60 protein-coding genes (1 of these 60 only partly in view) are annotated in these 57,062 nt (G+C 48.5%); 24 read left to right on the top strand and 36 right to left on the bottom strand.

The genetic code is table 11. The features are described 5' to 3' along the window. Positions 1 to 1,238, bottom strand: the 5' portion of a protein-coding gene (locus W04_RS00540; RefSeq protein ID WP_053909383.1) for a DUF418 domain-containing protein. 19 nt of this gene lie to the left of the window's left edge; 1,238 of the gene's 1,257 nt are visible here — the first part of the coding sequence; it begins with the start codon at positions 1,236 to 1,238; the stop codon falls past the left edge of the window. Between W04_RS00540 and W04_RS00535 the strand changes: the two genes are divergently transcribed. After that, positions 1,215 to 1,775, top strand: coding sequence for a prepilin-type N-terminal cleavage/methylation domain-containing protein (locus W04_RS00535; protein WP_373432689.1), 561 nt, complete (start codon positions 1,215 to 1,217; stop codon positions 1,773 to 1,775). The two genes, W04_RS00540 and W04_RS00535, sit on opposite strands and share 24 nt — an antisense overlap. 15 nt (positions 1,776 to 1,790) lie before the next feature. On the opposite strand, the gene W04_RS00530 is transcribed toward W04_RS00535, so the two are convergent. Further along, positions 1,791 to 3,002 (bottom strand): EAL and HDOD domain-containing protein, encoded by a 1,212-nt coding sequence (locus W04_RS00530; RefSeq protein ID WP_053909381.1) that lies wholly within the window; start codon positions 3,000 to 3,002, stop codon positions 1,791 to 1,793. Positions 3,003 to 3,359: 357 nt separating this feature from the next. Between W04_RS00530 and W04_RS00525 the strand changes: the two genes are divergently transcribed. The 3 genes from W04_RS00525 to W04_RS00515 all read left to right on the top strand — a co-directional run bounded on the left by W04_RS00525 (position 3,360) and on the right by W04_RS00515 (position 7,500). Next, positions 3,360 to 5,522: a M3 family metallopeptidase gene (locus W04_RS00525; RefSeq protein WP_053909380.1), complete on the top strand. Its 2,163-nt coding sequence runs from the start codon at positions 3,360 to 3,362 to the stop codon at positions 5,520 to 5,522. Positions 5,523 to 5,655: 133 nt separating this feature from the next. Continuing rightward, positions 5,656 to 6,576 carry a hypothetical protein gene (locus tag W04_RS00520; RefSeq protein WP_053909379.1) on the top strand — a complete coding sequence of 307 codons (921 nt, stop codon included), beginning with the start codon at positions 5,656 to 5,658 and terminating at the stop codon, positions 6,574 to 6,576. Between the two features lie 54 nt (positions 6,577 to 6,630). Next, positions 6,631 to 7,500: a mechanosensitive ion channel family protein gene (locus W04_RS00515; protein ID WP_045979947.1), complete on the top strand. Its 870-nt coding sequence runs from the start codon at positions 6,631 to 6,633 to the stop codon at positions 7,498 to 7,500. A gap of 28 nt (positions 7,501 to 7,528) precedes the next feature. On the opposite strand, the gene W04_RS00510 is transcribed toward W04_RS00515, so the two are convergent. The 3 genes from W04_RS00510 to W04_RS00500 all read right to left on the bottom strand — a co-directional run bounded on the left by W04_RS00510 (position 7,529) and on the right by W04_RS00500 (position 11,022). After that, positions 7,529 to 8,089, bottom strand: a complete 561-nt coding sequence (locus W04_RS00510) for a hypothetical protein (RefSeq protein WP_053909378.1) — start codon at positions 8,087 to 8,089, stop codon at positions 7,529 to 7,531. A gap of 11 nt (positions 8,090 to 8,100) precedes the next feature. Next, positions 8,101 to 10,416 carry a S8 family serine peptidase gene (locus W04_RS00505; RefSeq protein ID WP_053909377.1) on the bottom strand — a complete coding sequence of 772 codons (2,316 nt, stop codon included), beginning with the start codon at positions 10,414 to 10,416 and terminating at the stop codon, positions 8,101 to 8,103. Between the two features lie 177 nt (positions 10,417 to 10,593). Continuing rightward, positions 10,594 to 11,022: an Lrp/AsnC family transcriptional regulator gene (locus W04_RS00500; protein WP_053909376.1), complete on the bottom strand. Its 429-nt coding sequence runs from the start codon at positions 11,020 to 11,022 to the stop codon at positions 10,594 to 10,596. 162 nt (positions 11,023 to 11,184) lie between these two features. Here W04_RS00500 and W04_RS00495 point away from each other — a divergent pair, with 162 nt between their 5' ends. Genes W04_RS00495 through W04_RS00480 form a run of 4 tightly spaced genes read left to right on the top strand, consistent with a single transcriptional unit; the run spans position 11,185 to position 15,759 of the window. Then, the gene (locus W04_RS00495; protein ID WP_053909375.1) at positions 11,185 to 12,390 is read left to right on the top strand and encodes an aspartate aminotransferase family protein; all 1,206 of its coding nucleotides are present in this window, start codon (positions 11,185 to 11,187) and stop codon (positions 12,388 to 12,390) included. Positions 12,391 to 12,415: 25 nt separating this feature from the next. After that, positions 12,416 to 13,450 carry an arginine N-succinyltransferase gene (astA, locus tag W04_RS00490; RefSeq protein WP_053909374.1) on the top strand — a complete coding sequence of 345 codons (1,035 nt, stop codon included), beginning with the start codon at positions 12,416 to 12,418 and terminating at the stop codon, positions 13,448 to 13,450. Between the two features lie 3 nt (positions 13,451 to 13,453). After that, positions 13,454 to 14,920, top strand: coding sequence for a succinylglutamate-semialdehyde dehydrogenase (gene astD, locus W04_RS00485; protein ID WP_053909373.1), 1,467 nt, complete (start codon positions 13,454 to 13,456; stop codon positions 14,918 to 14,920). Between the two features lie 35 nt (positions 14,921 to 14,955). Beyond that, entirely contained in the window at positions 14,956 to 15,759 is an 804-nt protein-coding gene (locus tag W04_RS00480; protein ID WP_022945492.1) for a DUF1338 domain-containing protein, read from the top strand. A gap of 3 nt (positions 15,760 to 15,762) precedes the next feature. Here the strand turns inward: W04_RS00480 and W04_RS00475 are convergent, their stop codons facing one another. Next, on the bottom strand, positions 15,763 to 16,014 hold the full coding sequence (locus W04_RS00475; protein ID WP_045979941.1) for a TIGR03643 family protein: 252 nt from the start codon (positions 16,012 to 16,014) through the stop codon (positions 15,763 to 15,765). A gap of 86 nt (positions 16,015 to 16,100) precedes the next feature. On the opposite strand from W04_RS00475, the gene W04_RS18655 reads away from it, so the two are divergent. Further along, positions 16,101 to 16,256 carry a DUF2256 domain-containing protein gene (locus W04_RS18655; protein WP_373432693.1) on the top strand — a complete coding sequence of 52 codons (156 nt, stop codon included), beginning with the start codon at positions 16,101 to 16,103 and terminating at the stop codon, positions 16,254 to 16,256. A gap of 81 nt (positions 16,257 to 16,337) precedes the next feature. After that, positions 16,338 to 17,234 (top strand): DUF4231 domain-containing protein, encoded by an 897-nt coding sequence (locus W04_RS00470; protein WP_053909372.1) that lies wholly within the window; start codon positions 16,338 to 16,340, stop codon positions 17,232 to 17,234. 2 nt (positions 17,235 to 17,236) lie between these two features. Here W04_RS00470 and W04_RS00465 read toward each other — a convergent pair whose 3' ends face one another. After that, on the bottom strand, positions 17,237 to 18,061 hold the full coding sequence (locus W04_RS00465; RefSeq protein ID WP_053909371.1) for a thioredoxin family protein: 825 nt from the start codon (positions 18,059 to 18,061) through the stop codon (positions 17,237 to 17,239). Between the two features lie 56 nt (positions 18,062 to 18,117). Between W04_RS00465 and W04_RS00460 the strand changes: the two genes are divergently transcribed. Beyond that, the gene (locus W04_RS00460; protein ID WP_053909370.1) at positions 18,118 to 18,936 is read left to right on the top strand and encodes a helix-turn-helix domain-containing protein; all 819 of its coding nucleotides are present in this window, start codon (positions 18,118 to 18,120) and stop codon (positions 18,934 to 18,936) included. Here the strand turns inward: W04_RS00460 and W04_RS00455 are convergent. Further along, positions 18,920 to 19,900, bottom strand: a complete 981-nt coding sequence (locus W04_RS00455; RefSeq protein WP_053909369.1) for an MBL fold metallo-hydrolase — start codon at positions 19,898 to 19,900, stop codon at positions 18,920 to 18,922. The genes W04_RS00460 and W04_RS00455 overlap by 17 nt on opposite strands. Positions 19,901 to 19,992: 92 nt before the next feature. On the opposite strand from W04_RS00455, the gene W04_RS00450 reads away from it, so the two are divergent. The 9 genes from W04_RS00450 (at position 19,993) to W04_RS00405 (ending at position 28,894) form a co-directional block, all read left to right on the top strand. Further along, positions 19,993 to 20,250: a DUF3081 domain-containing protein gene (locus W04_RS00450; protein WP_022943876.1), complete on the top strand. Its 258-nt coding sequence runs from the start codon at positions 19,993 to 19,995 to the stop codon at positions 20,248 to 20,250. A 49-nt stretch (positions 20,251 to 20,299) separates the two neighbouring features. Continuing rightward, a complete protein-coding gene (locus tag W04_RS00445; protein ID WP_022943875.1) occupies positions 20,300 to 20,605 on the top strand; it encodes a hypothetical protein in 306 nt (101 codons plus the stop codon). Further along, complete coding sequence (locus tag W04_RS00440; protein WP_053909368.1) at positions 20,598 to 22,067, top strand: FAD-binding domain-containing protein; 1,470 nt, start codon at positions 20,598 to 20,600, stop codon at positions 22,065 to 22,067. Before W04_RS00445 ends, W04_RS00440 begins: the two co-directional genes overlap by 8 nt. A gap of 200 nt (positions 22,068 to 22,267) precedes the next feature. Continuing rightward, the gene (locus W04_RS00430; RefSeq protein ID WP_053909366.1) at positions 22,268 to 23,857 is read left to right on the top strand and encodes an AbgT family transporter; all 1,590 of its coding nucleotides are present in this window, start codon (positions 22,268 to 22,270) and stop codon (positions 23,855 to 23,857) included. Positions 23,858 to 24,034: 177 nt separating this feature from the next. After that, a complete protein-coding gene (locus W04_RS00425) occupies positions 24,035 to 24,730 on the top strand; it encodes a hypothetical protein (RefSeq protein ID WP_053909365.1) in 696 nt (231 codons plus the stop codon). 739 nt (positions 24,731 to 25,469) lie between these two features. Then, positions 25,470 to 25,937 carry a hypothetical protein gene (locus tag W04_RS00415; protein WP_157576175.1) on the top strand — a complete coding sequence of 156 codons (468 nt, stop codon included), beginning with the start codon at positions 25,470 to 25,472 and terminating at the stop codon, positions 25,935 to 25,937. 228 nt (positions 25,938 to 26,165) lie between these two features. After that, positions 26,166 to 26,669, top strand: coding sequence for a peptidoglycan recognition family protein (locus W04_RS19195; protein ID WP_197275934.1), 504 nt, complete (start codon positions 26,166 to 26,168; stop codon positions 26,667 to 26,669). Then, the gene (locus tag W04_RS00410) at positions 26,666 to 27,055 is read left to right on the top strand and encodes a hypothetical protein (protein ID WP_053909362.1); all 390 of its coding nucleotides are present in this window, start codon (positions 26,666 to 26,668) and stop codon (positions 27,053 to 27,055) included. Before W04_RS19195 ends, W04_RS00410 begins: the two co-directional genes overlap by 4 nt. Positions 27,056 to 27,535: 480 nt before the next feature. Further along, entirely contained in the window at positions 27,536 to 28,894 is a 1,359-nt protein-coding gene (locus W04_RS00405) for a DUF2254 domain-containing protein (protein WP_138508281.1), read from the top strand. Here W04_RS00405 and W04_RS00400 read toward each other — a convergent pair. The 23 genes from W04_RS00400 to dapA all read right to left on the bottom strand — a co-directional run bounded on the left by W04_RS00400 (position 28,891) and on the right by dapA (position 49,652). Then, positions 28,891 to 31,116 carry a carbohydrate binding family 9 domain-containing protein gene (locus tag W04_RS00400; protein ID WP_053909360.1) on the bottom strand — a complete coding sequence of 742 codons (2,226 nt, stop codon included), beginning with the start codon at positions 31,114 to 31,116 and terminating at the stop codon, positions 28,891 to 28,893. The genes W04_RS00405 and W04_RS00400 overlap by 4 nt on opposite strands. 139 nt (positions 31,117 to 31,255) lie before the next feature. After that, on the bottom strand, positions 31,256 to 31,684 hold the full coding sequence (locus W04_RS00395) for an excinuclease ABC subunit A (RefSeq protein WP_022943864.1): 429 nt from the start codon (positions 31,682 to 31,684) through the stop codon (positions 31,256 to 31,258). Positions 31,685 to 31,687: 3 nt separating this feature from the next. Further along, a complete protein-coding gene (locus W04_RS00390; RefSeq protein ID WP_053909359.1) occupies positions 31,688 to 32,497 on the bottom strand; it encodes a MipA/OmpV family protein in 810 nt (269 codons plus the stop codon). After that, positions 32,494 to 33,714: a beta-ketoacyl-ACP synthase gene (locus tag W04_RS00385; protein WP_053909358.1), complete on the bottom strand. Its 1,221-nt coding sequence runs from the start codon at positions 33,712 to 33,714 to the stop codon at positions 32,494 to 32,496. Before W04_RS00385 ends, W04_RS00390 begins: the two co-directional genes overlap by 4 nt. After that, the gene (locus W04_RS00380; protein ID WP_022943861.1) at positions 33,714 to 34,439 is read right to left on the bottom strand and encodes a 3-ketoacyl-ACP reductase FabG2; all 726 of its coding nucleotides are present in this window, start codon (positions 34,437 to 34,439) and stop codon (positions 33,714 to 33,716) included. The genes W04_RS00385 and W04_RS00380 overlap by 1 nt, the downstream gene beginning before the upstream one ends. Then, positions 34,436 to 34,897, bottom strand: a complete 462-nt coding sequence (locus W04_RS00375; protein WP_306341142.1) for a hotdog family protein — start codon at positions 34,895 to 34,897, stop codon at positions 34,436 to 34,438. The genes W04_RS00380 and W04_RS00375 overlap by 4 nt, the downstream gene beginning before the upstream one ends. Beyond that, a complete protein-coding gene (locus W04_RS00370) occupies positions 34,894 to 36,069 on the bottom strand; it encodes a beta-ketoacyl-ACP synthase (protein WP_053909357.1) in 1,176 nt (391 codons plus the stop codon). The genes W04_RS00375 and W04_RS00370 overlap by 4 nt, the downstream gene beginning before the upstream one ends. Then, positions 36,066 to 36,623 carry a DUF3261 domain-containing protein gene (locus W04_RS00365; protein ID WP_053909356.1) on the bottom strand — a complete coding sequence of 186 codons (558 nt, stop codon included), beginning with the start codon at positions 36,621 to 36,623 and terminating at the stop codon, positions 36,066 to 36,068. Before W04_RS00365 ends, W04_RS00370 begins: the two co-directional genes overlap by 4 nt. Continuing rightward, positions 36,623 to 37,873 (bottom strand): NAD(P)/FAD-dependent oxidoreductase, encoded by a 1,251-nt coding sequence (locus tag W04_RS00360; protein ID WP_053909355.1) that lies wholly within the window; start codon positions 37,871 to 37,873, stop codon positions 36,623 to 36,625. The genes W04_RS00365 and W04_RS00360 overlap by 1 nt, the downstream gene beginning before the upstream one ends. After that, positions 37,857 to 40,103: a hypothetical protein gene (locus W04_RS00355; protein ID WP_053909354.1), complete on the bottom strand. Its 2,247-nt coding sequence runs from the start codon at positions 40,101 to 40,103 to the stop codon at positions 37,857 to 37,859. Before W04_RS00355 ends, W04_RS00360 begins: the two co-directional genes overlap by 17 nt. Then, positions 40,100 to 40,624 carry a hypothetical protein gene (locus tag W04_RS00350; RefSeq protein WP_053909353.1) on the bottom strand — a complete coding sequence of 175 codons (525 nt, stop codon included), beginning with the start codon at positions 40,622 to 40,624 and terminating at the stop codon, positions 40,100 to 40,102. The genes W04_RS00355 and W04_RS00350 overlap by 4 nt, the downstream gene beginning before the upstream one ends. After that, on the bottom strand, positions 40,621 to 41,049 hold the full coding sequence (locus tag W04_RS00345) for a thioesterase family protein (RefSeq protein ID WP_053909352.1): 429 nt from the start codon (positions 41,047 to 41,049) through the stop codon (positions 40,621 to 40,623). The genes W04_RS00350 and W04_RS00345 overlap by 4 nt, the downstream gene beginning before the upstream one ends. Continuing rightward, complete coding sequence (gene hutH / locus W04_RS00340; protein WP_053909351.1) at positions 41,042 to 42,586, bottom strand: histidine ammonia-lyase; 1,545 nt, start codon at positions 42,584 to 42,586, stop codon at positions 41,042 to 41,044. The genes W04_RS00345 and hutH overlap by 8 nt, the downstream gene beginning before the upstream one ends. 3 nt (positions 42,587 to 42,589) lie before the next feature. Then, complete coding sequence (locus W04_RS00335; RefSeq protein ID WP_053909350.1) at positions 42,590 to 43,537, bottom strand: acyltransferase; 948 nt, start codon at positions 43,535 to 43,537, stop codon at positions 42,590 to 42,592. Continuing rightward, the gene (locus tag W04_RS00330) at positions 43,534 to 44,274 is read right to left on the bottom strand and encodes a glycosyltransferase family 2 protein (protein ID WP_053909349.1); all 741 of its coding nucleotides are present in this window, start codon (positions 44,272 to 44,274) and stop codon (positions 43,534 to 43,536) included. The genes W04_RS00335 and W04_RS00330 overlap by 4 nt, the downstream gene beginning before the upstream one ends. Continuing rightward, positions 44,271 to 44,630, bottom strand: coding sequence for a thioester dehydrase (locus tag W04_RS00325; RefSeq protein ID WP_053909348.1), 360 nt, complete (start codon positions 44,628 to 44,630; stop codon positions 44,271 to 44,273). Before W04_RS00325 ends, W04_RS00330 begins: the two co-directional genes overlap by 4 nt. After that, entirely contained in the window at positions 44,623 to 46,002 is a 1,380-nt protein-coding gene (locus W04_RS00320; RefSeq protein WP_053909347.1) for an AMP-binding protein, read from the bottom strand. The genes W04_RS00325 and W04_RS00320 overlap by 8 nt, the downstream gene beginning before the upstream one ends. Next, positions 45,986 to 46,555, bottom strand: coding sequence for a hypothetical protein (locus W04_RS00315; RefSeq protein WP_053909346.1), 570 nt, complete (start codon positions 46,553 to 46,555; stop codon positions 45,986 to 45,988). The genes W04_RS00320 and W04_RS00315 overlap by 17 nt, the downstream gene beginning before the upstream one ends. An 8-nt stretch (positions 46,556 to 46,563) precedes the next feature. After that, positions 46,564 to 46,809 (bottom strand): acyl carrier protein, encoded by a 246-nt coding sequence (locus W04_RS00310; RefSeq protein WP_022945170.1) that lies wholly within the window; start codon positions 46,807 to 46,809, stop codon positions 46,564 to 46,566. Positions 46,810 to 46,822: 13 nt separating this feature from the next. Beyond that, complete coding sequence (locus tag W04_RS00305) at positions 46,823 to 47,086, bottom strand: phosphopantetheine-binding protein (protein WP_045979917.1); 264 nt, start codon at positions 47,084 to 47,086, stop codon at positions 46,823 to 46,825. Further along, positions 47,083 to 47,853: a 1-acyl-sn-glycerol-3-phosphate acyltransferase gene (locus W04_RS00300; RefSeq protein ID WP_053909345.1), complete on the bottom strand. Its 771-nt coding sequence runs from the start codon at positions 47,851 to 47,853 to the stop codon at positions 47,083 to 47,085. Before W04_RS00300 ends, W04_RS00305 begins: the two co-directional genes overlap by 4 nt. After that, positions 47,843 to 48,544: a beta-ketoacyl synthase chain length factor gene (locus W04_RS00295; RefSeq protein WP_053909344.1), complete on the bottom strand. Its 702-nt coding sequence runs from the start codon at positions 48,542 to 48,544 to the stop codon at positions 47,843 to 47,845. Before W04_RS00295 ends, W04_RS00300 begins: the two co-directional genes overlap by 11 nt. A gap of 190 nt (positions 48,545 to 48,734) precedes the next feature. Then, entirely contained in the window at positions 48,735 to 49,652 is a 918-nt protein-coding gene (gene dapA, locus W04_RS00290; RefSeq protein WP_053909343.1) for a 4-hydroxy-tetrahydrodipicolinate synthase, read from the bottom strand. A gap of 170 nt (positions 49,653 to 49,822) precedes the next feature. Here dapA and W04_RS00285 point away from each other — a divergent pair, with 170 nt between their 5' ends. From W04_RS00285 to W04_RS00270, 4 genes are all read left to right on the top strand, one after another. Beyond that, positions 49,823 to 50,476, top strand: a complete 654-nt coding sequence (locus tag W04_RS00285) for a DUF6058 family natural product biosynthesis protein (protein WP_053909342.1) — start codon at positions 49,823 to 49,825, stop codon at positions 50,474 to 50,476. 284 nt (positions 50,477 to 50,760) lie between these two features. Beyond that, complete coding sequence (locus tag W04_RS00280; RefSeq protein ID WP_053909341.1) at positions 50,761 to 51,015, top strand: type B 50S ribosomal protein L31; 255 nt, start codon at positions 50,761 to 50,763, stop codon at positions 51,013 to 51,015. Continuing rightward, positions 51,012 to 51,155: a type B 50S ribosomal protein L36 gene (gene ykgO, locus W04_RS00275; RefSeq protein WP_053909340.1), complete on the top strand. Its 144-nt coding sequence runs from the start codon at positions 51,012 to 51,014 to the stop codon at positions 51,153 to 51,155. Before W04_RS00280 ends, ykgO begins: the two co-directional genes overlap by 4 nt. Positions 51,156 to 51,265: 110 nt before the next feature. Beyond that, the gene (locus tag W04_RS00270) at positions 51,266 to 52,348 is read left to right on the top strand and encodes a substrate-binding domain-containing protein (RefSeq protein WP_053909339.1); all 1,083 of its coding nucleotides are present in this window, start codon (positions 51,266 to 51,268) and stop codon (positions 52,346 to 52,348) included. 16 nt (positions 52,349 to 52,364) lie between these two features. Here the strand turns inward: W04_RS00270 and W04_RS00265 are convergent, their stop codons facing one another. The 5 genes from W04_RS00265 to W04_RS00245 all read right to left on the bottom strand — a co-directional run bounded on the left by W04_RS00265 (position 52,365) and on the right by W04_RS00245 (position 56,939). Beyond that, a complete protein-coding gene (locus W04_RS00265) occupies positions 52,365 to 52,766 on the bottom strand; it encodes a cytochrome b562 (protein WP_053909338.1) in 402 nt (133 codons plus the stop codon). A 64-nt stretch (positions 52,767 to 52,830) separates the two neighbouring features. Further along, a complete protein-coding gene (locus W04_RS00260; protein WP_053909337.1) occupies positions 52,831 to 53,481 on the bottom strand; it encodes a flavin reductase family protein in 651 nt (216 codons plus the stop codon). A gap of 18 nt (positions 53,482 to 53,499) precedes the next feature. Then, the gene (locus tag W04_RS00255; RefSeq protein ID WP_197275925.1) at positions 53,500 to 54,210 is read right to left on the bottom strand and encodes an SDR family NAD(P)-dependent oxidoreductase; all 711 of its coding nucleotides are present in this window, start codon (positions 54,208 to 54,210) and stop codon (positions 53,500 to 53,502) included. Further along, on the bottom strand, positions 54,189 to 54,578 hold the full coding sequence (locus tag W04_RS00250; RefSeq protein ID WP_082342065.1) for a thiol-disulfide oxidoreductase DCC family protein: 390 nt from the start codon (positions 54,576 to 54,578) through the stop codon (positions 54,189 to 54,191). Before W04_RS00250 ends, W04_RS00255 begins: the two co-directional genes overlap by 22 nt. A gap of 99 nt (positions 54,579 to 54,677) precedes the next feature. After that, the gene (locus W04_RS00245; RefSeq protein WP_053909335.1) at positions 54,678 to 56,939 is read right to left on the bottom strand and encodes an acyl-CoA dehydrogenase; all 2,262 of its coding nucleotides are present in this window, start codon (positions 56,937 to 56,939) and stop codon (positions 54,678 to 54,680) included. Positions 56,940 to 57,062 lie beyond the last annotated feature (123 nt).

The following is a 57,062-nucleotide window of genomic DNA, read 5'->3' as shown; positions in this document are numbered from 1 at the left end:
GCTTTGCGCCAAGCCCATTCTACGGGGCCTTGAGTAAAGATGCGCAGATACGCGTTCGCACCGAGCAATTGCACAATGATAATGGCAAAGGCCAATAACGCATAATGCGCTAGCGCAAAGTTTTGTGCGATATACAATCCAAAGTAATGGGTAATGACCAGCATCAATGCGCTTTGTGCCAGATAACAACTGAGCGATAAGCGCCCAACATTCGCAAGCAGCCTAATCCCTACACCCATACGTAAGCGTCTACGACTGAGCCAATGCAAGGCAACCAACGCCGTGATTGTGCCACTAATGGAGTTCGCAATAAGGCTTAGCGTCGCCGTAAAGCTATTACCATAGCTAAGATGAATGCCGCTGAGCAGTAAGCAGAGCAGCAATCCAGCTCCGACAGACAGCTTCACCTGATGTGACCAAGGCGATGATAAAAAACCACTGCGCCATGTCGCTGCAATCAATAGCATGGCCCCTAACTCCAGCCAAAGCACAGAAAATAGGGATACCAAGGTCATCAGCAGCATATTGATAGCGTTGCTTGAGCGCGTAGCTAAAAAGTGAAAGTTATCTTGATTGAGATACCCTTGGTATTGCTCGTCGTCATAGGTGAGTGCAGGTTCAATATACAGCCCACTTAAGGTCAATAGCACTGCACTTCCAACAACAATAAGCAGCATGCCTTGACGCAGCTGCTGTTTCGCGGGTGAATCTAACATTGTGACTAACAACAGCCCGGCAAGGGCATACCCGAGTAAGATATCCCCCGCCCACAATAGCATCCCATGCACCAGACCAATGACCGCTAAGCAATAGAGTCTGACGCGTAAATAGTGCATAGGTTCGTCGCGCGAGTCCTTGGCACGGCGCTGCCACTGGACAATTAAGCCCACCACAAAGAGCGCCACAAACAGTCCCCGAAAGCGCCCATCAAGTAGCAGAACCTGTATGCCATAGAGTAGCGAGTCGGCTAAATGGGTACCGGGCGGTGCGATGTAACCATAATCGAAATAAATGAAAAAAGGGGCATTCAAAAACAACAAGCCAAGGATGGCAAGCCCACGCAACGCATCAATTTCAGTGCGGCGTGCATCGGTGATTAATTGCCGATAATACCCTTGTTCGGCGAACAAACTGGCCTTAGACACTCCCCCCTCCACGATACAAATAGCGCTGACATTGTCGATAAAAAACATTACCATAGCACGGTTGTATTTATGCGCGGTATCAGTTTCATGCATTCCTTCATCTGTTGTTCCCCCTCTAATAAGCACCGCTTGCAAAAGGGTTTTACCTTGATTGAACTCATCATCGTGATAGTTATTCTGGCGGTGTTGAGTATCACCGTGTTACCGCAATTTTTAAATTTACAAAATGATGCGCGCATAGCCGTACTAGCCAATGCGCAGACCAGTATCGAACAGGCGAATACACTGATGCAGATGAAGGCGCAGATGCCTAGTTACCGAGCCACTGCGGTGACTGGGCGCAATGACCTGATTGATGTTGACTTAAACCGAGACGGTGTCATTGACCTCAGCGACGACAGCCCGGATGTGAGGTTGAAATGGTTTTTCTTAGATAACACCGATGTCGTCAAGCGGGTGGAATTTAGCGACGCCTTGGTATTTGAAGAACAAGGCATCGATTTTACCTATATTGGCTATGACTTTGATGACGACGGCGCGGTGCAAGATGACCAGTGCTATGTGCTTTACACACAAGCGCAATCTGCCGACCAGCCACCGACATACGCTCGCCAAACAACAGGGTGCTAACGCTATCGACGCGCTTTACAAATCATCGAACATTTGCGACCAGGTAATGGCCGATTGGTGTAAATTGGGCAACCCCTCATCACTGATGTTAAGCGGTATACAGGCTCTTTGCATCGCCCACCAACTGCCAGACTCATACGCTTTTACCAGCTCGAGCAGATAAAACAAGGTGTTGTTTTCCCCATTTAGCGCATTGGCAATATCATCGGGGAAAGGCAATTGCTCTACAATGCTTTGCATGGGCCTATCGAGCATGGCATCAATGAGTGAAAAGAGCCCCACAAGGAACGCGCTGCTACTGAGGTGGGGGAAATAACGCTTTGCTAATAGCTCACAGAAGCGCGCGCGAATTGACGACATCTTGGTCAGCTCAAGCGGTTTTTCGTGGGCGATATGGGCGGTCACTATCAGTGACACAAAACGCCGCACCCGCAGCTCGCCTAGATACACCAAAGCTTGCTTAATGGAGTCCATACGCTCTTTAAGCGGAAACAGCCCAGAATTGATAAAGCGCAATAATTTGTAGGCTAAGGCGGTGTCTTGAGAAAACACCTCGCTGAGTTTATTGAGATTAATATTGGGCTTGAGGGTCATGCTGTAAATCATCATGATCAATGCCGAACGCGCAACACAATCGCGCTGTTTAACCATTTGCGGGCGAGCAAAATAATAGCCCTGAAAGAAATCAAAACCGCGTGCTTTGGCTTGCTCGTATTGCTCTTGCGTTTCTACTTTTTCCGCTAGGTACTTTATATTTGGATACTTTTTTAACACCGCGAGGGTTTGGTCTATTTCCTCAAAGCTGCTGTGCATAAGGTCAAACTTAATAAGCCGCACTAGCTTTAGAAACTTTTCCCATTGTGGGTGGTATTGAAAATCATCGAGCGCCAAACGAAAGCCACGGTGAAACAACTCTCGACACAACTGATAGTGCTCTTCACTGGGCTCAACAGTCTCGAGTATCTCAATCACCACTTTATCGGTAGGAAGAAACTCCCCTAAACGGGCATGTAGCGATTGCTCACCAAAATTGATCAGTGCTTTTCGGCCACCGGTGAGAAATGATAAACCTTGATTGAGCTGATTGTCATAGATCAGTTTGGCTGTCGCGGTTTTATCCTCGACATTAGGGAAACGGTTATCTTCACCATCGCGAAACAACAACTCGTAAGCAACCACCTTTTGTTGCTTGTTAAATACTGCTTGGCGCGCTACAAAAACGTCCAACCCTGCTCTCCTCGGCTACCAAATTCGCACTCAATCTTCACTACGACGCAAGTATACCCACCGCAAAGAACTTCACAATCGAACAAAAGCATAGGGTTGGAGAAGAATTTAACGCTTTACCTGGGTGTTAAGCATGGTTGAAGATGAAAAAAACACCAACAAATCGACGAAAAAGCGCAGAATTAAGGCCAAGTTACTTGTTGTCAGCACACTTTGCCAGTAATGTTACAGCCTATCAAAATGAAAGAGCCCCCCTTCTTTTCATGATTACTCAGTGCAAGTCACTGCATTCTCCCGGGGATATGGCTTGCTCATACGATAACTGACAACAATAACTTCCTGATAATGGAGTAAGCAATGCGTTTATCTATGATTGCCGCAGCGATTGCTGCGACTACCCTAGTTACAGGCTGTAGCGAGCAACCTGCTAACAACGAACAAAACCAAGCTCAAACCGAACAAGTAACCAAAACCACCGCTGACGCTGTACAAGAAAATCTATTTTTAAGCCCGAGCCCATTGCAGTATATGGCGCCTGAATTTGATAAAATTGATACCAGTTTATATGAACCGGCATTTGATGCGGGGATTGAAGAGCAACGTGTTGAGATTGAAGCTATCGCTAACAACTCTGAAGCGCCTACTTTTGAAAACACCTTGGTGGCAATGGAACAATCCGGCGCCATTTTGGACCGTGTACGCGCCGCCTTTAACAACCTCTCTGGGCTGATCTCAAACGACGAATATCAGCGTATCGATGCCAAAATGGCGCCGGTATTAGCCGAGCACCGTGACAATATTTATCTAAACAAAGCCCTTTTTGACCGTGTCGCTGCTGTTTATGACAATAAAGACACGCTAAGCAAGGAAGATCAGCGCCTCGTTGAATATTACTATAAACGCTTTGTGCGTGCGGGTGCGAAGCTCGACGAAAGCCAAAAGCAACGTATGCGTGAGATTAACTCTGAGCTTTCTAAACTCAGCACTGAGTTTTCGCAAAATATCTTAAAGTCATTCAAACAAGACACCATCTTAGTCACAGACAAAGCGCAATTAGCGGGTTTAGCTGAAGATGAAATTGCCAGCTTAAAGGCAGCTGCACAAAAAGCAGGAAAAGACGGCTACATGATCACCTTGGTCAATACCACCCGTCAGCCAATTCTTTCAAGCCTCGAAAATCGTGAGCTACGTGAAAAAGTGTGGCGCACGTCATCACAGCGCGCGCAACAAACCAATGGTCCAATCGCTATCAAAGAAGCGCAGCTTCGAGCAGAAAAAGCCGCTTTGCTTGGTTTTGAATCATGGGCACATTACCAGCTAGACGATCGCATGGCGAAAACGCCGGATGCAGTGTTCACTATGCTTGATGATCTTGCTCCGAAAGCAGTCGCTAAAGCCAAATCTGAAGCTGAACTCATTCAAGCAGCAATCAAAAAAGACGGTAAAGACTTTGAGCTTAAGCCTTGGGATTGGGCTTATTATGGAGCTAAGGTGCGCGCCGAGCTATATGACATTGATGCAAGCTTAGTAAAGCCTTATTTCGAAATGAATACCGTTATTAACGACGGCCTGTTCTTCGCCATGAATAAGCTTTATGGCATCACCATGAAAGAGCGCAATGACTTGCCAACTTACCACGAAGACGTGTTTGTGTGGGAAGTGTTCAATGAAGATGGCAGCTCAATTGGCCTATTCTACCTTGACCCTTATGCTCGCGAAGGTAAGCGTGGCGGCGCGTGGATGAGTGCCTATGTATCGCAAAACCACCTTAAAGGAACCAAGCCGGTTATTTATAACGCGCAGAACATTCCCAAGCCAGCGGAAGGTCAGCCAACACTGATGACCTTCTCTGAAGTAACGACTATGTTCCACGAGTTTGGTCATGCCATTCACGGCCTGTTCTCCGATGTAAAATACCCATCGCTTGCCGGTACAGCCACGGCGCGCGACTTCGTTGAATTCCCGTCTCAGGCTAACGAGGACTGGAACATTGAGCCGAGCGTACTCGCTAACTATGCTAAGCACTACAAAACTGGCGAGCCTATCCCTCAAGAGCTGCTAGATAAACTATTGAAGTCGCATACCTTTAACCAAGGTTTTGATACCACTGAATACCTAGCCGCAGCGTTGCTGGATATGGAATGGCACTCTATTGCACCGGGTACCAAGGTTGAAGACTTTGCCCAGTTTGAGCAAAACGCGCTTGAGAAACACGGCATTGATTACTACCCAGTGCCGCCGCGCTATAAAACCTGCTACTTTAGCCACATCTTCGCTGGTGGTTACAGTGCGGGCTACTACGCCTACCTATGGACAGAAGTGTTTGCAGCGGACTCGTTCGCACATATGCAAAACGAAGGTGGCTTGACCCGTGAAAACGGTGACCACTATCGTAAAGAAGTACTCTCGCGTGGTAACAGCCGTGATTTAATGCAAAGCTACATTGAATTCCGTGGCCAAAAACCAACCACCGACGCATTACTTAAACGCCGTGGTCTCGTGGAAGACAGCAAAGAGTAAATAAACGCTTTATAAGCACATCATAACGCGGCCCTAGTGCCGCGTTTTTTATTGAAAAAATTCATACTCAGGTACAGGCATCCCTACTTTGGCCCTGCTATAATGCCCAGCGTTTTTCCACACCATTCAGATTATGATAAAAAAAACGCTTATTACCCTTATTTCCCTCAGCGCAATCGTCCTTGGCGGCGGCGCTATCTGGTTGAGTTATCAGTTATATCAGAACAAGTTTGTCACCCTAGATCCACAACTTAAAGAGGTGTCGGGGATTGAGTTTGATAAACGTGGCCGCCTGTGGGCCATTAACGACAGTGGCGATGGCCCGTTTCTCTATCAGGTCGATGACAAAGGCAAAGTGCAACGGCGGGTGCAAGTGGTCAATGCCAAGAATATTGATTGGGAAGACATGACCCAAAACGAATTTGGCCATTTCTTTTTAGGCGACTTTGGTAACAACGATAACCTGCGCCGTTGGCTAACAATTTATAAAATAGAAAACCCCATTGATATTAAATCTGATGAAACCAACGCAGAGATCATTAAATTCACCTACAAAGAATTGTGGGAGCAACCGCTTACGCCTGAGCGTAAGAACTTTGATTTAGAAGCCTTTGTTGAGTATCGACACCAACTGTATTTATTTACCAAAAATAGAACTCAACCATTTGATGGTAAAACTAACTTGTACCGTATTGGCAATCACGCGGGTAATTATGAAGCGCAATTTATCGCCTCGTTTCAAACCTGTACCACCGCCGAAAAGTTATGTTGGGTGACATCCGCAGCCATGAGCCCAGATAGGAAAAAGCTGGTATTGCTAGACTCCACCCATTTATGGCTGTTCGAGAACTGGCAAGGCGATAATTTTTTCTCCGGTACCATAGATAAGATCAATCTCGGTTTGGTAACACAAAAAGAAGCCGTCACGTTTTACGACAATGACACCCTGGTTATTACCGATGAGGAATTTAATGGGATTGGTCGCAATGTCTATGTTATAAAATTAACACAACAACAAAGAGAGCGTGTCAGCGACGGCTCCAAAGCCTTGTAGTATCGCGCCTCACTGACCACCTATTTAAGGAGTAATAGGGTGCTAGATAGTCCTATGCTAAAACAAATTACCGAATCCTTGGATACCGTTATATTCAGCTATGGCGGCTCCGCGTTTACCCTAGCGACCTTGATTCAGATCCCACTTATCATCGCCGGCGTATGGCTCGTTGTGCGCTACATTGGTCGGCTTATCCACCGCCGTATTATACAAAAGCGAATGGGGCCAGATGCAGCGCTTTTATTTAAACGTATCTATTTGGTGCTGTGCATCATTATTATCATCTTTACCACCCTTGAAGTGCTTAATATTCCGCTCACCGCATTCGCATTTGTCTCAGGGGCCGTGGCGATTGGCGTTGGTTTTGGCGCACAGAATATTATTAACAACTTTATCAGTGGTTGGATCCTCATCGGTGAGCGCCCCATCCGTATCGGCGACTTTTTAGAGGTCGGTGATGCTAAGGGCGTTGTGGAGACGATTAACACCCGCTCGACCCGCATTCGCCGTAACGATGGCGTGCACCTACTGGTCCCTAATAGCCAGCTGCTAGAGAATACCGTAACCAATTGGACACTGATCGATACCATGGCGCGCACGTATGTTCGAGTTGGCGTGGCCTATGGCAGTGATGTGAATTTAGTGGCTCAGCTTATCACCGAGGTGCTAGAAGAGGTGCCCACCGTACTCAATAACCCACCCCATAGCGTAATCTTTGAAGATTTTGGCGACAGCGCGCTTATCTTCGATGCAGTCTTTTGGGTTAATGCGGAGGCCGAGTCCAACGTCCGGAAAATAAAAAGCGATATCCGTTTTGGAATTTGTGCAAAATTTGCCGAACATGATGTAGTTATCTCATTCCCACAACGAGACGTGCATATTGATGGTGAGTTGCATATTCGCCAACAAAAAAGCCCCAACTAGTGGGGCTATTAACTTCGCTTAAATGTGCTTAGAAAGCATCAACGACCTTGTGTAACACTTCTATTTTGCTTGCTTTAACCAAATCAGAAGCTTGTAGCTTCTCATTAAGTTGCTGCAATTCTGTGGCTGTCGCTGGCTTAACCAAAACGGTGCCATTAGCAAACTGTTGAACCATTTGTAAGTCGAAAGTGTTAAGCACTGCGTCAATATCGCCCGCAGGGATGAGCACTAAATTGCCGCTTACTGTGGCAAATTCACCACGTAGGGAGTGGCGCATTACATCCCCTTGCCACAGCCCCTCACGGTCACTGGCTACAGCGCCATCATTAGCTTGCACGTAGGCATTCGTGCCCTGCACGCTCACAGTTTTAGCCGGATCGGCTAAGTAAGCAGGTACGATACGGACATTGTCCACCTTTTCATACAGACCCACGCTGGCCTTTCGCTCTAACTGAGCGGCACTAATCGCAGGCACATTGTGAGTGCTTAGCTTATTATCTTGGTCCATAGTCGATTTTAGCGTTGTAGCATGAACTGGCGCCATAATCGCAGCGCTTAGCGCTATTGCAAGAGTTGTTAACTTATTCATTATTATGCTCCTTATTGACGACCAGTTACACGTAAACCCCATCCCTCAAGGACAGATTCTGCCTCGTTCGGGAAGACTACGCTGGTTTCACCGTTCATACTAAACGCAACTTGATTAGGCTGCGCCGTATCAACGACTTTCACAGTCCAGGCTCCTTTCGCACTCTCGCCATAGAAAGCATTAGAGCGGAAATGCACCGTTGGCAAGTGAACATAACCTTGAGCAAAGTTGAAGTTGGCATCCAATGCTGGGTAAAGCTGCGCATGATGAGACGCAAGAACCACGCTCTTAGTGCCACTTGGCGACGTTACTTCGATAGCCAAGTCTGAACCCGCAGAGCTTTGAATCAGGCCCGGGATTTCTGGGTGACGGTAATCGGAGCGCATTTCTTCGTTAGCCACTGTGAAGCTAAACTGCATTGCTTCGATAGTATAGTCATCCGCCACTTCGATGCTGTGCGTTGCACCTGCCGCGTTGTTATCTGGAACCACTAAAGCTAATGATGCATCATCATTTTGAACACCCGCTGAAAGCCAGTCTGATTGCAGACGCTCGCCCAAATCAACATCATAGTTCAACGCCATTTTCACCGCTTCACCGGCATTCACACGGCCAAAGCCATAGAAGTTATTGAAGTGGTAACCGGCGGCGTTTTCTACCCAACCTTGGTGAGCGACAAATTCGCCGTTAGCCGTATTAAGCGTAACGGCGGCGTTATCAGCGTCAGTCATGCTCGCCGTTGTCGCCAAAATATGTTGAATGTCGCGGGCGCTCAAATCTGGGTTAGCTTCCATCAATAGCGCGACCACACCCGCTGTGTTTGGCGCCGCAGATGAGGTACCGCTCATAGAGTTACTGTAGTGACAGCTTGGGTTCATTGGGTGACCCGGGAAGTCAAAGTTTTTATACCCTTCAAGGAACGAAAGCGGCACACCCCATGCTCTCTCTAAGGCATCCATCATCGGCAGTCCCGACGCACCTTGCAAGCAGGTCATTTCGTCCGTGGTGACCATTGCTGGCTCCCAGCTGCCGTCTTCACCGGCAGGGGCCGCGATAAACATGGCACTGCCGGCAATAGAATAGCTTGAACGTTTGCCATTAGCTTTTAGTGCCGCCACAGAAACACTGTGTAAGCTGCGGTTAGCTTGAGAAACGTTGAGATCAATACAGCTTAGGCCGATGTCATTAACACCTGAAGAGCTACAGTAATTACCGTTATGGCGGCCTTCTTCGAAATCGTTACCCGCAGCGTTAATGCTTAAAGCACCTTTGCCATCGCGCAACACATCGCTGGCATAGGCCATGTTTGCCTCTTCGAACGGATCTTCTGGTAAGAACGCCGGTGGGTTATAGCCATAGCTACGGTTAAACACTACCTGCTCATGGCTTTGGATACCACTGGCAGGTAAACCACTGATCAAGGCGCCCATGTGTGCGGCATTTTGATTAGGAATATCCAGGTAGTTCATAGAGATAATTCCCGCATCGGGGGCCACACCACGACCACCCACACCATTGTGTGCTTTAGCCGCAATGAGACCGGCCACCGCAGTACCATGACGCGATGTTTTATCGCCGGTGATGGTTGGGTTAGTTGGGTCGAGGGCATCATCACGCAGGTTTAAAGAGCGGTGAGCAAGGACGTTGTCAGCCAAATCTTCATGGCCAATTTCCACGCCTTGGTCGACCACGACAGCAATACTGCCTTTACCCGTGATCCCCAGTTTATACGCTTCCAATACATTCATGTCCGCACCGGCAGCGCGGCTAGAAACAAACGAGTCCTCGAGTTGGGCGAAATACGCTTCTTGGTCTTGCTCGGCGATGCCATTAAGCACGGCAAGCTGTTCTTTGAAGATATCACTTTGAGCAAAAGCACGCTGCTCATTGTTATGTAAGTGCCACTGCTGCGCTGCTAAAGGATCGCCAGTAACATCGCTGATAGTGATGCTGCCAGCCGACGTTTTACCATTGGCGGATACATCGTAATTGATAACAGCAGGCTGTCCTGATAAAGAGGTGTAGATAAACTCTTTGTCTTCACCCAGTGCTAAAGTGCCGTGTGAGAACGTATAGATACCGTCTTCGGCCGCAACCACCTGGTCTTCGTCATAGAATGTCAGCGTGATAGCATCGCCATCTTGATCGTGAGCAATCAAGGTGCCGGTCACCGGCTGCCATTGTTTCACTCCCTCAAGACTGACTTCCCCTGCTTTCGGTGCAGTATCAACTACAGGTTGATCGTCGCTGTCGCTGCCACCACAACCACTTAATGCGATAAGCATTGCGCTGGTCAAGGCGCTTAATTTTATTTTATTGTTGTTCATTGACCTTCCTTCATTGTGAATGAAGGAACCGAATTTACGCAAATAGGAACATACACTCAATAGAGCATTTACATCCCTTTACAACTAAAGCATGAATTTGTCATATTTTGGTGTATATGATTAAAAACCAAGCACTTTATGGTTATTTATTGTACTTCAAGGAAACATTTTCCTACATCAGCGTTTAAATTTTGTTTCTAAAATGACTGATGAATTGGTGCGCTCTACGCCATCCAGGTTGCCAATATCATCAAGCAAGTGACTAAGCTTTTCGAGATTTTGCGCTTGCACTACCGCGATCAGGTCAAACTCGCCACTGATCGCATATAAGTCGGTAATCGCATCTATGTGCTTGAGTTCAATGTTGGTTTTAGTGGTGAGCTTTTGTTTCACCTTAATCGACACATGGGCTGACACCATGGATGATAAATAGGCGTCACCATACTCGACACTGTAGCCTTTGATAACGCCACTTTCTTCTAGCTTTTGCATCCGGCTTTGTACCGTCGAACGAGATAAATCCAGTGCTCTGGCCAAATCAGAAATACTGGCGCGAGCATTGGTGCGCAGCAAGGACAACAACTTTTCATCTTGTGGGTTAACCATTTTGCATGCCTTTTTCGTTATTTTGATGGCTATTATAATCAATTTTAACAATATGGCACTGCAAATTGAACTTGATTAACGGCACCATAGCAGTAAGTTTTAATGAATCTATGCTTGGTGCAGCAATGACTCGGCCAAGCACAGTAAAAATAAAGGTGTGTCATGCAAGTAAATCGTGAACTATTTAATGAAGTAATGGTGCCAAACTACAACCCATCAGCGGTTATTCCGGTAAAAGGGGAAGGCTCTCGCGTTTGGGACCAACAAGGTAATGAATTTATCGATTTCGCCGGCGGCATCGCGGTAAACTGCCTAGGTCATTGCCACCCAGCTCTGGTTACTGCACTGAAAGAACAAGGCAGTAAAATCTGGCACCTTGCCAACGTTATGACCAATGAACCGGCTCTGCGCTTAGCGAAAAAACTCACCGACGCAACCTTTGCCGATCAAGTGTATTTTGCTAACTCCGGTGCTGAAGCCAACGAGGCGGCGTTAAAACTAGCTCGTCGTTGGGCGTTGGATAATTTCGGCGAAAAGAAAGCAAAAATCATCGCGTTTAACAAAGGCTTCCATGGCCGTACCTTCTTCACCGTTACCGTGGGTGGCCAAGCCGCCTACTCTGATGGCTTCGGGCCAAAACCAGGTGAAGTGGTTCACTGCGATTATAACGACCTTGAGACTTTTAAGTCGTTGATTGACGACGACACCTGTGCGGTGATGATGGAGCCATTGCAAGGTGAAGGTGGGATCATTGCCCCTGATATGGACTTTGTCAAAGGCGTACGTGAACTGTGCGATAAGCATAAATCGTTACTTATTTTTGATGAAGTTCAAACCGGTGTTGGTCGTACGGGTGAGCTTTACGCCTACCAAGGCCTAGGCGTAACACCAGACATTCTTAGCTCAGCCAAAGCACTGGGCGGCGGCTTCCCTATTGGTGCCATGCTCACCACTAAAGAGATTGCCAAACACTTAAAACCGGGCACGCATGGTTCAACCTACGGCGGTAACCCACTGGCCTGTGCGGTCGCTGAAGCAGCATTTGACACGGTAAACACACAGCAAGTGTTAGAAGGGGTAAAAGTGCGTGAACAGCTATTCCGTGACGGTCTCAATGCTATCAATGAAAAGTACAACGTGTTCAGTGAAGTGCGTGGTAAAGGCTTGCTATTAGGCGCGGTTCTTAACGCCGACTACCAAGGCCGCGCCCGTGATTTCCTTAATGCGAGCGTTGAAAACGGCTTAATGAGCTTAGTCGCAGGTGCCGATGTAGTTCGCTTCACGCCATCGTTGGTGATCCCTGAAGCGGATATCAAAGAAGGGCTAGCGCGCTTCGAAAAAGCCGTTGCTTCGCTGGTTAACGCCTAGCAACCACACGGCTAAGAGCCTACTTATGTTAGTACTTAGACCTATTCGCGGCGATGACTTCGCCGCGCTAAAACAAATCGCCATCGAATCGGGCCATGGTTTTACCTCGCTGCCTGTCGATGACGAGTTGTTACAAGCAAAAATCGAGCGCTCTGAGCGCAGCGTTGAAAAGCATGTCAATGGCCCCGGCGACGAGGGCTACTTATTCGTACTGCAAGATACCGAAAGCGGTGATATTGTCGGCACCACCGGCATTGAGGCGGCAGTCGGTATGAGCGTGCCGCTGTATCATTATCGGCGCTCCACGTCGGTGCATCACAGTCCAAGCTTAGACGTTTACAACCGCGTTGATACCTTGTCGATGTGTAACGATTACACCGGCTGTTCGGAGATCTGCACCTTATTCTTGCGTGAGCCGTATCGGCGAGGACTCACCGGTCGCTTCTTATCGCGCATCCGCTTTTTGTTTATGGCCGAACACAGCGACCGTTTTAGCGACACCATCATCGCAGAAATGCGTGGGGTTAGCGACGAGCATGGCCACTCACCTTTTTGGCAATGGTTGCAACAACACTTTTTTAGCATCGAGTTCCCCCAAGCCGACCACTTGGTGGGCTTAGGTGACAAGACCTTTATTAGTGAGTTGATGCCGAAATACCCCATTTACGTCAACCTTCTCAGTGAAGCGGCCCAAGCGGTCATTGGCCAGGTCCATGACAACACCAAGCCGGCGTTACGACTGCTGCAACGCGAGGGTTTTGAGCACCGTGGCTATGTTGATCTCTTCGACGCCGGGCCAACGGTGGAAGCCAAGCTAGGTAATATCAGTACCGTTCGCCAGTCAAAAGTTTGCCCTATTCTTATTAAAGAGCAGCTTGAACCGCAGGCTACTACTTGGGCGCTATGTAACGATAAGGTCGGCGATTTTCGCGCTATCTTTAGTGATGCCGTTGAATATTGCGACATCAAGCACCAACTTTATATCAGTGCCGAGGCCGCTGACACTTTAGGCGTTAGCCAAGGTGATTCAGTGCGCTTTTTCGCACTCTCTAGTCGTTAAGGAATGGCTATGAATGTTCAATTTATAAATAACCAATGGCTGGCCGGTGAAGGCCCGCGTTTTGAATCGATAAACCCCGCTGCAGACAGCGTTGTTTGGCAAGGCCAAGGCGCCAGCCCAGAGCAGGTCGATGCCGCGATTGCCAGCGCCCGTGCCGCACAATTTGCTTGGTCACAGAGTGCACTTGATGAGCGTATTGCCGTACTCGAGCGCTTTGTCGAGCAGTTAAAGGCCAATGCCGAAGAGCTCGCCACCACCATCGCCGAAGAAACCGGCAAGCCCATTTGGGAGACGCGCACCGAGGTTGGCGCCATGACCGGCAAAGTGGCTATCTCGATTCGCGCTTACCAGGAGCGCACCGGCACGGTAGAAAACCCGATGCCAGGAGCCAAAGCCTTTATTCGTCACAAGCCCCATGGCGTGGTGGCGGTTTTTGGCCCTTATAACTTCCCAGGCCATTTACCCAACGGTCATATTGTACCTGCCTTATTGGCCGGCAATACCGTGGTATTTAAACCATCAGAGTTAACGCCTAAGGTGGCCGAGCATACTCTCAAACTTTGGCAGCAAGCCGGTTTGCCAGCTGGGGTTATCAACCTAGTACAAGGTGAGATTGAAACGGGTAAGGCTCTGGCCTCACATCAAGACATTGATGGCTTATTCTTTACCGGCAGCTCACAGACCGGGCACTTATTGCACCAACAATTTGGTGGTCATCCGGGCAAAATCCTGGCGCTGGAAATGGGTGGCAATAACCCATTGATTGTCAAAGGTGTCAGCGACATCGACGCCACGGTCTATGACATCGTGCAATCAGCCTTTATTACCTCAGGTCAACGTTGTACTTGCGCTCGACGCCTATTTATAGAGCAAGGTGAACAGGGTGATGCCATTATCAAGCGTTTACTTGAAGTAACCAGCAACATTAAAATTGCCGACAGCTTCGCCGAAGAGCAGCCATTTATGGGCGCGATGATCAGCAAAAAAGCGGCAGCGGGCATGCGTGCAGCGTACGAGCAATTGCTTGCACAAGGCGCTACGTCACTGCTGGAAATGCAACACCTTGATACAAACACCGGTTTTGTCAGCCCCGGCATTGTTGATGTCACCAACATCGACCTAGCCGATGAAGAGCATTTTGGGCCGCTGTTAAAGGTGTACCGCTACAGTGATTTCGACAGCGCCATCAATGAAGCAAACAATACCTCATATGGTCTATCAGCCGGTTTTTTAGGCGACAGCCAAGCTGATTACGACTACTTTTTAGGACGCATTCGCGCTGGTATCGTTAACTGGAACCGTCCCATCACCGGTGCCTCAAGTGCCGCACCTTTTGGTGGTATTGGCGCCAGTGGCAACCACCGAGCCAGTGCCTATTATGCCGCCGATTACTGTGCCTATCCGGTAGCGTCGGTGGAAGCACCCACGTCTACGTTGCCAGAAAAACTTGCGCCGGGCTTAATACTTTAAAAGAATCAAACGCATCTATGTGTTAAGGAATTATTATGCATAACAATGTAAACACACTATTTGAACACTTGTGGGACAACTACCTTGAAGTGACTCCATCAGCCGTTAAAGTACACGAGCTACTAGGCTCGACTCAACGCGATGACGTTATTAACGACCATATTGCGCTGCGCACCTTTAACTTGCCTAAGGTTGGCTTAGAAAAGCTCGCTGCGCACTTTAAAGCCGTGGGTTACAAAGAGTGTGGCGAATATCACTTCGAAGCCAAGAAACTCTACGCCAAGCATTTTGAGCACGAAGACCCGACTCAACCTAAAGTGTTTATCTCTGAGCTGCTTGTTGAACAGTTCTCAGATGAGCTACAAAAGACCGTTCATGAGATGGTTGATAGCATTGATGAAGACGCCGTCACTGCAGACAACTTCTTATACTCTGGCACCCATTGGGATGTCAGCTATGAGACCTATCAAAAGCTATTGGCAGAAAGTGAATACGCTGCCTGGATGTCGGCTTGGGGTTATCGCGCTAATCACTTTACCGTGAGCATTAACCACTTGGCACAATTTGATACCATTGAGCAGGTGAACCAAAAGCTTAAAGATGCTGGCTTTAAACTGAATACCTCAGGCGGTGAGATTAAAGGCTCTCCAGAGGTGCTACTAGAGCAGTCATCGACGCTAGCTGACGATGCCAAGGTGGCTTTTTCAGACGGTGAAAAGGCAGTACCAAGCTGCTTCTATGAGTTTGCTCTGCGCTACTTAAAGCCTGATGGCGAAATCTACACTGGCTTCGTTGCCGCTTCAGCGGATAAAATCTTCGAAAGCACCAACGCCCGTTAAGCGTTAACGGTGCTTATACTGAGTCTTGCAGTATCCGCGTTCAATACGCGGATCACGCAAGGCTTGGTGTTTACTTTTGCGACCACTAACCCGCGCTCGCCAAAGACGAAAACTCCCCGCCTTTAGTTCACGACGCATCAGTTTTATCACCGCTTGCTCATTGAGACCGTAGAGGCGTTCAATGGCCTCAAACGGGGTTCTGTCTTCCCACGCCATTTCAATAATACGTGAATGATCGCCAGCACCTCTGTCCATCGTATCTCCTACTCATTGATTAAAATAACCACGCCTATTAGCCATAACGGCAACAAGGCTCATGGTGCAGTTAAACCTTGGCAAAGGTGGGAAAGATCACTGTGGCGCACAAAAAAGTTAACCTTCCTTATAAATATTGTCCGGTGTGTGGCTTGCGCTTTACGTGGCGTAAAAAATGGCGCAACAACTGGCCTTCTGTACGCTATTGTTCGAAGCGCTGCGCAGCTAAAGGCGTAGGCTAAGCACTTTATTATCAAGGTGTTTTCTAGCATACTTAGCGCATATATGCCGCTATTGGATTTTATACTAAGGAAGGTTTGCGCATGGGTGCAAAGCAAGATGTTACTGCCGAACTACTACCGGATTGGGATCACTATATTGCGAGCGAGCCCAGTCGGGCCCTAGCGGATATTTATCAGCGCGCAGGCGCTCGCAGCCAAGACATTCGCAACTGGTATTGGCGCAGTATTCAATCCAAACGCCGCGCCTCATTAACGGTGCGCATTCTGACTTTCTCTTTGGTTATTCTTGGGGCTTTACTGCCTATTTTTGCCGGTCTATTTGAGCATTACCAACAACGTCTGTACCTAACCCAAGCAGGTGTCGGAGCACTTGCTCTGGCGGGACTGTTACAAGCGGCAGATCGTATTTTTGGTTGGTCCAGCGGTTGGATCCGCTATATTTCCACGGTAACAGAAATGGAAAGCCTGAGCCGACGCTTTGAGGCCGACTGGTCACAGTATATTTTACACCGCCAACAGCCACTGCAACAGGACGATGTCCGCGCCCTGTTTGATTTGTCGCGCCACTACTTAGCGCGCACCGCACAATTACAAAAAAGCGAAACTCGGCAATGGGTGTCAGAGTTTGCCACCGGCAATGAATTGCTCGGTGAACTTATCCAACAATACCAAGCACCGTCGCAGCCAAGCGAATCAATATCAGCGCCATCAACCACGCAACCGAGTGCCCAACTTGGGGCGGTGAATGTTAAGGTGGAATTTAGCCACAGTCCCTACTGTTATGCCATTGCCATCGACGATGCCACCCCGATACGTTGTTGTGCCCAAACGTGGACACAGCGTCATCTCGCACTTGGCGCGCACATCATCAAAATCTATGACGAGCAAGGTAACGAGGTGCTGGCGCAACAAACTTTTTATGTTAGCGCGGCGCAGATTGCCGAGCTCACTATTGCTATGCCGGCACGCTCAACATAGCCTTATTGGCCTGCGTGGGTGTTGCTGTGTAGTAAGTGCGGCAATGCTTTGACCTGATAGGCTTGAAAAAGTTGGCCGCCGTTATCTATGATAATATCAATGCTGGGGTGAAATTGCTGTGCAAACACCTGCACATCTGTCGGCTTGGTCCACAAGTTTGACACTACCACCACCACTTTTTTGCCTTGCTCGGCGAGCTTATTCACCCGCTCACGGCTCACTTTACACTGGCGCGCCGTATCCGCCTTGCGCTCTTGCCAGTAACTCTCGCACCATGTGGCGCTAAATAGCACTGCATCTGCCAAAGGGAGCTTTGTTGGCGATTGGTCATTTTCTCGAAGCATCTTGGTTGGCAGTGGCTCAGCGTTGGCTAATGCCGTAAGTGCCTGGGCCAACTGTTCATCGCTTTGATGGCTGCGATAGACTAACTGCCCTTGGCGATTAAACAGCAAATGCAAGGGCGTCCCCTGCAAACCGACCTGGGTTGCTAATTGCTTGTGCTCATCCTGAGCAATCGTCATACCCAGTTGAAAACGCTCAACCACCTTGTTGATGGCGTGCGCATCATCGTTCAGGTCGATGTTAACGGCAACAAAGGCTAATTTATCGCCAAAATCTTGATAATGCTGCTGCAATTTTGGCATTTGTTGCATACACGGGCTGCACCAGCTTGCCCACATCTTTACATACAGAGGCTTCGCCCCCTGCAACTGCGCGAGAGACACCGAGGTTCCGCCTTGTAACTCTTTTAACTGAATGCTGTGCAATGGCGTGGCGTGGATGAACCAAGAAACGAAAGTGAAGGTCAAAAGTATGAAGTATTTCATTGTTGCTACCTAGTTATTGCGATGGCCCTAAATTAGCAATATGCTGGAGGCAACGCTTGAACAAAACCGACAATGTCATGACCTCGCCCACACGCATATTGCGCAGCCAGTATTATCGTCCTTTAAGCGACTTTGCCCTGCAAATAAAGGCCCTGTATGTAGGTGGTGTGGCCCAGTTATGGCAGGCGCGAACCGGCGCTGAACAGCCCTACTCGCAGCAATTGTTACACGCCGACGCGCGCATGGGCTTGCTCGCACTTACGCAGGGTCAGGCTTATTTAGGCGAGCAGTTATTAACGCCGGGGCTGTACATCACCGGTTGTCAACAGCATAGCAAGGTGTTGAGCTGTGCAGCGGGTACTCATTTGCTCGGTGCCCGTTTTCATTTGGCGGCACAGGGCAGTTTCATCAGACAACCCGCCGCAGAAATGGTGAATCAATGTATTCGCATTGATGATATCGACACCGCCCCGCAACTGCACCGCGCCGCGCGATTCAGTGAAGCGCAACCATTTTTTGATCTGATTAAAACCCTGAGCAGCCATTTACCCCGCCAGCAACAAGTGCTCAGTGGCGCCGCGATTGAGGTGTGCACCAACTCCGCCGATTTAGCCGAGCAACTGGGTAAAACCCCGCGCACTATCGAGCGCTACTGCAAACACCACATTGGTATTTCCCTGCGCAGCATTCATAAACTGCAACGAGTGGCCCGCGCCCGCGAGCGCATTAAACATCAGCGCCAAACGTCTTTAACCGAGTTGAGTTATGCACTCAATTTTGCCGATCAGGCTCACTTTAGCCGTCAGTTTAAACAAGTGGTTGGGCTCAGCCCGCGTGATTATCAACAACTCAAATGGGCTAATCGCCCGGCCTAAAGGGTTGAGCAAACCGAGCGTGTATTAACGCACTGTGGCCCTGTTTGTCTACACCAACACATAAACCATCTTCCGCCAAATACAGTGCGCCGCTATACCTGTCTGTGGCAATGTCAGCAATGTGCGCCATCGTTGCATCTCCCCCGTACCGGGCACTGAAATGGGTGAGTATCAGGCTCGGCACCTGGCGCTGTTGGGCATAGTCACAAATTCGCTCAACGTCGCTGTGGCCGGTATGAAACCCAACCTTGTGCAAATCTTTGGCGGTAAAAGTCGCCTCATGAACCAATAGCTGAACCCCTTCGATAAGCGGATCTAAGCATTGCGGCTTTTCATTATCGCCACACACCATGACGCTACGTGCTGGCCACGATGGATAGGTATATTGGGTGGCCGTTAAGGTGCGGCCCTCAAAGGTTACGTCTTCACCACGTTGCAGCTGGTTATAATGGCGGCCTGAGCCGATATGGTGGCGCTTGAGCTGTGCAATATCCAGCTTTAATGGGATGGCATGCTCGTCAAAGCGATACGCTTTACTTGGCACCCGGTGTTGTAGCGCGCAGCTGCGCACTGTGGCCCAAGAGCCTGAGTACTCATCAAGGGCGTCATAATCATAAAGCTGCAAGGGAAAGTTCAATTGCCAATCACTGAGCTTAAGGGTGGCACTGACAAAATCCAGCACCTGCTGTGGGGCAATGATGGTAAGTGGCGCTTGGCGGCCACTGAGTCCGGCCGAGGCAAGCAGTCCCGGCAAGCCATAGCAATGGTCGCCATGTTTATGGGTAATAAATATCGCTTCAAGGTGATAAAGACTGAGCGTGGTTTTTAATATTTGATGCTGCGTTGCTTCACCACAATCGACCAAATACCAAGGCTTTTTATCCTCTCGAAATACCGCATAGCCTGAGACATTGCGCGTTGATGTCGGTGTGCCCGAACTACTACCGAGAACCTGGACCTGCATTGTGGCCTCCTTGAACAAATGAAGGGGTTGGTTGATTTTACGCACCTTACCCCCAAAATATAAGTAACGACAGCAACATTGTGAGAGCCGCGATGAAAAACGAAATAGACAGTAAGACCCTGCTGCGGGTCTATGAACATATTCAAAAGCATGGTGAGCAAACCGACGAGGGCAAGTTCTATGAGGGGCTCACGGCATTTTCTGATGTTGATGGCTATACCGTCTATCTACAAGGAAGTGGTGTGCTAATGCGCTTTGGTTTTCACAACACTTATCACCTCGATTACCAAAGTGATAAGAACAAAGAGGATTTCATCAAAAAAATTGAGGCGATAGCTAAACAAGCTTGATCGCTGCCTCACTGTGCCTGCGTATATCCTTTTATAGCAGTTTAAGGAGATGAATGTGCGCAGGCCTCGAGGTCCAAGAAAGACCCCCAAGACATTACAACACCACAGCGAGCAAGTAGTCGCCGCACTAAAAGCGGACCCGAGTAAACTCGAACTGATCAAAGATAATTTGGAATATTACCGCCAGCAGCGCCACCTTAAGCGCGGCTTTTTACTAGCCATCGAGCGTTTTGATTGGGTTTTTAGCGCGCACAGCGATGTCGACGAAATCTGCGATGCCCTGCTGCGCGACGATTATATCGGCAAACGCTTACGCCGTTATCCCCTGCTCTACAAAGGGGTATTGGATGATTAGCTTGGTGTGGTTAAAGCGTGATTTGCGCATTAATGACCATGCCCCTATTCATTTTGCCGCGCAAAGCATGCGCCCGGTGCTATGTCTGTACGTGATTGAGCCCGAATATTGGTGCCTTGACGACACCAGCGAGCGCCAGTTTCGTTTTGTTGCGCAAGCATTACGCTCCTTGGCAACTCAACTTGAGCGCATCGGCGGGCGGTTAATAGTGCGTCGCGGTGAGGTGTGCGACATCTTAGCGCGCATCCATCAACATGCGCCTATCCATACCCTGTATAGCCACCAGGAAACCGGCAATTCGTGGACGTATAGCCGAGATAATCAGGTGTTTTCATGGTGTCGCGAGCGCAGTATTACCATTGCCACCTATCGCCAACAGGCAGTATTTCGTGGCGCCATAGAACGCGATCATTGGCAAACAAAGGCGCAGCACTGGCTTAAGCAGCCGCAACTAGAAAGCCCCACACATATAACGAGTTTGCTTGGCCATCATGACGGTTTAGCATTACTAGATCACTATCCGGGCAACGATAACCTTATTGCCAGCGGTGCCCAACATGGTGCCCACGCCTGTGCCTTGGCCACCCAGCAAAGCTTTTTAGCAACGCGCATGCATCACTATCGCGGCGGCATTTCCTCGGTACTCAGTGCCCCCACCCGGTGCTCTCGTTTAAGCCCTTACCTCGCCTATGGCGTGATCAGCCTACGCGAAAGTATTCAGAACCTGGGGGCTATCAAAGGCGCCGCAGGCCATAAACGCGCGGTATTGGCCCGTTTGCATTGGCACAGTCATTTTGTGCAAAAGCTGGAGTCAGAGCCGAGCTATTGTGAACACGCAGTGCACCGCGACCTTATTCATTTACGCGCCGAGCAGTTCGATGAGCAGCAATTTTTAGCCTGGTGCCAGGGGCAAACGGGTGTGCCTTTTATCGACGCCTGCATGCGTTTTTTGCATCACTATGGTTGGATTAATTTTCGTATGCGCGCCATGCTTATTGCCTATGCCAGTTACCAACTCTGGTTAGATTGGCGTCAACCAGCAGCGTTTTTAGCCGCGCAGTTTGTCGACTACGAACCCGGGATTCATTATCCCCAAGTGCAAATGCAATCGGGCTGCACCGGTATCAATCCGTGGCGAATGTATAACCCGGTGACACAAGGACAAAAATACGACCCTCACGGCCATTTTATTCGCCGCTGGCTGCCCGAGCTGAGCAAGGTACCGAGCGCCTATGTGCATACCCCGTGGTTATACAATGGCCTCAGTCATGACACCTACCCGCGCCCGAGTGTGCTTCCGGACATTGCCCTGCGACAAGCGAAAGCGCGCATTGCCGATTATTATCAGCGCCATGTGAATAGCCGCGAGACGGCGCGCGTGGGCCACCAACATGGCTCCCGTAAACGCCAACGCAAGGCATCAAGTAAAACAAAATCAAGCAAACAACTGGGATTATTTTGATCCCTTAGCACTGTTGGTGCGTAACAATTATTGCTTTTCCCTAAAGCATTATGCCCCTGAGCGGGCAAGCAGAGGTGCCCACCTCTGCTTTTTTTTGGCTATCCATCGCGCGCTGCTCGGCTTTGAGCGATAAACGATGACCGCCGCGTGCAATAATGGTATCTTTTGCGCCATTTGTGACTCCAAGGACAATAACAGGTATGAGTAAAGCAGTCTCATCTGACATGCCAGAACAACAAAAGGGGTGGTTTAATCGCTTTTTAGCAACGGTCGAGTTTCTCGGCAACCTGCTGCCTCACCCTATCACTCTGTTCGCACTTTTTTGTGTCGCCATTGTGGTTATCAGCGGCATAGCCGACTGGGCCGGCCTCAGCGCCATAGACCCGCGCCCTGAGGGCGCTAAAGGGCGCGATCCAGATGGTGTTATCGAAGTCGTGAGCTTATTTAGCGCCGAAGGCTTGCGCCGCATCTTTGAAGGGTTAGTGACTAACTTTACCGGGTTTGCGCCGCTAGGCACAGTATTAGTGGCCTTACTAGGGGTGAGCGTTGCTGAACACTCTGGACTACTGTCGGCGGCCATGCGTGGCATGGTGATGGGTGCCTCTAAACGGTTAGTGACATTTATGGTGGTGTTTGCTGCGATATTGTCAAATACCGCATCTGAGCTCGGTTATGTGGTACTCATTCCCCTTGCAGCAATGATTTTCCACAGCCTTGGACGCCACCCTCTGGCCGGTTTAGCGGCGGCTTTTGCCGGGGTTTCCGGTGGCTACAGCGCCAACCTTTTATTGGGCACCATTGACCCATTGTTAGCAGGGATCACCACCCCAGCGGCACAAATGATTGACCCTGACTACCAAGTAGGTGCCGAGGCCAACTATTACTTTATGTTTGTTTCGGTGTTCATGATTGCCATTTTAGGCACTTGGGTCACTGAAAAAATCGTTGAGCCGCGCTTGGGTAAGTATGACCCCAGTGAAGCCAGCATTGATTTGGGCGAGAATAAAATCGACCAACTGAGCAAAAAGGAAAAAACAGGCCTCAAATGGGCAGGACTTTCGTTTGTGCTTATTGGTGTAATTTTAGCGTTCACCATTATCCCCGATGACGGTATCTTGCGCCATCAAGAGACCGGCGAAGTGAAAGGTTCCCCGTTCTTAGAAGGCATTGTGGTGATCATTTTTATCACCTTTGCTATTCCTGGGTTTGTTTACGGCCGAGTGGTCGGCTCAATGAAAAATGACCGCGATATTATTGATGCAATGAGCAAAAGTATGGGCTCGATGGGCATGTATATCGTTCTGGTGTTTTTCGCTGCGCAATTTGTCGCCTTCTTCAAATGGACCAACCTCGGGACCATCTTGGCGGTGAATGGCGCTGCCTTGTTGCAAGCGCTGAATCTAACCGGGCCTGAGGTGTTTGTGTTCTTTATTCTTATGTGTGCCATGGTGAACTTAAGTCTCGGTTCATCATCAGCGCAATGGGCAGTAACCGCGCCTATCTTCGTTCCTATGCTGATGCTTATTGGTTATGCCCCGGAAACAATCCAAGCCGCCTACCGCATTGGCGACTCAGTGACGAACCTTATCACCCCGATGATGAGTTATTTTGGGCTCATACTTGCGGTAGCCACCAAATATAAAAAGAATATGGGAATTGGCACCTTAGTCGCGACCATGCTGCCTTACAGTATGCTGTTCTTCCTCGGCTGGGTATGTTTGTTCTATTTATGGGTCTTCGTGCTCGGCATGCCAGTAGGCCCAGGCTCGCCCACCTACTATCAACCTTAAATAAGAAAAGCCGGCCCCATGCCGGTTTTTTTTATTTGCCCACATAAGGAAATAGAAATGGGGTGATGCGGCATTGCAGAGCAGTCGCATTTGCGTAAAGGCTCAGCGAAATCGCGACGTAAAAAACCTCTTTCTAAAAGCACAAGCTGGCGCTAAAAAACCATAAGGACAACATTGATGAACCTTAAATATTCTACAACATCCTCAGTATTAGCTTTGTGTGCGCTCTGTTTGTCAGCTTGCCAGCATGCGCCTAAGGAAAATGAGCAGGCAAGGCAAACGCGCTGGATAAACCCCGATGTGTTTGATGCATCAAAACATACCGACGGTAGCTCATACAGTTTTGAATTTGACATGACGTTCACTGCTGTTAATGGCGAAAATGTAACTGTTACAAACTGCCTTGAATTAGCTCTGTTTGGTGAGGACCGAGTTAGTGCACCAGAATATACTTACTGGCAGTCAATAAAGATCGACTGCGAAGTAGTGGAAAGATTTTATCTTAGCTCCGAAAACGCTGTAAGCTTTTGGCCTAAGTCATTTGACTATGAGCTAATTAAACAGTTTCCAGCAACTGCGATTCCCTATTTAGGTGGTCAAGCGCTCGACGGGCGCACTGGCACGCTTTCAGCCTATGACGCCAGCCTTAAGTTTATAGAAAAAAAGAATGACAATCAGATTCATGTCGAAGTCGACAATATGGATGTGTATTACGTTCAGGTGGCGCGCGCAGATTTTAATCGAGACGGCGTTCAAGATATTTTTGTTCGTATGGATTGGTATATGAAAGATGCGTTTGGTAAAGGAGCTGATTGGGTGGTGTTAACGAAACTATCACCCGATGCAGCCCCCATGATGCTTTGGCGAAAATAGAGTACAGAAAATGGAGGGTGTGATCTAACAGACGGCTCTAGGCAAGCGCCCAAGACGCGTTTAAGCGAATTACTCAAAAGAGCGAACTTCGGGCGTTCAAAATTGCTTTTCTGTTTCGTCAAAGTATATTGCTTGCATAGTCAGAAAAACGACCCAACCGCTTGTTTTTGTACTGAGACAAAAGCTAGAACTACTGCATTTTAGTAGTAATGGCAATTAGTTAAGAAGTTTGTTACAAATGATTCATTCAGAAAAGCGAGCGGCGCTGTGGTAGAAAAACGCGCGATTCGCTCGCTATAAACATGTTAGGTACACATGGATGGTTCAGGCATATTCTTAAATATTGGCAAAAGTATTCTAGCTCTCGCTATAGCACTTTTCGTTATTTTTTGGTTCCCAAGTCCTGCTTTTGATGGCTGTTTTCCTAATAATAATTCTTACGTATGTAGCCAATGGCCCAAGATATTTGCTGGGTGTGTGTTTATCTTAGTTTCATACTTTCTAGGCCCTAAAAGTAAATATTACTATTTTCCTGTTCTCATGCTTTTCGCATACATTGGTAGTGCGGAGCACATCAGGTTTAGTGGGCAACTTTTAGATGTCCTATATCAAATACCGTTCCAAACATTTTACTACGGTGGCATCATTGCTTTAGGAGTAATAACTGCGGTAAAGTTTATAAAACGTAACTGGGTGCAAAGTGTACCTAACAAGCTAATAAATAAGGACTAAAAACAGTTTGCTGTTATTAGTCCTTATTAGGGTGTTAGCTACTAAAACTGCTATGAGATTTTTAATATTACTTATTCTTTTTGCATTTAGCTCTAGGGTGGTTTCTTGTCCTGTTGATAATAGGTCAATTATTGAGCTCTTTAAAGATGCGGAATCTGTTTTCGAGGGTGCAATAGTCGAGAAGCGTTGGACTGATTATGAAAGCTTTGTCATATCTAAAGCTGGCTCAGAAACCACTTTATTAAACGATGCCTACTTCTTTAGAGCTATACCTATCAAAGTATTTAAAGGCACTAAAGATGTACCTCTGCAAATAGTTGGTGGAAACTGTAAGAATGCAGTAGTAGAAGGTAGGAAAAGGTATTTACTGTTTGTATTTGAAGGTGGATCAGAAAGCTCTGCTTTCGAATTCACTGAACTAACAGAAGAAGAGCTGGCCTATTTAAATACGGCAGCTAGCAAAAAGATTAAATAGCCCACGAAAAACGCAGGCAGGAAACATTGTGAGAAACACAATGTTCCTTTTATAAAAATCGTTATTTTTTAAGCCAACCTGTAATTTTAATATTTTATAAACACAATTTAAAAGGAAATTTAATGACAACAGTTACAAATGGAATAATCGTAGATAAACGTATAACAGCCAAGCGATACAACTCTATTGAACACGGAAATATTAACAACGTAACATCTATAGTACTTCATCGCTGAATGCTTATGCAGCGGCGCAAAAACTGAAGCTCATTTTTTAATTGCAAATGATGGAACGATATACCAAACAGCTAGTTTAGAAAAAGTATGTTGGCATGTTGGTATCTTATATTCTAGATGTGCCGACGAAAAATCATGTGACCCAAAAGAATTAAAAACTGTTAATAGTTTACTGCACCAGAAAGGGTTTTCATTTTCCACAAGAGTAAGAAATGTATCTAGGCATGAGTTAGGAAAAGCTTATCCTCTTCGTTATCCTTCAAATAATGACTCATTAGGAATTGAGGTTGTAGGTCGATTTAACAAAACTACGAACACCTTTGAACGACCAACAAATGAACAATTTAAATCATTGAAGCTATTAGTTGATATATTAATAAAGGAGTTCTCTTTAAATTTAAATAAAGATGTTTACGCACATGGTGTAATTGCTAGGAAAAAGAAAGCAGAAGGAATTCAGCTGCTGCAATACTTAAAAATTGGGGTCGCTCCATGATAAAAAATATCATTTGTATAGGTGCTGTTTTTTTTATTACATCTTGCGCCTTTAATCATGAAAATAAAATTCAAATATTGACTTCAGAAAAAATTGTAGATATTACCAAGCAGGGATTTGAGCTTTGTGATAGCTTTCGATTGACAGAAAGCGAAATTAATTTGTACTTCCAAACAGCCGAGGAAGTCAGTAATGAAGAGGCTCATGGAGAGTCAATTATTATGCCATGTAAATATTCAGGGGAATTAATAATGAATAAGAAAGTCTATTCATATGAAGTTTTTGCTGGGGGCGCTGGTTATATTTTCGATGACAAAGGGTGGGTTCTAAAAAACTTTATTTGCAAAAATAATAATTGCTGTAGCAATTTTTCAAACCTGTGCTAATACGTTCAGAGGTTAACAACAAATGAATAAGGCACTTAAACGGAACTGAGTCGGTGAGTTAGTTTTAACTTCACTATACAAGTCCGTTTAGTGCACTTCACTATATAAGTTCGTTTAGTGCGGCGTTACCGAATAAATACTCTACCGTGTTTCTGTCCAAAAGTGAGTTTAACCGACCGTACTTCCTCACTCATAGCTGAGCGTCAGATCTCTTATGACCTAATTAACTTAAATACAAAAAACCAGCGACATAGTGCGGCAGGTTTTTTACTGCTCTAATGAAATATGGACATGACTATTAGGTGGTTAGGCATCATTTACCTAAAGGTTACTTTCGAACTTTATTCTGTTGTTTCCATCTTTGTTTAGGCGTTTCCATCTTTACTAAGCATCCACAGCAGCGAAGGCAAAGACTATCTAGGCTCAAATGGTGCACTGTGCTAGGGTTAGTTTTTAATATTCGCCATGGAGGCTTGTTCAGTGCGTACACCTCGCAAACTCGCGGCCCACTACCGGGCCATCGTCAGCAGCATTGGCTTCTACCCTGCTATTATCATCACCTTGCTGTTGTGTTTAGCGATGCTGTTGGCGAGCATCGAATATCATGAGCTGGTGATGGCCTTAAAATCACAGTGGCCGATGTTGTTTGTTGCTGATTTAGACACCGCTAAAACGGTGCTTAACATTCTCGCCGGTGGTCTCATCTCGTTGACGGTGTTTAGTTTTTCTATGGTGATGGTGGTACTTAACAACGCCTCATCTACCCTCTCGCCTCGGGTATTGCCCGGGCTCATTACCATGAAGTCGCACCAGTATGTGCTGGGGGTGTACTTAGGCAGTATTGTCTTTACCTTGGTTACCTTGATGAATATACACGCCGAAAATGGCGATACCCAGCCGCCATCCCTGGGCACCTTTATAGCCTTAATGCTCGGGCTGTACGCCTTGGCGCTATTTGTATTTTTCATTCATTCTATTTCCCGCTCCATACAAGTGGACAATGTGCTTAACACACTGTTTTCACAAACTCAGCAACAACTGCAAGCCATCGCTCAAGCACAGCAGCCTGACATTGCGAAAAAACGCCCTGACTATACCCAGTGGTATCATATAAAAAGCCCCCAAGCCGGCTATTTTAAAGGTGTGCATACACAGCAATTAAGTAAAATTTTGGCACAACATGACCTTGAACTGGTGGTTGAGATTGAGCCTGGCTTTTTTTGTGTTGAAGGCTTTCCCTACTTAGCGGTGAATAAAGATATCAGCGATGACAGTGAACTTTGTGAGCAAATTTGTAAGTGCAGTGTTTTTTATATCGAAGAGTATATCGGCGATCATTACAGTTACGGCATTCGCCAAATTGCTGAAATCGCCATTAAAGCGTTAAGCCCAGGGATAAACGACCCCGGCACCGCTGTTAAAGCGGTAGACATGTTGAGTATTTTAATTATCACTCGCCTGCGCATTGCCGATCACAATTACACCTTGGCGCACAGCGAGGAAGAAACGGCCCCTAGATTGTGGTTCTATGAGCCCAGTGTCGCTACTTTGTTAGAAGATAACTTTGACCCAATCCGCCACTACGGGCGCGAAGACACCACCATTTTAGTGAACCTTCTTGAGGCGCTAAAAAACATTCTGTTTGTGTGCGATGGTAATAAGGCTTACGTCGATGCTTTGTATCGCTATGTGCAAGCCACCGTATTCGATGCTGAGCACAACATCACTAACCCGTATGAACGAAAGCGTATTGATGAGATGCTTGAACGTGTCAATGAAGTCGCGAAGCGGCGCGGTGATGATGTTCATTTAGCATTATCACCGCAGCAACAAAGCTAAAGCTGCCAAGCGTAGCTGATTTTGGTAAAAAATGTACGCTCAGTGCGTTGCAGCTCATCCAGTGAGTCATCTTGATAGCCGCTGTCGGAATAACCGAGATAGAATACCGACTGCGGATTCATTTTATAGGAATACACCACCTGCGAGCCAAAATCGCGATTGCGCTTATGCACTTGCGAGTAAAGGTAGGCTTGTTGGTTGCGGTCAATATCTTCAAACTGCCAGATGACCTTAAGCATGCTGCGAATATTGAATTTATAGTAAAGTCGCAAGTCCCACTGCTGGGCACGATAAACGGATTGCTCATCAACATCGAGCTCACTGTAATTGTAATTCACCTTAAGCTGCAAATGTTGGTTCACATCCCAGCTCAGGGAGTTTTCAATATCAGCTCCCTCACCAAGGCGAGCATTGCTGTAGTCGATACGTGAACCGTAATCGGCATAAAGCACATAGGTTAAATCTTGATGCGGGCGAATAGAGAACTGCACATAGCCATTATTTTGGATAAAGTATTCGCCGTAATAAAGCTCTTCGCTATGCCACATACCAAGCTCGTAAGTAGAGACTAAGGGCCCTTCAGCATATAGATAGCCTTCAAATTCTTGCTCAAGTAAATCGCCATCTAAATCAAAGCTTTTGTCCCACTCTAAATCATATTGCCACTTAGTGATGCGGGCGCCATCGTCACCGTACCAGGTTTGTCCGCCACCGAGCACATACTCGCGAAAATCAGCTTTAGGTTGATAGCCCATATCGGCGCGATAGTCTTCATCAATCTGTTGATACTCGCCGCGCAAGTTGTAATCACGCTTCGTACGCTCAAGCGCCAAACTAATTGCCTTGCCGGACTGATTAGCAGCAACGTCCCAGTTATCGACAAACAGCGCGCTATTATCGGTATCGGCATAAGACAGTCCGTAGTTAAAGGAGTCGCTGGCATTAAGGGCGTAGGTGCCATCGAGGGCTGCTACGGTATTGTGATAATCTCCCCCTTGGCGCTGCGTAAGCGTCACCCCTACCCCACTGCGCTGTCCCCAGTCATAACGGTAACGCGCCACCGCATTGGTGACATCATCTCGCAGTTGCGCCAGTGATGAGCCTTGATTACCCGGCAATAAAACAGAGGGGTTGGCATCATCGGCCACTAACGTGGCATAGGTATGCGCGCCCTGCTTGCCGGTGACTTTCACACCATAATCCGGCTCGGCGATGGTGCGGCTGTAAAATAGCTCTTGCTGGTTGGTGCGAAAATACGAGGAGCCATCTAAGAAAAACGGTCTTTTTTCGGCGTAATACAATGAAAAATTGGTGTTTACATCGAGCTGCACAGCGTCAGCTTCTACCTGCGAAAAGTCTGGGTTAACCGTGGCATTAAGCAAGGTTTCATCATTGATACGCCAACGTAAATCGGCGCCTACTTCAACATCAACATCGCCATTTTGCCAATCACCGGGAACCTGCTCTTTACTATCATGGCGGCTAGCACTGATATGCGGTGTAAATAACACATCACGATGCTCAGTGCGATTGGCAAGCCCAGTGAGTTTATCAAATTGGCAAAAACTGCATTTTATATCAAGATCAAAGCCGACATTAGACAAGCGATAGAACACGTCCCGTGGGTAATTACGTGCAATGGAAATGCCCCAGGTGATGGGTTCATCTGTTTTTGGCAGGTTTAACACCGTCAGGGGTATTTTCATTTCTACCACATACCCATCGCTATGAATTTGCGCGGCGCTGTACCAAATGGCATCCCAACTGGGGTCTTCAACCCAGGTATCAAAGTCGGTCGCGAGAATATCGCCTTGAGCACCATAAGCATTAACGAAAAACTCAAAGGCATTGCGCTCATCATTTAGGCTATCGATGATGATACCGACATTATCGTCCTGCCATAACTCATCTCGGTCTCGCAAAGCTCCGCGAATAGCCTCGGGGTTAGGGTCCTTGGCATCAATGCCTAAATATAAGAATTGGCCATCATCGAATAAGTAGGCGGTTGTATTGACTGGGGAGGCAGCGCGTTCGAGGGGCTCATTCTGAGTGTTAACAGCGATTTGCGTGGCATTTTTCCACACATGCTCGTCAAGATTGCCATCGAGTTTTACTTGCTCTTGCAGGTGTGCCAGTGCAAATTGTTTTGCTGGAGGGTATGCAACAACTGTTGCGCTGAAAAGGCTGCAACCCGCAGCCAATAATAACACGAAGCGCGCCATAAACGTCCTTATTGGTACTACACCACTGTCTGCGTGGTAATTTTACTTTATGTTAACAAACAAAAAACAAATTACCACCCCTGTGCGATGAACTTTGTACCTTTTTTAATTTATAGCGCGTGGGCTGTTGTGTGCGGTTTTATAGCTTAACTAACGTGCCCTTAAGAGCCACACCGGCCATTAAAAAGCCAGCCCCACACTCAAATTGTTCACTGCTTTTAAATTCACGTTTTTTATAGTACGACTCAATACCCACGACGGCATTCATGCCTTCGCGCTGAGCGCGCTCTTGCAGTGCTTTAAGCGCACTGAGCATCACCCATTCACAGGCTTCTTTGTCTGATTTATTAAAGGCATTGGTTTTCTTATTGGTCATAACCTCACCGAAGGTCTCTTTCGCCGCGCTGTGTGGTTGATCGGCAAAGTAAAGGGGCACATCCAATAGCGCATCCTTGGCTTTCGTGGTCGCTAATAAGTCGGCAATAGAGTACTTGCCGATATCATCTCGAGCAGCCACACTGTGCGATGTTGCGGCCACAAGCGCTGCCATTAATAAATATTTTTTCATTTGTTATCCTCTGTTGTTATAGAACTTCCATGCCAACCCAAAGCCAAAGGCAACACTGTGGTTGCGCTCCACCAGTGGGCTATCACGCCACTTTGCATCCTTGATGCGATAATACTTTACAAACCCGCCAAACCACCAGCGTCTTGAGTCATAGCTTAACCCCAATGACACTTCTTCACCGCCATACCCGTTACCGCTAGTGTATTCGCTGCGCAGTGAATTAGCGGCCGCCGTTGGCACTGCATAAAAGTAGTCGGCGTATTGTGAACTGGCATAATTAACTGCCAAGCGGCTGGTTAACGTGATGCTTTGTGCACCTTGTTGCCACAATCGCTGCCGCCACTGGGCATAAGGTCCCGCCTTAAAGCCAATATCATCAATGCGGGTGAAATCCGTCGCCAGTGCCTTACGCGTAAACACGCCAAGCTTAAAGTAACTAGGTTGGTTATAGTGGCCGACAACATAATAATCCAATGCTGGGCCCAACTCGAACACCCAGTCCAAATCATCCATGCCATCGCGCGCTTTACTCTCATCGCTGTCTACTGCAATTCCAGCGGTGGCAGAGATATCCAAATGCCAGTTATTATGCTGCCATAAGTAACCGGTGGCGCTGCGCCTATCAAGGTTTAAGCGTTCAGAGCGATAGCGCACATAAGGCACTGGCAACGTGTAGCTTTTTGACTCACGGGCACCGATATAAAGCGGAATATTAGCATGAAATACCCCCGCTCCAAGCTCAAGCTCTGCACTGACACTCGAAGCGCTGTACAGCGCTAAAACAAACGCAAAGCACCGCGTTATCACGCTCATGGCATGCGCTTAAAAATCAGGGATGTGTTAATGCCACCAAACGCAAAGTTATTACTCATGACATAGTCACACTGTAATTTGGTTGGCTGGCGCAGATAATCCAGCTGTGCACACTGTGGGTCAACACTCTCAAGGTTAACGGTAGGCGCAAACCACCCCTCACGCATCATTTCGATACTGGCCCACGCCTCGATGGCACCACACGCGCCTAACGTGTGACCTAGGTAGCTTTTGAGCGAGCTAATGGGTTTACGGCCAAGGGCATTAAAGGTGGCATGAGATTCGGCAATGTCACCGCGATCGGTGGATGTGCCGTGAGCGTTAACATAGCCTATTTGTTCGCCATTAAGCTGGGCATCATCAAGGGCCATAGTGATCGCCGTTTGCATGGTATCGCTGGTCGGCTGGGTGACATGCTCACCATCGGAATTACAACCAAAACCGACGATTTCCGCATAAATAGTCGCACCACGTGCTTTGGCGTGCTCGTACTCTTCTAAAATCAGTGTTCCGGCACCCTCACCTATCACTAGCCCATCGCGGTCTTTATCAAACGGCCGAGGCGTATGCTTAGGTGCGTCATTACGACAACTGGTGGCGTATAAGGTATCGAATACGGCGGCCTCGGTCACACAGAGCTCTTCGGCGCCACCGGCAACCATGGCTTTTTGTCGACCGAACTTAATGGCCTCATAGGCATAGCCAATGCCTTGTGAGCCCGAGGTACAGGCGGAGCTCGTGGTGATCACCCGGCCTTTGATACCAAAAAACACGCCAATATTAACCGGCGCAGTATGGGCCATCATCTGAATATAGCTAGTTGCCGTCACCCCACTCATCTGCCCCGATTTCATCATATCAGCGAAGGCAATAAGCGGCGGCGTTGAGCCGGTTGACGAACCATAGGCAATGCCGGTATCGCCATTGGTAAGCGCCGGGTGCTCAAGCAAGCCTGATTGCGCCAATGCCCGCTCGGTGGCCACCGTGGCCATCAATGCGACGCGCCCCATAGAGCGCACCATCTTACGTTTATAGTGGCTAGGGCGCTGAAAGTGCGTCACCGGCGCCGCTAATTTGGTATTCAAATCAGCCACATCTTGCCATTGCTCCATCACTTTAACGGCGTTGTCGCCCTTCTCTAGCGCACTGCGCAGGCTCGGCCAGTCATCCCCTAGTGCCGTAATACAAGACATCCCTGTAACCACAACCCGTTTCATTACACTAACCCACCATTGACTGAAATAACTTGGCGGGTAATGTACGCCGCCGGATCAGAGGCTAAAAATGACACCGTTGCCGCGACCTCTTCAACATTGCCCATACGCCGCATCGGCACATGTTTTAATAGCTCCTTGGTATCGAGCTGCTCGGTCATTTCCGTGGCAATCAACCCGGGAGCGACACAGTTGACGGTGATTTTACGTTTTGCCAATTCCAGCGCTAATGCTTTTGTAGCACCGATGATCCCTGCTTTGGCGGCGCTGTAATTCACTTGGCCGCGATTGCCAGCAATGCCCGATACAGAAGCCAACGTAATAATACGCCCACCCTGACGGGCACTGACCATTGGCATAACCGCCGGGCGGACAACATTATAAAAACCATCTAAGCCAGTGCTAATAACCGTGTCCCATTCATCGTCGGTCATCGCCGGAAAGGCGGTGTCGCGCGTGACTCCGGCATTACACACCACGCCATAATAAGCACCATGTTCGGCAATATCTTGCTCTATGCTTTGGCGTGCTGAGTCTCTATCAGTGACATCAAAACACAGGACTCGCGCACTGCGGCCCATAGCTTGGATTTGCTCACTGACTTTTTGCGCTTGCTCACGCTGGGTGCGACAATGCAAGATAATGTCAAACCCTTGCTCGGCAAGGGCCAGCGCGATGGCCTTGCCTATACCTCGGCTTGAACCGGTGACTAAAATCGCTCTACTCATTGGTTTTCCTTAATAAACTTCATCGGGTCGGCGGGCTGAAATACATTAATCTTGGCTTCGAGATAACGCTCGTTATCGCATTCAATGGCGCAATCGAAAACACTGAGCCCGGACTCGTCCTGCACCACTTGCGTGACATAAATATCCAGTGTGCTGCCAAGCTTAAAGACCGGCTTTAAACAGCGGATTTTTCGACTACCTAATAAGAAGCCAATTTTAACACCACGCTGGTGCTGACAATCGTGAGCACCGGCATAGGCGGCGATACTCTGCGCCATATATTCGCTGCCGATATAACTTTGCACCCCATTGATATCACGCTGGTAAAAAGCACTGTCTGGGGTAATGGTCACTTGGCAATGGGCGCTGTCACTATCAAACGAAATCAGCTCATCAATCAACACCATGGGGGGGCGATGCGCCAGCAATTCGCTTATAGGTCGATGGTTGTTGATCACGCTATTTCTCCAATAATGATACTGGCGTTATTGCCGCCAAAAGCAAAAGAGTTACTCATACATGTTTTCGGCCGTTCCCGAGTGGGTTGTTGTACAAGATTAATCGTCGCCAAGGAGGCATCAAGGGCGTAGCCGCTATGATATGGCAGCGTTAGGGTCTTCCCTAAACGTTGCTGCTCTATCAGCAGCCAACATAATCCAGCCTCTATTGCGCCGGCGGCACCCAAGGTATGGCCGGTAAGATGCTTCGAGGAACTTACCGGCGTTTGCGCGCCGATGACATCGGCAATGGCCCGTGCTTCCATGGCATCATTTTTTACCGTTGCAGTACCGTGGGCGTTGATGTAATCAATATCTGTGGCTGTCACAGCCGCCTCGGCCAACGCCTGGTGCATTGCCGCTATGGCACCTTGACCTTGTGGCTCGGGTGCAGACATATGGTACGCATCGGAGCTACTGCCACAGCCTAATAACGCACAGCGCGCTGAGCCAAAATCCGCTGAGCGAGTCATAATGAATAAGCCCACACCTTCGCCAATATTGATGCCATCACGCTGCTGAGCAAAAGGCTGGCAAATCCCGGCGCTGGTCGATGCCAGTGCTTTAAAGCCATTGACGGTCAATTGACACAAGCTGTCAGCGCCGCCACAGATAACGGCATCGGCCAGCCCTGCTTGTAACATTGCTTTGGCGCTGCTCAGTGCTTTACTGCTAGAACTACAGGCGGTGGAAATACTGTAGCATGGCCCCTGTAAGGCAAGCTTATCGCGAATATACTGCGCGGGGGCATCCAATGATTGCTGGTGGTAGTGATAGTGCTTTGGCCAACTACCATGGCGGGCTTGCTGTGCTCGAGCACGCTCACCATCATAAATATCAGCGGTGCTGGTGCCGATGATTACAGCAATACGATGCGCTGCTACGCGGCTGCGCAGCTTATCTAAGGTATTAGTTAGTTGCGCCAAAGCAAGGTCAATCATGGCGTTATTGCGCCCGGTGCTATCAAGGGGCAAATTGGCGACCTGGCCTAAGTAGGGGGTCATGCCCTCATTATCTAACCCAGCGACTTGAGCCAAACCGCTGCGCTGTTCGCCGCTCAGGGCATCGAGATGGGCGCTGGTATCCGCTCCTAATGCGCTGACAAGCGCGAGGTCGTTTAACCAGGCGTTCATAACCCCACCTCGGTAAATATAATTTGGTATTGGTGCATATAATTAGTTAACGTTGTTGTGGCGCCTTGGTACTCTATGCGCAGTAATAGCGTGTGTGCACGTTTAATTTCCCTCACTCGGGTCGCGCCGCGCTGGAATTCCTGTATTTGCGCCCCCCTTAACTGCCCCTTGAGTTGCTGCATCGGCCAATGCACCAACTGCACATCGGCCAAAATGTACTCCGGATCAATCGGCAGCGTGGCTAGCTGAGTGCTCACGCTGATTTTTTCATCATCACTATAGGCCATAGACAACAGCGGGATACCTGCCCCCGAGGTTAACACTAAGCGCAGCTCACCATTTTGATTGACGGCCAGCTGGCTCAGTAGTGTAGCACTGCGCTCAGCCCGAGAAAAAGTCAGCTTTTTTTGCCACTGTTGCTGATGTAATAACGGCGGGGCAACACCCATATCGAAGCTCACCCCAGAGGCTAAGTCAACGCTTTTGGCGTTGCGCTCTGGCACCGTAGTACAGGCCGATAACACGGTGACAATAATTATCCATACAGCCCGCATTATTGAGCTTCCATGTTACACAGGGTCGCAAGCACATCAAGACGGCGCTCACTTTGTGCCACATAGGGATTACTTTCATCCCAGGCATAGCCTGCCAAAATGGCGCTGATCATACGCCGCACATCACTGCGTTGCTGTGGGTAAAAAATAACATCCTGAAAGCGGCCATCGTACCAAGCGAGGACAAAGGTTTTAAAGCACTCTACCCCTTGTTTAAGTGGTTGGGCGAAGTCTTTGTCAAAATCCACTTTTTCGCCACGCAAAAAGCCATCGACAACCGGCGCTGCCAATGACGCCGATTTCAACGCAATCGTCACCCCGGATGAAAACACCGGATCAAGAAACTCCCCGGCGTTCCCCAATAACGCATAGCGCTTGCCATACAAGCGACTGACATCCGCAGAATAGCCGCCTAAGCGCTGGGTATCAGTAATTGCCTGCGCCGAGTCAAGCAACGCCGCTAGATTCGGCTCTTGGCCTACCAGGCGCCATAAGTTTTGTTGCCCACTGAGGGCCTCGTCAAAGTACTCGGGCTCACCCACCACTCCTAAGCTGGCGCTACCATCGGCGAAAGGGATAAGCCAATACCAGATGTCGCGATGCTGCGGGTGCACGGAAATTAAAATTTTGTTTCTATCAAAATTTGCGGCGCTGATATGGTCGTTGATATGACAGAAATAGGCCGTTCTTGTGGGCAAACTAGAGCGGCGCTCTAGGTCAAGTAAGCGCGGCAACACCCGGCCAAAACCACTGGCGTCGAGCACAAATCGCGCTTGCAGCCGGTAGCGTTGCTGTTCGCTGGCCACAGACAGTTCGATATGTTCTTCATGTTCTTGCAGCGCTTCAACGCGATGGCCGTAGCGAATCTCCACCCCCTGGGCTTGTGCGGTATCGGCGAGTAGCTTGTCAAACGCTGCACGTTTTACTTGATAAGTGGTGCCACGCCCTGCAGAGAACTTGTCGGTAAAGTCGATAGCGGTATCCGTTCCTTGATAATGAAACGCGGCGCCATTTTTAAACTGAAAACCCAGCTCTTCGGCATGCTTGTCCACGACCTCGTCCATGCCGGCTTCGCTAAGGTAGGCCATGCATTGCGGCAGTAGGCTCTCGCCAATGGAAAAGCGCGGAAAATGCTGACCTTCAAGCACCACCACGTGCCAACCACGCTGGCGCAATAAGGCACTGACTAACGCCCCAGAGGGACCAGCACCGATGACCACAACGTCCGTCTGTTCAGTCTGATTTATCATTTTTATTCTCAATACTTAGTGGCGCTACCCAGTAAACAACAATAAGCCCGATCAGCACGGCAGCACCAAATTGGCTGATAGCGGGGGTATTCGAAAACACTAACATCGCGAATACCGCCAAGGACGACAACGCTGACAAGCTAATGGCAACAAAGGTGGTCGGCTGGCGCCCTGATTGCTGATAAAAAATAAAATAATCAACAGCTAACGCTAACACTAAGATAAGCCCCAAGGTATGAAATACCGACAGTGGCATAACGACCGCAATAAGGGTTACCACCAGCAACGCGCTGAGTGCCAACCAAGCAACCATGGCAGCCCCTCTGCGCAGGCCAAAAAATGCTATAAATACAATGGCTATGGCCAGGACTGCGAGCGCTAAAGCCCAATGAATACTGTGATGAAAGTGCGCTAACATGGCGCTCAGCTGGCCGGGCACATCCACCAACTGCATATCTTCAAACTCTGCCAGATAACCGCTCAGCGAGGCATGTTCAAGCGCGCTGACGGTGCTCAATGAATAAAAATATGGGCCTTGTTTGATAGGCGCAAGAAATGCATCGGCCAATGGCCCTTGAGCAAACTGCTCATAGCTCAACAGGGTATTGGCATCCGCTGGTAGCGCGGCGCCGCGTAATTGCGCCAAAAAGCTAAACCGGCCCTGCTGCTGCGCCTGGCGATAAAGAGTTAAAGCCTGTTGTTGGCTTTGCTGGCTAGGCAGGGCCACGCTGAGACCCTGAAATCGCCCTTGATGCAGTTGCACAAAACTGCGCACGCGCTCTTCGTTTATTAATAACTGCTCGATGCTTTCGCCTCGCACTAGCACCTGAAACGTTGGCCCATCACCATTTAAGTACACGTGATGGCGCTTTTGCGCTTGCATAAGCTGCGCTGAGCTTGCATTAAAGCTGGCGATAGAATCGTTGACTTGCGGCCATTGCACACTCAGCAACAGGCCACTCACACCCGCAAGTGTCAAAGCGATAACGCCTTTGCGCTGGCGCAGTCGAGCAAACAAGGTTAATGCGTAATCGGCGGTACTCAGTGCCAGGGGGCGTAATTGCGTAGGTTGCTGGGCACGGATCACCACAAAGCGCACGAAAAACCAAGCGCCGCACAATCCAGCGACAATAAAAATAGCGACATCTTGCAATAAGCTCATCGGCGCGGTGAAAAAGCAGGCATAGCCGAGTGCTGTCGAGCCAAGTGCAAGCAATAATCCGCGTTTCAGTGCTGCGCTGTAGCTATTGCTTTTTTTGGCTCGGTCGCTCAGCGCATGCAACGCGTAATCTATAGCGACACCAATTAACGTCGTGGCGAACACTAAACTCAGCACATGCAGTTGTTGGCGCAGCAATAAAAGCGCTAGCGCGCCTGCCAGCACGGCGCTGCTTACGGTTAATAAACTCACCCACAGTGGCCAAACGCCGCGTATGGCGAGCAACACAAAAACAGCGAGTAACACCAGGCTCGCCAAGCCGAAGCGATTCATCTCCCATTGCGCTTGTTCCGCGTTTTCACTGTTATGAAATAGCACTCCAGAGTATTCAATCTCGGTTTCTGGGTGGGCTTGGCGAAGCGCACGAACCGCGTTTACAAGCTCCGCTGCCAGGGCATTGTTTTGCCATATAGTTGCTGTCGTCGCCACCTCACTGACCAGCAGCCAAACGGGAGGCTTATCTCCTTGGCGCCATTGCAACTTACCATCGACGAGCCCTAATTGCTGACCTGTTGCAAAGGTGTCTAAAAAGCTAAAGGTTGCTAAGGATGGGTCATCACTGATACTGCTTGATAACCAAGGTGAGGCCGTCTGCGATAGTTGCCGCTGGGCATAGTGACTAAAGGCCGTGGGTGAGCGCAGCGCTTGTTGATAGCCCTCGCTCATGAGCGCGCCACGATAAGGCTGGTAGAATTCGGCGATACGCTTAAGTGTCGGTTGCAACTTAACCTTAAGCGACGGGTGTTGTTGCAGTTGCTGCGCCAGCTCATGATAAGCATTGACCGCTGTTTTGCCACTGAAGGAAAACACCAACTGGTTTTGCGCCGTACTTGATAGCTGCTGTTGCGCACTATAAAACTGCGCATCGAGGGCTTGAGTGGGCTGGCGCTCCAATAACGCCATCATATCAGCACTGATACGCACTTCTTTCAGTGTCCACACCGCTACTGTGCAAAGTAGCAGCAAGATGGGCCAAAGTACGATACCTACAGACCTTGCCCAGCTGCTCACTGCGTCGCTCCATTAGGGGTAAGGATGATTTCAGTGCTGGTGCCTTTTCGCTCATACAAGCCAATAAAACGCACCTGCTGTTGGTTGTCTTGGCAACTGACAAGATGCGTGAACAGGCTTTTTAACTCTTGGCTTTGCGCCAACAGTTTAAGGCATGACCAAGGCTTGGCGGCAATCGGCTCGGGCCGGGTCGCAGGTTCGCTAATAAAAAACTGCGCCAGTTGCTGCGGGTCCTGCTGTAATAGTGCCTGTAATAAGGAGCTATAAGCGCCACTTTGCGCCTGTTTAACAAACTGCCCCTCACCTTGGCGCTCGAACACGCCCTCACTATCGATACGCAATACATTTTCTATCGGCGTTTGGGTGTGCCACCAAAGTTGCTGCGCCGTAAGACGATAACTGCCGGTGCTGACAAAGGCGTTATCAAAGCCAGCGAAGTGCTTATGTTGCTCAAACTCCCCTTGCTGCGCCGCAGCCATAAAGGAGCACAGCATCATCAACACCGATAGCCACTTACTCACGATAGCACCTGCGCTAGCTTGTCACCGATAATACGTGGCGACACAAATTGCATCTCTTGAGTGGCTCTATCAACCGCCACTTGCACGGTATAGGCCTTAGTGAGGCGCTTATTCGAGGCACTGTCGAAGATCACATAGTCAATCTTCAGCCGTGTTTCATATTCTTTTAGGTAAGCCTCTACACGAATGCGCTGCGTAAAAGAGGCCGAGCCTACGTACTTAATACGCATATCGACAATAGGCCAATCATAACCAGAATCGCGCATTTGCAAATAGTCGTAATCGAACTTGCGCAACAACTCACAACGCGCAACCTCAAGGTAGCGGGCATAATTGCCATGCCAAACGATTTGCATTGGGTCGCAATCGTGAAATGGGATCTCAATATCAACGGCTGCGCTCAATAGCGTATTTTTATTATTCATAAAGGGTCCAACGCTGGTTTTGAATGTACTCTACGGTTTGCCGCAGGGTGTTCTCCAGTGGCCGGTCTTCTTCGAGATTAGCAAAATAGCCACTGATGTCTTGGTACATGCTAGCTATGTCTTCGCTGAGCGCGCTTTGTTGCAACTCGCCGCGCTGAATACGCAGCCGCAGACCTTGCACTGCCGCCAACAACGTGCATGCTAACACTTGCTCGGTCAACTCCAACACCCGCAGACAATCTCTAGCGGCAATAGTGCCCATACTCACCTTATCCTGATTGTGACATTCGGTGGAGCGGGAAAAAACACTCGCCGGCATGGTTAACTTTAACGCCTCGGCGGTAAACGCGGAAGCGCCAATCTGCACTGCTTTAAAGCCATGGTTAATATAGCGGCGCTGCTGTTGGGCATCACTGAGATTACTGGGCAAGCCGTTGTTATAACGGGTGTCCACCAAGGACGCTATTTGCCGGTCGGCAAGGTCGGCTAAATTAGCCACCGCATTTTTCATGCTGTCCATAGCCATGGCGATATGGCCGCCATAGAAATGCCCGCCATGCAGCACATGCTCCCCTTCACCATCGATAATGGGGTTATCGTTCGCAGAGTTCAGCTCATTTTCAATAAACTGCCGGAACCACGGCAAGCTATCGGCCAACACGCCAATAATATGTGGTGCGCAGCGAATAGAGTATCTATCTTGCAAGCGGTCGGCATTGCGGGGATGGCTATAGTGGTTGAGATCGTCACGGATCCACTTTGCCACTTGCTGTTGGCCGCTGTGCGGTTTCACCGAGAACAGAATCTCATCAAAGTGATGGCTATTGCCTTTAAGGGCAATAGAGCTCAAGGCGGTAATACGAGTAGCTAGCTTTACGGCATAACGGGCACGCTCAAAGGCAAGGCAGGCCACTGCGGTCATCACCGCTGTGCCATTCATCATCGCTAAGCCCTCCTTAGGGCGCAGCGTAATCGCCGTTAAGCCACTTTGTGCAAATGCTTCTTGGGCGCTCATTACTTGCTCGTTAAAGCGTACCTCACGCTCACCAACTAAAGCACCGGCCACGTAAGACAAAGGCGTTAAATCGCCACTGGCCCCCACCGACCCCTCTTGCGGGATAAGCGGTAAAATGTCGTGGTTAATCATATCACGCAGTAAGTGCAACAGCTCCCAACTCACACCTGAGTAGCCTTGCGTCAGTGATGCTAAACGGGTCGCGAGAATCGCCCGCGTTTGCGCAGCACTGAAGTGTGCGCCTAAGCCGCAGCCATGAAAGCGAGTTAAATGTAGCGGCAGCTCTTTGACCAAATCCAGAGGAATATCTACGGTCACCGAGTCGCCATAGCCGGTGGTCACCCCGTAAATGACGCCTTCTTTTTCCAGAAGTTGATCTAAAAACGCAACCCCTGCATCAATCTTGCGCTGCAGATGCGCTGAGGTGCTGATCTCTGCATTCACTGAAGCATGGGCAAAGGCGACAATATCTTCAATGCGCAGCGGCTTTTCGCCGAAATGAATCGTTTGACGGCTAGACACGAATTAGCTCTCCTTGTGGCGCGCGCTGTGCTCATCACGCTGCCAAAAATCAAAAAAATTAAACCATTGGTAAGGGTACTGCTGCACAACAGTCTCTAGCTCCTGCACGTAATCTTGGATTATTTTCTCCAGCGCCTGTTGCCTGCTCTTGCGTGGTAACGACAAACCGTCGCTGTATTTGTTAAAGTGCACATCAAAGCCGCGCCCGTTGCGCATGCAAAATAGCCAATAAATGGGGCACTCCAGTAGCGCAGCTAAAATAAAAGGCCCTTGCGCGAACGGTGCGGGGCGACCTAAAAAGGGGCAATATTGCACGCGCCCGATTGCCGTGGTGCTGGTTCGATCACCGACGATAACCACAAACTCCCCCTGCTCGACCTTGGTTTTCAGTAAAATTGCCAAGTCCGGGCCAAGTTCACTTACCTGGATAAGGTTAACTGAAACATTGGGGTTAATACGTTGCAAGGTGCGGTTAAACTCCACCGCATGATGGGTAAACACCAACACATTGATTACGCAGTGGCTGTGGCGCATACCTAACGCCCGGCACACCTCCAAGTTTCCCAGGTGGGAACCGATAAAAATAGCCCCTTGCTTATGCGCCACTAAATCATCAAACAAATGCTGATTACGGTAATTGATTTGCGCTGGGCTAATGCGACCCAGCCAAGCGTCTATTTTATCAAAGGCACTATCGGCAAAGGTACAAAAATGTTTTAGCCCGGTGCTAAAACGCCATGGTGGTTGAGTGCTGTTGTACCTATGTAAATTCTGCCAGTACTGCTTTGAGGCTGCGCGCGCCTTGCCTCCGGTAAGGTAAAAGTAAAACACCACAGGAAAAAGAAACACCCACAGCACCTTGCGACCAAAGAGCTTGTAGACCGCCAATAAAAACTGCATGCCCCAATAACTGCCGCGTTCCTGCATTTTCGACCAATGTGTTTGGCTCATGAGTCTACCCTGGGCTTGCACAGCAATAACTTAGGTAGCCGAGGCAGCATGGCGAAAAATAATCGCGTATGCAGCCAGCTAATTTTGAGATTATCGTGTAGCGGCTGAAAGTGTGACACGCCCTGCTCTGGATAGATCACCTGGGTATCGATAAACAGCGAAGGAACACCTCGCCAATACAGTCGCACCATGACCTCAATATCAAAATCCATACGCGTCCCCAAGGCACGGCAATCAAACAAGGCGATACATGGAGCCAGTGGATAAACACGAAAGCCACACATGGAGTCTTTAATCGACAGGCTTAGGGTTTCCACCCACACCCAAAAGTGGGTAATATAGCGACTTAAATAGCGATGCTTGGGCACCGACTCATCATACACCGGACGACCGCTGATAATGCAATGGGGGTGGGCCTTGGCTTTAGCGATAAGCTTTTGCATATCAGCCAAACAATGTTGACCATCGGCGTCTACTTGCAAGGCATGAGTGTACCCTTGAGCATAGGCCCAGCGCAGCCCAGTTTGCACCGCCGCGCCTTTGCCACCATTAACCTGATGCCTAAGTAAATGTAAGCAATCGAAGCGCTCGCTTAACTGCTGCAAATAACGCTGTGCACAAGCCGCACTGCCATCATCCACCATCACGATATCCAGGCCCATAGGCTCAAGCTCAGCAATGACATCGGCAATCACCTGAGTATGGTTATAGTTGGGGATCACAATGCACAGTTTCATGCGTCACTCGCAAACACAATACGGCCGCTGGCATGCTGGCCTTTGTGCGAATAATACCGAAAAGTGAACTTGTGCTCGCTTTTTTTCTCAAGCGCTAAGGTCACCTCCAGCCCCGGGGTCATGACCACCTGAAACTTGAGGACTTCGACATTTTCAACCGCATTATGATAGCCAAAATATTTGCGTCCATAATGGATAGCCCAATCCAGTTGCACCACCCCGGCCAAAATCGGCGCATCGGGAAAGTGGCCCTTAAAGTAATCAAGCTGGGGCGAGAGCGATAAGGTGAGCAATACCTCATCCGCTTGCTCATCAACGCCAACAATATCGGGGTGAGTGACTTTAAAATCAGTCAAAATACGACTCCAGTTCACTGGGCACTAATTTGCCTTGTGAGTTGTAGGGTAAGCTTTGCAGATAGCGCCATTTACGCGGCAAACAGACCGCTTCAAATTCTTGACCAAGGTGCACTTTTAGGGTTTGGCTAATATGTTTACGCGGACATTGTTCAAACTGATGTAGGCCCTCGCGAGTGAGCACCACAAGTGCGCCAAGGCGGCCCGTACTTTGCTGCATAATGGCCGCATGCTTGACCCAGGGGTGAGCTATTAGCCGGGCCTCCATACCCACTAGGTTCACCCGCTTTTCCGCCACTTTAACAGTGCGGTCGGCGCGCCCTAAAAGCATAAACTCGCCGCTGCTTAACAGCTGAACTTTGTCATCTAAGCGCATTGGCTCGTCTAACAATGGCGATTTTAGTGTTAGTTGTCCGCTTTGACGCACCAAGGCGACACCTGGGAATGGCTGCCAAGGTACAGCACCGCTGGTGCTGACTTGGCGATAAGCAATGCCACCTGTTTCTGTGCTGCCATATACTTGGATAATGGCGCGCTCAAACTGCTGATACAATTGTGTTGCATCGCTGTCCTCTAACGGTCCACCGGAAGAAAATAGCAGCGCGATATTGCTGCGCTTGCCACCGAGGACATTATCTTGCACTAGCCGCGAATACTGCGCTGGGGAGGCAATCAGCACCCAGTTGTTAGGCGCTTGGGAATCAATATACTGCGCTAGGTGCTCAGGATAGTGGAACATTGGTCCGTGCCAGCAATGGCCGAAACGGGCGGGCCATAATACTTTAAAAAGTAAACCGTAAATATGCTGATGAGACACCATAGCCACAAACCGTGCTGAGTCAGTAGTAAGGCGAGCCATAAAGGTTTGCTCGAGTGTGTTAAGCTCGCGATTTATCGCTGTCCAAGTTTTGTATATGGCTTTAGCCGGCCCACTGCTTCCTGAGGTAAAGAAGACTAACCGACCGCTTATTTTATCATTCGGCCAATAGATATTGTCACTGCGTTGCTCGGCCAATGATGAGCTGGAGGTATCGTCGACTTCCTCATCAATATAGCTAAACCCGCCTTCACAGGCTGCACTGTGTTCGCCGCAAAAAGATGCGCTTAATTCACGCATTCTCGCTAGAGTCTGCGGTTGCGCATTAGGCGGTAAGATAATGTCTATGGGGGTTTGTGCTAACGCCATGAGGCGGGTAAAGAATTCAACGCTGTCGCTATGATACAGCACCACCGCTGTGCTCATATCCAGCTTTTTATAATGTGCGCTAAACGTATTGATACGCTTAATCAGTGTATCAGCCGTGATGAAGGCGTGCTCGTCACTGGCACAGTTTGGCGCCAATAGGTCGATTAATTTATTTAAGCTGTCCATTGCTCTTTAACCACATTCTATAAGCAAACTCACCGCCACCCAAAATGCCCATCGCTATATAGGCGACTAAGCCATTGTACACAGTCCAAAGCACCATATCTTCTAGTAGCACGGTGTAGGTAGCAAAAGCCGCATTGAGCACAAAGAAAACGCACCATATTTGCGTCACTCGATAGGTGTAACGCACGCCTTGATCGCTTAATTGTGGCTCGCGCAGTCTTGCGAAGCGCTCTATCATGCTGGGTTTATGCACCAGTGTATAAGCAAACGCTGCCGCCATAACAAGATTAACAATCACCGGATACCATTGCAGTCGCTGAGGCTGTGCGCTCACTAAGGCACTGGCCACTAAAATAACGCCGGCCACGGAAGTGGGTAATAGCCAGCCACCCAGCACTTGAATACGTAAGCTCAAAGCGGCACGAATAATAAGCAAAGCCAATAACAGCCACATGATTTGTTGACTATATCCTTGAGATAGACCGAGATACACCAATACAGGGTAAGCCAACAAACAAATAGACAGCAGCGTGTTAATAATTGCTTTGAGCATGAGGCGCCTTAAGCGACTAGTTTATGTACTTCATCAACCACATCCGATACCGTGCGTACCTGCTTGAAGGCTTCAGGTTCGATCTTTTTACCGGTGATTTCACGCAGCTTCACGACTAAGTCGACGGCATCAATGCTATCGAGATCGAGATCTTCATACAAGCTGGCTTGCATGGAGATATCATCGGCTTCAATTTCAAAGTCGTTTTCTAAAATGCCACGTAATACGTCGTAAATTTCAGCAGCGGTTTTCATGTCTTCTTCACTCTTAGGCGTTGTTGCGGGATTGTTCGATAAACTCGGCGAGCGCATTAATTGAGGCAAAATGCGCTTTGGTTTGCTCTGAATTGGCATCAATTTTCACATTAAACTCTTTTTTAATCGCCAAGCCGAGTTCTAAAGCATCGATGCTATCTAGACCAAGGCCGTCAACAAACAAAGGTTCGCTGTCATCAATGTCATCTACGCTGACATCTTCCAGGTCTAAACTGTTTATAATTAGTTGTTTTAGTTGTAATTTTAGCTCATTCATAATTTTTCTACTTGGTTATGAAAATAGGTTTGCAAATACCGAGTCAGGGCGCGCGATTGCACACTTACCGGTTGTTCATCATGCTGCCATGGCTGCGGCTGCTCTTTGGCAACTTGCAGATGCATGTGCGCTTTGACGGGCGCCACTCGATACCAAGGCACCCCTTTCGTTAAAGTGCTCGGCTGCATGGTAATTAACACCGCCCTTATGGGACATTGTGCTCGTAAAGCAATATTTGCCGCTCCACGCTTAAAACGGTTTAGGCTGCCACCGTGAGAGCGCGTACCTTCCGGAAAGATAATAAGGTTATTACCTTGTTCTAAAGAGCGCTCACAATCTTCGAGCAGACCTTGTGGGTCAGCATTACTTATATAGCCAGTGCTTTTTATCACGCCACGCATAAACGGGTTTTTAAATAAGTGGGCTTTAACGACACAATCAGCATTGGGAATGGCAGATATCAGCACCACTACATCAATTAGGCTGGGGTGATTAGCCAACACCAACTCTCCTTTTAGCGTTTTCAGCACCTGTTTGTCATACACGTGAAAACCAATAACACCCAATGTATCCATCAATGCCACGAAGAAGCGAAAGCTATAATGCACCACTTTTCGAGCCCGAGCTTGACGCACATGCGGGTCTTGATAACACATACGCTGCAACGGGAAGACCAATACACTGAGCACAACACCGCCAAGACCAAAGACACTGAAACAAAACCCCGTGCCCAGCACACGCCAACAATAGTTCAGTTTACTGAGCATAATGCCAACGCCACTTTCCTACATCTATCGACTGACTGTGGATTGCGGCGTGCGCAAACCGTAACGCCGATAAAGACGGTTCTGGTTGAGCATCAAGCAACTCTTGAAGGTCATAGCCATGCCCATTGATATTTTTTTTCAGTACTAGGGCAACACAATGATCCACCTGTTCTTCGTCAGCGTATTGGGCGTATATGTCAGGGAGTGCCCTATCCACATGAAGAAGTAAAACTCGCTCAGTATCACCACTGTGTAGCTGCAAGTAAGCTTCGATGAGCGCACTTGAGAAAGTGCTCCGACCACCTGCGATCGCACTTACTGCAGCGGTATTGTTTGTTAGTATTGATAACAAACCGGAAACTGCATTGTGTACGGAAAGACCAAATTGAGTTGGCGACAATGGCTGCTGCTCAACTAATTGCTCGAGTAAGTCAGACGTTTTGTGTAAATCTCCGTGACGCGAGGAGAACACAACAGGCATTGCGTGTGCATCTGTATTAACCATATTGGCACAGCTAAGCGCCATTTTCGCAAATAAGCTCAGACGCCGGCGCTGCATCGGCTTCACCCAGCTGACATCAATGTCGCTGTTGATTGTTGCCAAAGAAGCAATAACGTCTGTCATTGCTGGGTCTTTGACCTCAGCCGTCGGCGGCACATACATCGCTAACTTTTCAACAGCACACTTCATCGCTAAAGTCCGTTTTCCACAAGGGCGCAAATAGTACTGGATTGTTATTTAAATAGCAAAAAATGTAGCACTAATTAACTGCAGGTTAAGGGAGTGGAGTGTCCAAGCAGTGCCCCAGCTATTGCAGGTTATCGACAAAGAAGTGAATGGCGAGTGCGCAACGCGCACTCTAGCTTTTAGCTTGGTTGCTTTAGATATAGACGACGGCTTGTTTATCAATCATTTCCGGCTGCGCATCGCCAACTAGCTCACCGCGTTGCAATTGCGCCATGAGCGCCTGACCCTGGGCTTGCTGCTGCTCGCTCAACGGCACATATGGAAGTCTAAACACCGGTTTAACCGCTGCGGTCATGGCCAACGCGGTATTGATGGCAACCGGGTTGGGTTCACAAAACAGCCACTGCATGAGCGGTTTAAGCTCCTCATTGCGCTGCGGTTGTGGTGTGCGCATCAAATCACAAAATAACTCAGGTATCAGGTTGGTTGTTACTGAAATCACACCGTGAGCGTCAAACTCATGGATTGCATCATGCGCTTCGTCGTCGTTGCCTGACCAGCAAGCAATACCCTGGCGCTCGTAGGCGGCAATACGTTCATTGCCACCGCACTCCTTAACGCCGACAAAGTTTTTATGCTCTGCAAGCGGAGTCATAATATCAGGAGTCAAATCCTGACCCGTACGCCCAGGTACGTTGTAAATAAACGCAGGGCCAATATCAAGAAGGCGGCTAAAGTGCTCCTTCAACCCCGCCTCAGAGGTACGCCCATAATAAGGATTAATCTGCAACGATGCATGCATCCCTGTTGCGAACCCATAGGTGGTTGCTTTAATCGCTTCGCGGGTGTTGTTACTGCCAGTGTTCCCCACTATCAATAACTTATCTGCAAACTGCGAAACACTGTGGGCAATAAGCATCAAGTGCTCTTCCCAATTCATCAGTTGACCTTCACCCGTAGTACCGCCGACCACAATACCATCAACGCCAGCGGCGATTTGTCTTTCAACTAGTTTATCGAAGGTGGATAGGCACACCTCACCCGATTGTGTATAAGGCGTTTTTATCGCAGTGATCACACGAGCTTGGCGTATTTTTTCCATTGAGCGCATAGAAATAATCTCATTTATTCTTTTATAGCAACATTTAATCATATCCATCGTCGCAATGGCAGATGTCTATGACTGATTGACGTGTTTATGCTAACAAATTATACACCTTGCATCTGAATTGCATTTGAACCACAATAACTGTACATATATACAGTTATTTGAATTTACCAATGCATCTACTCGACTACCTTGAACAGTTCTACTACCGCGAAGAGTCATTGTGTCAGTTGCTCGGTGTAGAGCAAGAACAATTACAACACTGGCAACACTTACGCATATTTCCTCAGGCCAGCTATAGCCTTGAGAACAGTATTCAGTGCCACTCTTACCAGGGGATCTTTCCCTGCCAAGTATTTTGGCAGTATTATCCCGTAGCTATGCAAGATTGGGGCAGACAGCTGCAAAAGTCCGATATTGAAAGTGCTAGTACGGCATTTATTCTATTTGCTCAACGTGCGCAGGGGGCGTTACAAAACCTGCAACAAGACGGCGTATTTATTGATGAAAGTTATACCGAAGACTTTGACGAGCGTCTCACCCACCTTTGGCAACAATTTCTCACTGGCCAATTCGGTACACAAACTCGCAATGGGCAAATAGAAGAAATCATGCAAATGGATGCATTGCGTTATAGCATTGATACTATTACTGAAGGACTCACTGCTCAGGCTCTCGACAAAACCCAACGTCAACAGTTACACCCTATTATGAAACAGTTTTCCAAAGTGTTGATCCAGCCGCCAAGTCATGAATATGACCAGTCTTTGCGTGCTCGCTACCTGGATAAATTGACCATGAAGTACGATTTATCAGTAAAAATGTAGAGTGGCTGTGCGACATCACGTGGTTCGCCGACAAATAATAGTGTGAGGCCAGTACGCCTTTATATAACTTGGCGTGCTCAGCCCTATTTGTTTGCTAATCAGGGCGCAAAATAACGCACCCGCCTCTACTAGCTCAGCACTTTAATACTAAACATCACTGTGCACGGCTTCTGATCTGCGCGTTGTGATAAACACGTCAAGTACATTCTCGCCAAGCAAATGAGAATTAGTTGCAACAACCTCAAGAGAGTGATATGTTATCACATAATTAAGGAGGTATTGCTATGAAACTTAATATTCACCCTCGCTACCAAAAAGTGGCCTTCCATGATACATCAGCTGATCAATACTTTGTTATTGGTTCAACCATTCATACAGACAGAACTGTAACCCTTGATGGCGTTTCCTACCCTTACGTCGCTATTGATATTTCTAGTGCGTCTCACCCCTTCTACACCGGCAAACAAAAAGCCGTAGGTAAAGATGGCCGTATTGCCCAATTTAACCGACGTTTTAAAGGCTTAGGAGCAAGAAAATGAAAGTATTGAGCTCTTTAAAAAGCGCCAAGAGTCGCCCCGGTACACAAGTGGTAAAACGTCGCGGCCGCGTATTCGTTATTTGCAAAACCAACCCTCGCTTTAAAGCAGTGCAAGGAAAAGGCGGCAAAAAGCGCAAATAATGTAAAATTGGTGCGTAAATAACCAATTGACTGTTTACGTACCAGTCTAAACTTTACTGTTTGTGGCCCTATGCATACACTTAAACCTCTTCCGCTATTGCATGGTCACGATGAAGTATCTTCTGTTTACACTGCTCTGTTATATCGCCCTCGCCTTTATCAGCCCCCAAGTCGAGGCGCAAGCTGCATCACCAGCGCTAAAAGTCTACTTTGTGAATCTCGGTCATCAATTTAATAATGCCACGGGTTTATTTTGGCGTGATGTGAGCTCCGCCATGAACAGCGTCGCAGAAGATTTAAATATCGAATTGACGGTGAGTTACGCCAACCGAAACCATATCTTAATGAAGTCGCAGCTACGCCAAGCAATGAGCAGTGATGCCGACTACCTTGTTGTGGTTGACGAAAAAAAGGCGGTAACACAGTGGCTCAACGGCGCTCCCGAGATCACTAAGCCTATTTTGTTTATATTTAACGCCCCAGATGACGAGGTGTTAGAAACTAAACCACAATGGTTCATTGGTTATCTTGCCCCCAATAACTTCGACGCAGGCTATCAGTTGGCAAATGCTTTATACCACATTGCGAAGTCGCGCTTTGCTCATGGCACAACCCTCAACTTATTAGCCCTGCATGGAGATTACAGTACCGACTCGGCAATCAGCCGCAAGCATGGCTTAGAACTTTTCTTACGCCAGCACCGCGATATTAAGTTAGTGCACAGCGATGTCGCTAATTGGTCTCAAGAGGAAGGGTTTCGAAAAAGTATCCGAGCCTTAGCCCGGTTCAAAGAAATTAATATGGTGTGGGCAGCCAATGACCCCATCGCCAACGGGGTTGTGCGTGCAGCCCGTAATGCTCGGGGAGAGACTCAGCCTGTTATCGGCGGTATCAATTGGGACAAGGTCCCGAGCAATGTCAGTGCAGATGTATCTGTCGGCGGGCATGTGCTATTAGGAGCCGCTGCGCTTATTGCTCTTTACGACGCCCATATACTTGAGCAGCCCTTCGGCTCTGATGCCAATTACCCAATATTCGCCGCCAATGATCCGCAATTTACGCCCCTTATTAATGCATTGCATAATAAGGGACTCGGGGATATCGACTTTACTCGCTTTAGCAAAACTGAAGCACAACCGTTAGATTTCACTTTATCCAACCTCGCGCAATGCTTAGCATCGCGCTGCCCTTAAAAACGAGTATTAATTGTTAGCCGAACAAAAGCTCCCAGAAGCCTGGCGGTTCATGCAGCTCATGATACTTTTTACGCAGCGTATCGATGTCTTTAAGGGTTTCACGGGCAGCCTCAAGTTGCCCCTGAGCGAGTTGTTGCTCAGCCGAGGCTATGCGCTCAAGCACCTTATCCAACCCCTGTTGAGATTGCTCTGCTTCTTTTGAGAAGCGCGCTCGTTTGGCCTCTTGTACAAGCTCTTTCAGGTCCTTCAGAGCATTACTCATGATTGTCGGTTGCTGCGCCTCCATTGCTTGTTTGTAGCTATGGCCCATGTTTTTCATCACCGCTTCAAGGTCGACCTGCTGAGATTGAGCCTGGGACAAACATGGCAAAGTAAATAAAATAAGGGCGCTAAAGCGCGTTAGTAATGGCAACATAGTTACATCTCTTGTCTTTTGTGCCGCTATTGTACCGATGCATCGACAGGACACAAGCGCCCTGTCAATCCCCTTTACACTTCGCCTCAAGCACTGTTGGTTCACTGTCTGGCTGAGCGTATTGTAAGCGCCCCAGGGCGTGACCGACATGATAGCCATCTAACCCTGCCACCGCGACCGTTTGCAAGCTGTTGAGGTCGATATGGCCATCCTCAAACAATGCCGGCTGCTTGAGAACCACCTGTTCGATTTCACCGATCAACATGATGGTACCGTTGTACTCAATTGGCTGCTCGCTTAGCAGCTTAACGCTATAACAAAGCTGACTCTCGACCACACTGGGCGCGGGGCAATCACCAATAAATTCGGCAGTGAGGCCAGTGGCTGAGAACTCACTCTCACCTGCAGGGTATTTAGCCGATGTTTGATGCGCCTGCTGCCAAAAAGACCGGTGAACTTGGTTCAAAGTGTACCAACCGGTTTCCCGAATATTGGCCAGAGTGTGGCGCTCGACCACGTCCGGTCGCATGATCATCCCCACCAGCGGTGGCTGCGCCCCTAGGTGTACCACTGAGCTGACAATGGCAAGATTATGCCGCCCTTGATGATCTGCAGTGCCCACTAAATTGGCACTTTTATAGCCAGACAAAGAGTTAATAAAATGAGCGCGATACCGCGATGGCATCTGCTCAATGTCGTGTTTACTAAAATGCATAAAAACGCTCTAAATAAGTTAAAATTGAATAGCAGATTTGTCCCAATCAAAGTAGCCACACTCAGGTAAATCCTGTGTTTCCATAGTCAGTTCGCGTAGCCGCTGAGCCACAAACGTAGTCGTAAACAATTTGTGCTCAGGAACATTTTTTTGAAAAGGTTTGGACAGTGGCGTGTCTGTGGTGCCAGGATGAAACAGCACGAACTTTGCTTGTTTGTGGGTGCGTCGCACCTCCACAGAGGCGGTTTTCACTAACATATTTAGCGCCGCCTTGGAGGCTCGGTAACTGTACCACCCTCCCAATCGGTTATCGCTAATGCTGCCAATTCGGGCGCTGAAAATGGTTATCACAGACGGTTCATTACGAGGGACTAACTCCGGTGTATACTTAAGCCACAACATGGGAACGAGAGTGTTAGCTCTTATCACCTCATTGAATTGCTGTTCATTAAAAGCCGATAAGGACTTTTCTGGAGCCACGCCTTGGCCATGCAAAACGCCATTGCAGATGTAGATATAGTCAAATCGCTGCCCGTTGAGCTCTTTCACCCATTCATTAATAGCCTCATCGTTATAATCAACGAGGGAATGCGGGCTGCGCTCAAGTTGGCTACGCGAAACCGATGTAACCTCCACCTGTTGCTGTTCAAGGTCCTCAATAAGGGCTTTCGCAATTGCGCTGGAAGCGCCGATGATCAGCGCCTGTTTCATGACTTGGGATTGCGACATTGGTTGTTCACACACTGACTCGGCATTAATAGCCGAGAAACAGGGAGGCGATAACGAGCGAAGAGTCGGTACGCGATATCCGCAAACCATTTAATGACCGGCCAGCGTAAAACAGCCAGCCAGCGCATCTTGCCGACTTGTCGCCACACTCGCACTGTGGCATCTAAACCTAGGTACAGTTGCCCTCGTTCGTCCACGGCATGTAAAATACGATTAGCAGCGCTAAATTGCACCTGCGGATAAGCGGCCATGGTATGACTATCGTGAATATCAACGAGCTGAACTTCATCTCGCATATCCGCTTTTTTTAATTTTCTCATCTCCGCCGCACACAGCGGACATTGCGCATCATAGAATAAGGTGATCATACTTACCTCCGCAAACAAGTACGCACCATAGATGGAAGAAGATCAAAAAAGCCCTTGGCCGGAGCTCAAGGGCTTGTGTGATGCGTTGGCATCTATCAGTTAACTAGCATTACGCAACGTGGTGGTTTCGCCATCAGCGCGCTCACCATTAGGGGTTAATAAGTTCATATCGTAATCAAACTCATCAACACGAATAGCCAGCTCACGCTTGTTGTTATAATCAATCAGTGAAGCGTACTGCTGCGCGTCAATAACGCTTGCCGCTAACGCGTTGTCGAGAGTTTCGCTAAAGCGTACGCCTGAGCGGATCTGCTTCGACTTAATGGCCTTGCGCACTTTCGCTAAGCTGTCTAGGTTAGCCAGTTTTGCTTTGTAAGCTTGCTCATTAATGTCATGGCCATCACCTGGCGTTGGCTTAACGAGATGCGTCAATTGCGCTTTAATATTGGTATCAAGCTGTGCTTGCTTCGCCAGCTCACGCACCAACTCGTCGCCGATCGCAGGCATCTTATAGCCATACTGCCATGTTAAAAAGCGCATGAACTTACGCGTACCAGACGCAGGAAAGTTATCCAAAAATGCATGCAATGCCTTTTCCGCCTGCTGCAACGCCCAACGAGTTGCATAGTGGAAATAAGGAGCTGCTTGCTCTCTATCCTCGGCACTGACTTTTTGCTCATAGTATTTAATGGATGCCATGGCTGCATACATGTAGCTCATCACATCACCTAAACGCGCTGACAACATTTCTGCTTGCTTCAGTTTGCCACCTAACACCAGTAGCGAGAAGTCGGCGTACACAGCTAAACGAGAGGATAGCTTATGTACCGCTTTTTCATATTCTCGCACCTCTGGCAAGTTTGACTGACTTGACGCAGTAAACGGGAGCATGCCGTGCTTAAATGCACGAAGTGCGTTTGCCGTGCTGTAACCCACTGTTTTGCGCAAGATGCGATTGAACGTCGCGTCGGCATCTTTTTCCTGTGAGTGAATCGCCTCAACCATGTTTTGCAGATACGGGTGACAACGCATTACACCTTGACCAAAGATCATCAGGTTACGCGTCAAAATGTTTGCGCCTTCAACGGTGATAGCGATAGGCTGCGCCACAAAGCCGCTAGCTAGGGTGTTTTGCGGGCCGCGTTGAATCGCTTTACCAGCTTGGATATCCATTGCTGAGTTAAGCACATCGCGACCAATTTCAGTCATGTGGTATTTGGCAATAGCGGTTACCACTGATGGCTTCAAGCCCATGCCAAGTCCTTCGGTGGTCAGCACTCGCATAGCTTCTTGCAAGTAAGTTTTACCGGCAATATCCGCGAGTTTTTCCTGGATACCCTCAAATTGGCCAATAGCCAAGCCGAATTGCTCACGCACAGCGGCGTATTCTGCTGCGCCTTTAAAGGATACTTGCGATACCGATACGCCCAGTGCAGGTAGTGAAATACCGCGTCCTGCGCCTAAACAGCTCACCAGCATTTGCCAACCACGACCAATATTCTGTTGTCCGCCGATGATGAACTCCATCGGGATGAAGACTTTCTCGCCGCGTGTCGTGCCATTATAAAAACGCACGCCCATCGGGTCGTGACGGTTACCTAATTGCACGCCAGGGTGGTCATGAGGAATAAGCGCACAAGTAATACCTAGGTTTTCTTTGCCACCGAGTAGGCCATCAGGGTCAACTACTTTGAACGCCAAACCGAGTACAGTAGCGATAGGGGCTAAGGTGATATAACGTTTATCCCAAGTGACCTCAAGACCCAGTACTTTCTTACCTTCAAACTCACCTTCTTTAACCACACCAATGTCTGGGATACCACCGGCGTCAGAGCCAGCCTCAGGGCTAGTTAGCGCGAAGCAAGGAATGTCGCGGCCATCAGCCAGACGTGGTAAATAGTGATTTTGTTGCTCGTCAGTGCCGTAGTGAAGCAGTAACTCACCTGGGCCTAGAGAGTTAGGCACCATGACCGTCACTGCCACCGCCGAGGATTTCGTTGAGATTGTCGCAACGATAGTAGAGTTTGCATATGGGCTGAACTCTAAACCGCCAAACTTTTTCGGGATGATTAACGAAAAAAAGCGCTCTTTTTTAAGAAATTCAAGAATATGCTCAGGTAGATGATTACCCGATTGGATTTCGGTCTCATCAATCATCTCAAGCAATTGTGCCACTGGGCCGTCGAGGAATGCCTGCTCTTCGGCACTCAAGGTTGCCGCTGGCACATTGCGCAGGGCAGCAAAGTCAGGTTTACCCCTGTAAATCGAGCCCTCTAACCAAACATCACCAGCGTCTAGCGCCTCTTGCTCGGTAACAGAAATACTCGGAAGGATTTTTTTCAATTTAGTACGTAAGCTCATAACCAACTCATCAGACCAGTTAATTTACCCACTATTACGGCATAAAAATACAAACAGATCAATTGGTCCAACCAGTTTTTTAACAGAAATTTCAATTCCCGTTTAAGTTGGTGCAATTAACAC

Origin of the sequence: Pseudoalteromonas sp. SW0106-04, assembly GCF_001293805.1 — a bacterium.
Taxonomy (GTDB): Bacteria; Pseudomonadota; Gammaproteobacteria; order Enterobacterales; family Alteromonadaceae; genus Pseudoalteromonas; species Pseudoalteromonas ruthenica.
Note: the sequence above shows the minus strand (reverse complement) of the source record. Positions and strands in the feature narration are given on the sequence as shown.

What these genes read in the sequence shown, in the direction of transcription:
- W04_RS00310 (WP_022945170.1), bottom strand. Translation starts at nt 46,809, where the DNA reads ATGAAAACCGCTGCTGAAATTTACGACGTATTACGTGGCATTTTAGAA.
- W04_RS00465 (WP_053909371.1), bottom strand. Translation starts at nt 18,061, where the DNA reads ATGAAATACTTCATACTTTTGACCTTCACTTTCGTTTCTTGGTTCATC.
- W04_RS00455 (WP_053909369.1), bottom strand. Translation starts at nt 19,900, where the DNA reads ATGCAGGTCCAGGTTCTCGGTAGTAGTTCGGGCACACCGACATCAACG.
- W04_RS00280 (WP_053909341.1), top strand. Translation starts at nt 50,761, where the DNA reads ATGAAACTTAATATTCACCCTCGCTACCAAAAAGTGGCCTTCCATGAT.
- W04_RS00385 (WP_053909358.1), bottom strand. Translation starts at nt 33,714, where the DNA reads ATGAAACGGGTTGTGGTTACAGGGATGTCTTGTATTACGGCACTAGGG.
- W04_RS00365 (WP_053909356.1), bottom strand. Translation starts at nt 36,623, where the DNA reads ATGCGGGCTGTATGGATAATTATTGTCACCGTGTTATCGGCCTGTACT.
- W04_RS00515 (WP_045979947.1), top strand. Translation starts at nt 6,631, where the DNA reads ATGCTAAAACAAATTACCGAATCCTTGGATACCGTTATATTCAGCTAT.
- W04_RS00335 (WP_053909350.1), bottom strand. Translation starts at nt 43,537, where the DNA reads ATGAGCCAAACACATTGGTCGAAAATGCAGGAACGCGGCAGTTATTGG.
- W04_RS00480 (WP_022945492.1), top strand. Translation starts at nt 14,956, where the DNA reads ATGCATAACAATGTAAACACACTATTTGAACACTTGTGGGACAACTAC.
- W04_RS00430 (WP_053909366.1), top strand. Translation starts at nt 22,268, where the DNA reads ATGAGTAAAGCAGTCTCATCTGACATGCCAGAACAACAAAAGGGGTGG.
- W04_RS00250 (WP_082342065.1), bottom strand. Translation starts at nt 54,578, where the DNA reads ATGATCACCTTATTCTATGATGCGCAATGTCCGCTGTGTGCGGCGGAG.
- astD (WP_053909373.1), top strand. Translation starts at nt 13,454, where the DNA reads ATGGCTATGAATGTTCAATTTATAAATAACCAATGGCTGGCCGGTGAA.
- W04_RS00295 (WP_053909344.1), bottom strand. Translation starts at nt 48,544, where the DNA reads ATGAAGTGTGCTGTTGAAAAGTTAGCGATGTATGTGCCGCCGACGGCT.
- W04_RS00400 (WP_053909360.1), bottom strand. Translation starts at nt 31,116, where the DNA reads ATGGCGCGCTTCGTGTTATTATTGGCTGCGGGTTGCAGCCTTTTCAGC.
- W04_RS00475 (WP_045979941.1), bottom strand. Translation starts at nt 16,014, where the DNA reads ATGGACAGAGGTGCTGGCGATCATTCACGTATTATTGAAATGGCGTGG.
- W04_RS00305 (WP_045979917.1), bottom strand. Translation starts at nt 47,086, where the DNA reads ATGAATGAGCTAAAATTACAACTAAAACAACTAATTATAAACAGTTTA.
- W04_RS00500 (WP_053909376.1), bottom strand. Translation starts at nt 11,022, where the DNA reads ATGGTTAACCCACAAGATGAAAAGTTGTTGTCCTTGCTGCGCACCAAT.
- W04_RS00285 (WP_053909342.1), top strand. Translation starts at nt 49,823, where the DNA reads ATGCATCTACTCGACTACCTTGAACAGTTCTACTACCGCGAAGAGTCA.
- W04_RS00410 (WP_053909362.1), top strand. Translation starts at nt 26,666, where the DNA reads ATGATAAAAAATATCATTTGTATAGGTGCTGTTTTTTTTATTACATCT.
- astA (WP_053909374.1), top strand. Translation starts at nt 12,416, where the DNA reads ATGTTAGTACTTAGACCTATTCGCGGCGATGACTTCGCCGCGCTAAAA.
- W04_RS00245 (WP_053909335.1), bottom strand. Translation starts at nt 56,939, where the DNA reads ATGAGCTTACGTACTAAATTGAAAAAAATCCTTCCGAGTATTTCTGTT.
- W04_RS00300 (WP_053909345.1), bottom strand. Translation starts at nt 47,853, where the DNA reads ATGCTCAGTAAACTGAACTATTGTTGGCGTGTGCTGGGCACGGGGTTT.
- W04_RS00425 (WP_053909365.1), top strand. Translation starts at nt 24,035, where the DNA reads ATGAACCTTAAATATTCTACAACATCCTCAGTATTAGCTTTGTGTGCG.
- W04_RS00510 (WP_053909378.1), bottom strand. Translation starts at nt 8,089, where the DNA reads ATGAATAAGTTAACAACTCTTGCAATAGCGCTAAGCGCTGCGATTATG.
- W04_RS00390 (WP_053909359.1), bottom strand. Translation starts at nt 32,497, where the DNA reads ATGAGCGTGATAACGCGGTGCTTTGCGTTTGTTTTAGCGCTGTACAGC.
- W04_RS00320 (WP_053909347.1), bottom strand. Translation starts at nt 46,002, where the DNA reads ATGGACAGCTTAAATAAATTAATCGACCTATTGGCGCCAAACTGTGCC.
- W04_RS00505 (WP_053909377.1), bottom strand. Translation starts at nt 10,416, where the DNA reads ATGAACAACAATAAAATAAAATTAAGCGCCTTGACCAGCGCAATGCTT.
- W04_RS00520 (WP_053909379.1), top strand. Translation starts at nt 5,656, where the DNA reads ATGATAAAAAAAACGCTTATTACCCTTATTTCCCTCAGCGCAATCGTC.
- W04_RS00380 (WP_022943861.1), bottom strand. Translation starts at nt 34,439, where the DNA reads ATGAGTAGAGCGATTTTAGTCACCGGTTCAAGCCGAGGTATAGGCAAG.
- dapA (WP_053909343.1), bottom strand. Translation starts at nt 49,652, where the DNA reads ATGCGCTCAATGGAAAAAATACGCCAAGCTCGTGTGATCACTGCGATA.
- W04_RS00315 (WP_053909346.1), bottom strand. Translation starts at nt 46,555, where the DNA reads ATGCTCAAAGCAATTATTAACACGCTGCTGTCTATTTGTTTGTTGGCT.
- W04_RS00260 (WP_053909337.1), bottom strand. Translation starts at nt 53,481, where the DNA reads ATGCATTTTAGTAAACACGACATTGAGCAGATGCCATCGCGGTATCGC.
- W04_RS00255 (WP_197275925.1), bottom strand. Translation starts at nt 54,210, where the DNA reads ATGTCGCAATCCCAAGTCATGAAACAGGCGCTGATCATCGGCGCTTCC.
- W04_RS00265 (WP_053909338.1), bottom strand. Translation starts at nt 52,766, where the DNA reads ATGTTGCCATTACTAACGCGCTTTAGCGCCCTTATTTTATTTACTTTG.
- W04_RS00360 (WP_053909355.1), bottom strand. Translation starts at nt 37,873, where the DNA reads ATGATAAATCAGACTGAACAGACGGACGTTGTGGTCATCGGTGCTGGT.
- W04_RS00450 (WP_022943876.1), top strand. Translation starts at nt 19,993, where the DNA reads ATGAAAAACGAAATAGACAGTAAGACCCTGCTGCGGGTCTATGAACAT.
- W04_RS00440 (WP_053909368.1), top strand. Translation starts at nt 20,598, where the DNA reads ATGATTAGCTTGGTGTGGTTAAAGCGTGATTTGCGCATTAATGACCAT.
- W04_RS00470 (WP_053909372.1), top strand. Translation starts at nt 16,338, where the DNA reads ATGGGTGCAAAGCAAGATGTTACTGCCGAACTACTACCGGATTGGGAT.
- W04_RS00345 (WP_053909352.1), bottom strand. Translation starts at nt 41,049, where the DNA reads ATGAATAATAAAAATACGCTATTGAGCGCAGCCGTTGATATTGAGATC.
- W04_RS00395 (WP_022943864.1), bottom strand. Translation starts at nt 31,684, where the DNA reads ATGAAAAAATATTTATTAATGGCAGCGCTTGTGGCCGCAACATCGCAC.
- W04_RS00370 (WP_053909357.1), bottom strand. Translation starts at nt 36,069, where the DNA reads ATGAACGCCTGGTTAAACGACCTCGCGCTTGTCAGCGCATTAGGAGCG.
- W04_RS00445 (WP_022943875.1), top strand. Translation starts at nt 20,300, where the DNA reads ATGAATGTGCGCAGGCCTCGAGGTCCAAGAAAGACCCCCAAGACATTA.
- W04_RS00495 (WP_053909375.1), top strand. Translation starts at nt 11,185, where the DNA reads ATGCAAGTAAATCGTGAACTATTTAATGAAGTAATGGTGCCAAACTAC.
- W04_RS00535 (WP_373432689.1), top strand. Translation starts at nt 1,215, where the DNA reads ATGCGCGGTATCAGTTTCATGCATTCCTTCATCTGTTGTTCCCCCTCT.
- W04_RS00270 (WP_053909339.1), top strand. Translation starts at nt 51,266, where the DNA reads ATGAAGTATCTTCTGTTTACACTGCTCTGTTATATCGCCCTCGCCTTT.
- ykgO (WP_053909340.1), top strand. Translation starts at nt 51,012, where the DNA reads ATGAAAGTATTGAGCTCTTTAAAAAGCGCCAAGAGTCGCCCCGGTACA.
- W04_RS00525 (WP_053909380.1), top strand. Translation starts at nt 3,360, where the DNA reads ATGCGTTTATCTATGATTGCCGCAGCGATTGCTGCGACTACCCTAGTT.
- W04_RS00330 (WP_053909349.1), bottom strand. Translation starts at nt 44,274, where the DNA reads ATGAAACTGTGCATTGTGATCCCCAACTATAACCATACTCAGGTGATT.